Source organism: Chitinophaga terrae (ex Kim and Jung 2007) (assembly GCF_900107795.1).
Taxonomy (GTDB): Bacteria; Bacteroidota; Bacteroidia; order Chitinophagales; family Chitinophagaceae; genus Chitinophaga; species Chitinophaga terrae.
The window spans coordinates 1-49,583 of sequence record NZ_FNRL01000037.1; the positions used below are offsets into that span (position 1 = coordinate 1).

The 49,583-nt window shown below is 44.8% G+C and carries 48 protein-coding genes; 27 read left to right on the forward strand and 21 right to left on the reverse strand.

Going from position 1 to position 49,583, the window contains the following annotated elements:
* Nucleotides 1-110: 110 nt before the first annotated feature.
* Together BLV62_RS25510 and BLV62_RS25515 are read right to left on the reverse strand one after the other, a co-directional pair.
* Nucleotides 111-848: an SDR family oxidoreductase gene (locus BLV62_RS25510; protein ID WP_089765549.1), complete on the reverse strand. Its 738-nt coding sequence runs from the start codon at nucleotides 846-848 to the stop codon at nucleotides 111-113.
* A gap of 63 nt (nucleotides 849-911) precedes the next feature.
* Nucleotides 912-1,784 (reverse strand): AraC family transcriptional regulator, encoded by an 873-nt coding sequence (locus BLV62_RS25515; RefSeq protein WP_089765551.1) that lies wholly within the window; start codon nucleotides 1,782-1,784, stop codon nucleotides 912-914.
* Nucleotides 1,785-1,876: 92 nt separating this feature from the next.
* Here BLV62_RS25515 and BLV62_RS25520 point away from each other — a divergent pair, with 92 nt between their 5' ends.
* The gene (locus tag BLV62_RS25520) at nucleotides 1,877-2,341 is read left to right on the forward strand and encodes a GNAT family N-acetyltransferase (protein ID WP_089765553.1); all 465 of its coding nucleotides are present in this window, start codon (nucleotides 1,877-1,879) and stop codon (nucleotides 2,339-2,341) included.
* 154 nt (nucleotides 2,342-2,495) lie between these two features.
* Here BLV62_RS25520 and BLV62_RS25525 read toward each other — a convergent pair whose 3' ends face one another.
* Nucleotides 2,496-2,819: a hypothetical protein gene (locus tag BLV62_RS25525; RefSeq protein ID WP_089765555.1), complete on the reverse strand. Its 324-nt coding sequence runs from the start codon at nucleotides 2,817-2,819 to the stop codon at nucleotides 2,496-2,498.
* 433 nt (nucleotides 2,820-3,252) lie between these two features.
* Between BLV62_RS25525 and BLV62_RS25530 the strand changes: the two genes are divergently transcribed.
* The 3 genes from BLV62_RS25530 to BLV62_RS25540 all read left to right on the forward strand — a co-directional run bounded on the left by BLV62_RS25530 (nucleotide 3,253) and on the right by BLV62_RS25540 (nucleotide 5,871).
* A complete protein-coding gene (locus BLV62_RS25530) occupies nucleotides 3,253-4,344 on the forward strand; it encodes a serine hydrolase domain-containing protein (RefSeq protein WP_089765556.1) in 1,092 nt (363 codons plus the stop codon).
* Between the two features lie 143 nt (nucleotides 4,345-4,487).
* Nucleotides 4,488-5,054 (forward strand): Crp/Fnr family transcriptional regulator, encoded by a 567-nt coding sequence (locus BLV62_RS25535; RefSeq protein ID WP_089765559.1) that lies wholly within the window; start codon nucleotides 4,488-4,490, stop codon nucleotides 5,052-5,054.
* 76 nt (nucleotides 5,055-5,130) lie between these two features.
* On the forward strand, nucleotides 5,131-5,871 hold the full coding sequence (locus BLV62_RS25540; RefSeq protein ID WP_089765561.1) for an SDR family oxidoreductase: 741 nt from the start codon (nucleotides 5,131-5,133) through the stop codon (nucleotides 5,869-5,871).
* 366 nt (nucleotides 5,872-6,237) lie between these two features.
* On the opposite strand, the gene BLV62_RS25545 is transcribed toward BLV62_RS25540, so the two are convergent.
* The 3 genes from BLV62_RS25545 to BLV62_RS25555 all read right to left on the reverse strand — a co-directional run bounded on the left by BLV62_RS25545 (nucleotide 6,238) and on the right by BLV62_RS25555 (nucleotide 8,669).
* Complete coding sequence (locus BLV62_RS25545) at nucleotides 6,238-6,774, reverse strand: cupin domain-containing protein (RefSeq protein WP_089765563.1); 537 nt, start codon at nucleotides 6,772-6,774, stop codon at nucleotides 6,238-6,240.
* A gap of 78 nt (nucleotides 6,775-6,852) precedes the next feature.
* Nucleotides 6,853-7,797: an NAD(P)-dependent alcohol dehydrogenase gene (locus BLV62_RS25550; protein WP_089765565.1), complete on the reverse strand. Its 945-nt coding sequence runs from the start codon at nucleotides 7,795-7,797 to the stop codon at nucleotides 6,853-6,855.
* 140 nt (nucleotides 7,798-7,937) lie between these two features.
* Nucleotides 7,938-8,669 carry a helix-turn-helix domain-containing protein gene (locus BLV62_RS25555; protein WP_089765567.1) on the reverse strand — a complete coding sequence of 244 codons (732 nt, stop codon included), beginning with the start codon at nucleotides 8,667-8,669 and terminating at the stop codon, nucleotides 7,938-7,940.
* Between the two features lie 223 nt (nucleotides 8,670-8,892).
* Here BLV62_RS25555 and BLV62_RS25560 point away from each other — a divergent pair, with 223 nt between their 5' ends.
* From BLV62_RS25560 to BLV62_RS25570, 3 genes are all read left to right on the forward strand, one after another.
* Entirely contained in the window at nucleotides 8,893-9,573 is a 681-nt protein-coding gene (locus tag BLV62_RS25560; RefSeq protein WP_089765569.1) for a DUF2625 domain-containing protein, read from the forward strand.
* Nucleotides 9,574-9,651: 78 nt separating this feature from the next.
* The gene (locus tag BLV62_RS25565; RefSeq protein ID WP_089765571.1) at nucleotides 9,652-10,236 is read left to right on the forward strand and encodes an RNA polymerase sigma-70 factor; all 585 of its coding nucleotides are present in this window, start codon (nucleotides 9,652-9,654) and stop codon (nucleotides 10,234-10,236) included.
* A 285-nt stretch (nucleotides 10,237-10,521) separates the two neighbouring features.
* Entirely contained in the window at nucleotides 10,522-11,772 is a 1,251-nt protein-coding gene (locus tag BLV62_RS25570; protein WP_089765573.1) for a site-specific integrase, read from the forward strand.
* Between the two features lie 526 nt (nucleotides 11,773-12,298).
* Here BLV62_RS25570 and BLV62_RS25575 read toward each other — a convergent pair.
* The 4 genes from BLV62_RS25575 to BLV62_RS25590 form a co-directional block, all read right to left on the reverse strand.
* Nucleotides 12,299-13,195: a 3-hydroxyacyl-CoA dehydrogenase gene (locus tag BLV62_RS25575; protein WP_089765576.1), complete on the reverse strand. Its 897-nt coding sequence runs from the start codon at nucleotides 13,193-13,195 to the stop codon at nucleotides 12,299-12,301.
* Between the two features lie 13 nt (nucleotides 13,196-13,208).
* Nucleotides 13,209-14,804, reverse strand: coding sequence for an oleate hydratase (locus BLV62_RS25580; RefSeq protein ID WP_089765578.1), 1,596 nt, complete (start codon nucleotides 14,802-14,804; stop codon nucleotides 13,209-13,211).
* A gap of 120 nt (nucleotides 14,805-14,924) precedes the next feature.
* Nucleotides 14,925-16,697, reverse strand: a complete 1,773-nt coding sequence (locus tag BLV62_RS25585) for an oleate hydratase (RefSeq protein ID WP_089765580.1) — start codon at nucleotides 16,695-16,697, stop codon at nucleotides 14,925-14,927.
* Between the two features lie 144 nt (nucleotides 16,698-16,841).
* On the reverse strand, nucleotides 16,842-17,717 hold the full coding sequence (locus tag BLV62_RS25590) for a helix-turn-helix domain-containing protein (protein ID WP_089765583.1): 876 nt from the start codon (nucleotides 17,715-17,717) through the stop codon (nucleotides 16,842-16,844).
* Nucleotides 17,718-18,083: 366 nt separating this feature from the next.
* Between BLV62_RS25590 and BLV62_RS25600 the strand changes: the two genes are divergently transcribed.
* The 10 genes from BLV62_RS25600 to BLV62_RS25645 all read left to right on the forward strand — a co-directional run bounded on the left by BLV62_RS25600 (nucleotide 18,084) and on the right by BLV62_RS25645 (nucleotide 28,295).
* Entirely contained in the window at nucleotides 18,084-18,386 is a 303-nt protein-coding gene (locus BLV62_RS25600; protein WP_089765587.1) for a DUF3861 family protein, read from the forward strand.
* 136 nt (nucleotides 18,387-18,522) lie between these two features.
* Nucleotides 18,523-19,026, forward strand: a complete 504-nt coding sequence (locus BLV62_RS25605) for a VOC family protein (RefSeq protein ID WP_089765589.1) — start codon at nucleotides 18,523-18,525, stop codon at nucleotides 19,024-19,026.
* A complete protein-coding gene (locus tag BLV62_RS25610) occupies nucleotides 19,026-19,472 on the forward strand; it encodes a DoxX family protein (RefSeq protein WP_089765591.1) in 447 nt (148 codons plus the stop codon). Before BLV62_RS25605 ends, BLV62_RS25610 begins: the two co-directional genes overlap by 1 nt.
* 7 nt (nucleotides 19,473-19,479) lie before the next feature.
* Nucleotides 19,480-19,908, forward strand: coding sequence for a nuclear transport factor 2 family protein (locus BLV62_RS25615; RefSeq protein ID WP_089765593.1), 429 nt, complete (start codon nucleotides 19,480-19,482; stop codon nucleotides 19,906-19,908).
* A 95-nt stretch (nucleotides 19,909-20,003) separates the two neighbouring features.
* Nucleotides 20,004-20,324: an alpha/beta fold hydrolase gene (locus BLV62_RS25620; protein WP_168928000.1), complete on the forward strand. Its 321-nt coding sequence runs from the start codon at nucleotides 20,004-20,006 to the stop codon at nucleotides 20,322-20,324.
* A complete protein-coding gene (locus tag BLV62_RS25625; RefSeq protein WP_258522451.1) occupies nucleotides 20,324-20,479 on the forward strand; it encodes an RteC domain-containing protein in 156 nt (51 codons plus the stop codon). Before BLV62_RS25620 ends, BLV62_RS25625 begins: the two co-directional genes overlap by 1 nt.
* A 239-nt stretch (nucleotides 20,480-20,718) precedes the next feature.
* Nucleotides 20,719-21,954, forward strand: a complete 1,236-nt coding sequence (locus BLV62_RS25630; protein WP_089765596.1) for a FecR family protein — start codon at nucleotides 20,719-20,721, stop codon at nucleotides 21,952-21,954.
* Between the two features lie 193 nt (nucleotides 21,955-22,147).
* A complete protein-coding gene (locus tag BLV62_RS25635; protein ID WP_168928051.1) occupies nucleotides 22,148-25,636 on the forward strand; it encodes a SusC/RagA family TonB-linked outer membrane protein in 3,489 nt (1,162 codons plus the stop codon).
* A 10-nt stretch (nucleotides 25,637-25,646) separates the two neighbouring features.
* Nucleotides 25,647-27,167 (forward strand): RagB/SusD family nutrient uptake outer membrane protein, encoded by a 1,521-nt coding sequence (locus tag BLV62_RS25640; protein ID WP_089765600.1) that lies wholly within the window; start codon nucleotides 25,647-25,649, stop codon nucleotides 27,165-27,167.
* A gap of 18 nt (nucleotides 27,168-27,185) precedes the next feature.
* Nucleotides 27,186-28,295 carry a TlpA disulfide reductase family protein gene (locus BLV62_RS25645; RefSeq protein ID WP_089765602.1) on the forward strand — a complete coding sequence of 370 codons (1,110 nt, stop codon included), beginning with the start codon at nucleotides 27,186-27,188 and terminating at the stop codon, nucleotides 28,293-28,295.
* 94 nt (nucleotides 28,296-28,389) lie between these two features.
* Here the strand turns inward: BLV62_RS25645 and BLV62_RS25650 are convergent, their stop codons facing one another.
* Nucleotides 28,390-29,154 carry an FkbM family methyltransferase gene (locus tag BLV62_RS25650; RefSeq protein WP_089765604.1) on the reverse strand — a complete coding sequence of 255 codons (765 nt, stop codon included), beginning with the start codon at nucleotides 29,152-29,154 and terminating at the stop codon, nucleotides 28,390-28,392.
* Between the two features lie 280 nt (nucleotides 29,155-29,434).
* On the opposite strand from BLV62_RS25650, the gene BLV62_RS25655 reads away from it, so the two are divergent.
* Nucleotides 29,435-29,839, forward strand: a complete 405-nt coding sequence (locus BLV62_RS25655) for a DUF4369 domain-containing protein (RefSeq protein ID WP_089765606.1) — start codon at nucleotides 29,435-29,437, stop codon at nucleotides 29,837-29,839.
* A 51-nt stretch (nucleotides 29,840-29,890) separates the two neighbouring features.
* Here BLV62_RS25655 and BLV62_RS25660 read toward each other — a convergent pair whose 3' ends face one another.
* The gene (locus BLV62_RS25660; protein ID WP_089765642.1) at nucleotides 29,891-30,286 is read right to left on the reverse strand and encodes a winged helix-turn-helix transcriptional regulator; all 396 of its coding nucleotides are present in this window, start codon (nucleotides 30,284-30,286) and stop codon (nucleotides 29,891-29,893) included.
* A gap of 82 nt (nucleotides 30,287-30,368) precedes the next feature.
* Between BLV62_RS25660 and BLV62_RS25665 the strand changes: the two genes are divergently transcribed.
* The 7 genes from BLV62_RS25665 to BLV62_RS25695 all read left to right on the forward strand — a co-directional run bounded on the left by BLV62_RS25665 (nucleotide 30,369) and on the right by BLV62_RS25695 (nucleotide 38,992).
* A complete protein-coding gene (locus tag BLV62_RS25665; protein ID WP_089765608.1) occupies nucleotides 30,369-30,881 on the forward strand; it encodes a dihydrofolate reductase family protein in 513 nt (170 codons plus the stop codon).
* Nucleotides 30,882-31,205: 324 nt separating this feature from the next.
* A complete protein-coding gene (locus BLV62_RS25670) occupies nucleotides 31,206-34,214 on the forward strand; it encodes a SusC/RagA family TonB-linked outer membrane protein (RefSeq protein ID WP_089765611.1) in 3,009 nt (1,002 codons plus the stop codon).
* A gap of 20 nt (nucleotides 34,215-34,234) precedes the next feature.
* Entirely contained in the window at nucleotides 34,235-35,848 is a 1,614-nt protein-coding gene (locus BLV62_RS25675; RefSeq protein ID WP_211117974.1) for a RagB/SusD family nutrient uptake outer membrane protein, read from the forward strand.
* A gap of 351 nt (nucleotides 35,849-36,199) precedes the next feature.
* Nucleotides 36,200-36,757, forward strand: coding sequence for an RNA polymerase sigma factor (locus BLV62_RS25680; protein WP_089765615.1), 558 nt, complete (start codon nucleotides 36,200-36,202; stop codon nucleotides 36,755-36,757).
* An 84-nt stretch (nucleotides 36,758-36,841) separates the two neighbouring features.
* Entirely contained in the window at nucleotides 36,842-37,879 is a 1,038-nt protein-coding gene (locus BLV62_RS25685) for a FecR family protein (RefSeq protein WP_139170397.1), read from the forward strand.
* Nucleotides 37,880-37,956: 77 nt separating this feature from the next.
* Nucleotides 37,957-38,598 carry a carboxypeptidase-like regulatory domain-containing protein gene (locus BLV62_RS28860; RefSeq protein ID WP_089765620.1) on the forward strand — a complete coding sequence of 214 codons (642 nt, stop codon included), beginning with the start codon at nucleotides 37,957-37,959 and terminating at the stop codon, nucleotides 38,596-38,598.
* Nucleotides 38,483-38,992 (forward strand): MutS-related protein, encoded by a 510-nt coding sequence (locus BLV62_RS25695; protein ID WP_225889714.1) that lies wholly within the window; start codon nucleotides 38,483-38,485, stop codon nucleotides 38,990-38,992. Before BLV62_RS28860 ends, BLV62_RS25695 begins: the two co-directional genes overlap by 116 nt.
* Nucleotides 38,993-39,008: 16 nt before the next feature.
* Here BLV62_RS25695 and BLV62_RS25700 read toward each other — a convergent pair whose 3' ends face one another.
* The 9 genes from BLV62_RS25700 to BLV62_RS25735 form a co-directional block, all read right to left on the reverse strand.
* Nucleotides 39,009-39,434, reverse strand: coding sequence for an SgcJ/EcaC family oxidoreductase (locus BLV62_RS25700; RefSeq protein ID WP_168927999.1), 426 nt, complete (start codon nucleotides 39,432-39,434; stop codon nucleotides 39,009-39,011).
* 194 nt (nucleotides 39,435-39,628) lie between these two features.
* Complete coding sequence (locus BLV62_RS25705) at nucleotides 39,629-40,051, reverse strand: hypothetical protein (RefSeq protein ID WP_225889713.1); 423 nt, start codon at nucleotides 40,049-40,051, stop codon at nucleotides 39,629-39,631.
* A 389-nt stretch (nucleotides 40,052-40,440) separates the two neighbouring features.
* Nucleotides 40,441-41,448, reverse strand: a complete 1,008-nt coding sequence (locus tag BLV62_RS25710) for a bestrophin family protein (RefSeq protein ID WP_089765627.1) — start codon at nucleotides 41,446-41,448, stop codon at nucleotides 40,441-40,443.
* Between the two features lie 54 nt (nucleotides 41,449-41,502).
* Complete coding sequence (locus BLV62_RS25715; protein WP_089765629.1) at nucleotides 41,503-41,682, reverse strand: hypothetical protein; 180 nt, start codon at nucleotides 41,680-41,682, stop codon at nucleotides 41,503-41,505.
* Nucleotides 41,683-41,723: 41 nt separating this feature from the next.
* Nucleotides 41,724-42,479 carry an SDR family oxidoreductase gene (locus BLV62_RS25720; protein ID WP_089765631.1) on the reverse strand — a complete coding sequence of 252 codons (756 nt, stop codon included), beginning with the start codon at nucleotides 42,477-42,479 and terminating at the stop codon, nucleotides 41,724-41,726.
* 156 nt (nucleotides 42,480-42,635) lie between these two features.
* On the reverse strand, nucleotides 42,636-45,296 hold the full coding sequence (locus BLV62_RS25725) for a sigma 54-interacting transcriptional regulator (RefSeq protein WP_089765633.1): 2,661 nt from the start codon (nucleotides 45,294-45,296) through the stop codon (nucleotides 42,636-42,638).
* 172 nt (nucleotides 45,297-45,468) lie between these two features.
* Nucleotides 45,469-46,188 (reverse strand): helix-turn-helix domain-containing protein, encoded by a 720-nt coding sequence (locus BLV62_RS25730; RefSeq protein ID WP_225889712.1) that lies wholly within the window; start codon nucleotides 46,186-46,188, stop codon nucleotides 45,469-45,471.
* A gap of 9 nt (nucleotides 46,189-46,197) precedes the next feature.
* Nucleotides 46,198-46,359, reverse strand: a complete 162-nt coding sequence (locus tag BLV62_RS28865; RefSeq protein ID WP_225889711.1) for a hypothetical protein — start codon at nucleotides 46,357-46,359, stop codon at nucleotides 46,198-46,200.
* A gap of 60 nt (nucleotides 46,360-46,419) precedes the next feature.
* Nucleotides 46,420-47,238 carry an SDR family NAD(P)-dependent oxidoreductase gene (locus tag BLV62_RS25735; protein WP_089765635.1) on the reverse strand — a complete coding sequence of 273 codons (819 nt, stop codon included), beginning with the start codon at nucleotides 47,236-47,238 and terminating at the stop codon, nucleotides 46,420-46,422.
* Nucleotides 47,239-47,434: 196 nt separating this feature from the next.
* Between BLV62_RS25735 and BLV62_RS25740 the strand changes: the two genes are divergently transcribed.
* Both BLV62_RS25740 and BLV62_RS25745 read left to right on the forward strand, forming a co-directional pair.
* Nucleotides 47,435-48,406, forward strand: a complete 972-nt coding sequence (locus tag BLV62_RS25740; protein ID WP_089765638.1) for an aldo/keto reductase — start codon at nucleotides 47,435-47,437, stop codon at nucleotides 48,404-48,406.
* A 17-nt stretch (nucleotides 48,407-48,423) separates the two neighbouring features.
* On the forward strand, nucleotides 48,424-49,236 hold the full coding sequence (locus BLV62_RS25745; protein ID WP_089765640.1) for a helix-turn-helix domain-containing protein: 813 nt from the start codon (nucleotides 48,424-48,426) through the stop codon (nucleotides 49,234-49,236).
* The last annotated feature ends 347 nt before the right edge of the window (nucleotides 49,237-49,583 follow it).

Sequence of the window (49,583 nt, forward strand, 5' to 3'; positions counted from 1 at the left end):
TTAAATTATTCTAACAAACCGCCGTATACCAGACCGGTACGTACGGTGGTGTGAGAGGACAGTGAGGGAAATAATCCCTCACTTCCTACTCGATTATAAACGTATCGGCTTTACCAGGGTATCTCTCCGGTTGCAGGATTATTTTCTTCGCTGAAAAACTTCCCTGTTGGGCCATCATCACCAATCAGCGCATATTTAACAATCCGTTTTCCTGCATCTTCAACCGTTCCCGTCCCACGATTTCCGTTGAAATCTGTTTTTGTAAATCCCGGGCAAACGGCGTTAACTTTAAAAGGAGTGTTTTTGAGCTCAAATGCTAAAACCACTGTGTACATATTCAGGGCCGATTTGGAAGAAAGATATACAACACCTTTGTAGTCGTAGTATTTATACGTTGGATCGCTGTGGAGGGTTATGGAGCCCTGGCTCGAACTTACATTTACAATGCGGGGCGCCGGCGACTTTTTCAATAGATCAATAAACGCCTGTGTCACCCGCACTGCGCCGTAAACATTCGCATCATAAACTGCCTTAAACTGTTCAATTGTTGATTCAAGCGCCGTTTGTGGATGACCGCCATAAATACCCGCATTATTAATAAGGATGTCCAGCACGTTTGTTTTCCTGCCTATTTCTTTACGGGCGTTATTTACTGATTCATCATTCGTAATGTCGAGCTGCAAGGCCTCTACATTGTTTAACCCTTTTGCTTTTAAATTGGCAACGGCTTCAGCTCCGTTTTCTAAATTACGGCTGCCAAGGTAAACGTATATTCCTTCCTGGGCTAGTTGCTGGGCTACTTCAAAGCCAATGCTTTTGTTGGCTCCTGTTACTAATGCAAATTTCATCTTGTATGAATTTTATAAAGCAAAAGTAGAAGGACCAGGAGTAGGGGGAATGGACAAATCTCTCTATTCACCCGACAAATCCTGCCGGGTTAAAAATTCACTGGCACTTTTTCCAGTGCTTTTTTTGAAGAGCCTTGAGAAGTAATCAGGGTCATTAAAGCCTAATTCATAGGCCAGTTCTTTGATTGAGATATTGGAATAGCGTAGTTTTCTCTGGGCTTCCGTTATCAGGCGGTTAATAAAATAGTCTTTAGGTGATGTACCGGTATATTCTTTTACAATCCGGTATAAACTGTTGGTCGATAAAGCTAATTTTTCCGCAATTGAATTGATAGAAGGTTGCTCGGTAAGAGAGGTTTCGACAACCAGTTTGAACTCTATGAATTTGGAAAGGTTGGCATTTAAGATATTAGCGGGTTCCCTGTTCCTGAAATAGGCGCTGTTTAATTCTGATAGCAATGAATTCAGATAAGCTAATATTATTTCAGTGTCGGTCCCATATTTATCCTGGTACAGTACCTGGTTCAAAATTTCAAACACCTTTATTACTCGTTCTTTTGCTGGGCTTTCCAGGATTATGGTAGGTGCGTTTAACGAGTTGACTAAAAAAGGGAACTGTTGCGGCAATAAGGCCAACGTATTTTCATCAAACAGGAGCTTGAAATATTTAAGGTTGTCTGGTTTGGCAGGCGGCGTAAGGATCTGGTTGGGCATTGCAAAAAGCAGATGTCCGTCTGTAAGTGCATAGTCCTGCGACTCTAAATTGTATGTAATTGAACCGCTTTCAATTAATACAATAAAATAAGAAGATAGTCTTATAGGCTGCAGCACTTTTTTTTGGAGGTCGGCTGGCACAAAAGGATTCGCGTTTGATCGCATCTTTATCCCCAGATCATCATGCTGCAAGCTTTTGTCTTTCCCTTTTTGTTCCTGCATATTATTTGCACAAAATTCGTTAAGGTATTGCTGTATAAAATTCGCCTTTTTTTACGTATTATAATGATTTTTTTATACCCGGTTAAGGAAAGATGGAACTAAATAACGATACGATCTTTTTAAAACAAATAAGTGAGAAGGATGCTCCGGCATACTACGATCTGTATGCCGAAAGAATGCATGAGCAACCCTTTCTTCCGGATGAAACCCCGCTGGCATTTACTACCCGGATCACTCAATTATGTAATGTCTTATTCACCATCCGGCTAAGAAACCGGCCGGATATAGTTATTGGAGATTGTGCTTTGCATGACTGGGACCCGGAAACCGGCGCAATTGAAATCGGTGGGTCCTTGTTCAAAGCCTACCAGGGTAAAGGTTATATGCAGTCGGCTTTTGATCTTCTTATCAAATATGCAAAGGACCGCTATCAGGTGAAGAAAATCACAGGTAAAACGCAGGTGGACAATAGTCATGCAATTCGCCTGGTTGAAAAGCTCGGTTTTAAGAAAGAAAAGGAAGAGGATAGCATTGTTGTGCTTAGTAAGATCTTGTAAGATATGCCAACATAACAGGGGAACATGTAGCAAAGCGGCTGGTTGCCATTTCTGATTTATTTTTGCCGGAAAGCTTTATAAAATTACCCCGGCAATTACACCGGGGTTTCCAAAAGAGAAAGGACCATCCTCCTTATCCTGTTAATACCCCTTCTTAGCTAAAACATCCGTTGCTATCCAGGCATCCCTGTGCATAGTGGCCAGCTACCAATCCAAGCTCTTCCCAACCTGCACTGCTTGGACCGCTTACCCAAACCGTCATCATTTGTCCGCAACTGTCAAAAAACTGGAACTTCTTTTGTTGTCTGAACTGAGCATTTTCAATGATCTCAGTTGTAGATATTTTAAACTCGCTCTTCTTATATGTAATAACAACCGTCTTGGTTGCTTTATCGTTGTCCTTTTTAGGAGTAGAATTTTTTGCTGATGCGCCTACTGCCAGCGAGCAGCACATTAATGCAATGAATAAACGTTTCATGATCTTCGTTTTTTAACTAGAATAAATGAATTAAAATATTTTGAAGCGAGGATGGTTTTTCTGTCTCGTTCTGTTATGTAAATTTTGGAAGAAATTATAGATTGCTCAGGTGTGAATTGATATTTGCAGCCGGAGAATCGATATCCGGTGATTCTGAGCGGATATTCGTGGCCTATTTAAGAAGCGGAAAAGAAAAACAGATTCATTGTGTTGGCGGACAAGAGTTATAATGATAAGGGTGAAGATATCAGCGTAATGAGGCGGAATCAAACGTCCGATATCAGACGAAGTGTTCGAATCCGATCACCCATTGGAGGACGCCAAGAAATTTAAAATACAGCACTGTGGCATGTTTCCCTGTATGGCAGGCTTCTTGTTCCGGGATGGTCACTATTCAAAATAAGCATAATATCTATTTCAATTTTAAATCAATATGAAAAAGCTGATTAACACTGTCTTTATACTTTTCATTTTATCACCGGTAGTAATAGCACAAGCGTACCGGGCAAACAAAGATGCCAGTGATTCGAAGGTTAGCCAGGCGGATAGCCTGTTCAAAAGCTACAATACCCGTAACACATCAGCGATCAGCGCGATGGTCATAAAGGACGGTAAAATTATATACAATCATTCATTCGGCCTTGCAGATATTGAGAACAAAGTTCCGGCTACTCCCCTGACAAACTACCGGATTGCGTCTGTAACCAAGCAATTCACCGCCATGTGTATTATGATGCTAAAGGAAGATGGAAAACTTGCCCTGGATGACAAACTGAACAAATTTTTCCCATCCCTGCCAGGATATACTAGTAACATAACAATTCAGCAGATGTTGAATCATACCTCCGGATTGCCAGACTACGGAGATCTTGTCTCGCCTGGTATTACCAGGCCGTTGAATGACACGGATGTATTGCATTTGCTCGAAAAAACAGAAAAAAGGGTTTTTGAACCGGGTGCGAGATTTGCATATAGCAACACTGCTTATGTGCTGTTAGGATTGATAATAGAAAAGGTTTCCGGAATGCCGTTTAAGGATTTTCTCAGGAAAAGGGTATTTATTCCTTTGAACATGCGCCAAACGACGGTGAATAGCCAGACCGACAGCATCCCCAACCGGGCCTATGGTTATAACTTAAGGGACGGAAGATTGAAAAAAGAGGACCAAAGCCTGTATAGTTATTTGCTCGGTGATGGAGGTATCTATTCCTCTGTTGCCGATTTTTACAAGTGGGACCAGGCCCTTTACACGAATAAGTTGGTTAAACCAGCTACCCTGAAAGAAATTTTTACGCAAAGTTCCAGAGAGAACCCAATGCAGGCTTATGGATATGGATGGTATATAGATGAGAAGTTTGGAAAAAAAAGGGTCTCGCATAGTGGAGGTACAACGGGATTCTCTTCTTTTTACGTCCGGTATCCCGCAATACGGTTCTCAATTATAGTATTTGCCAACCAGGATGAGGGAGTGACATTGGAGCCTATTGTGAATGCCATTGAGAATATTTACCTGAATGAGCAATAATTGTTACATTCATTACGTAGCACGGATAACATGATTTTAGCCGGATCAACAGGCAATTGTAATAGTTTTAGCTTTAGAGGGTCTGAGTCTTCTTATATAAAAAATTAGCAGAACGTTCACTCCAGCTTTATTATCTTGCCGCTATGAAAGAATTGATCAATTATATCTTGCAATTCGGCCAACTGGACAAACAGCAAATCGACCTTGTTATGAATAATGTGGTTGAATCAAGTCTTCATAAAGGCGAGCATTTTTCTGAAGCTGGTAAAGTGCCTAAACAAGTTGGTTTTATTGTGGATGGAGTTATCCGTGGTTATTACCATCACAACAACGGCGAAGAAATTACACGCTGTTTTATCAGCGAAAACAGCCTGGTAGCTGATTATGTCAATTTCGAAGCCAATACTGTATCTGCTGAATATCTGCAGGCCTGTACAGATTGCCGGCTTATTATCTTCCCGAAAGATAACTGGGAAGAACTTTCCCGGGCCGTAGCCGGATGGGATAACATTAAAAACAAGATGGTACAGATATGCATGTACCAGAAATCAAGAAAAGGCCCGGTCATTTCGCAGGATGCGACCACCCGGTACAGGGAGTTTATGGAAAACTACCCATCGCTTATTAATCGGGTTCCCCTGGCTTACATCGCTTCCTACCTGGGCGTTACCCAACAATCCCTTAGCCGGATAAGAAGGAATATCCGTTAAACCATTTTTTTACCAAATGGTAAATGCTTTCTTTTAGAGATGATGCAATTTTGCTTCGTTAATTAAAAGAATAAACATGAAGAAAGCATTAATTACCGGAGCTAATAAAGGAATAGGATTTGAAACTGCGAAGCAGTTGTTGCAAAAAGGATTTTATGTTTATATCGGAAGCCGTGATCTGAAAAATGGCATAAGCGCGGTGGAAAAATTGAAAGCCGAAGGATTGATCCACACAGAAGCCGTACAATTGGATGTCACGGATGAAAGATCTGTGAAGATGGCCAGGGAAGAAATCGGGAAGAAAACGACAGTGCTGGATGTGCTGATCAACAATGCAGGCATCAACGGAGGCCAACCGCCTTATACTGCCCTGGAAGCGACTTCAGATCAGTTCTTGGCGGCATTCGATACCAATGTGATCGGCGTGGCGCGAGTAACAAAAGCCTTCATTGATCTGCTACGCAGCTCGAAAGAACCCAGGATCGTCAATGTAAGCACCAGCGTGGGCTCTCTTGCCTTGCAAAGCGACCCTGGCTGGCCTGCATATGATTATGCAAAATATGCAGTGTATGGCGCCTCAAAAGCTGCGCTGAATATGTATACCGTTCACCTGGCCTATGAACTGCGCGATACCCCCTTCAAAGTAAATGCAGTTTGCCCTGGGTATACCAGTACTGATTTTACCTTTCACAATGGCGGCAGCGTAGAAACCGCGGCTAACAGGATCATAAAATATGCGTTGATTGACCAGGATGGCCCTACCGGTAAATTTTTTAGTGAAGAAACTAATCCTGGAAGCGGGGAAATACCCTGGTAGGAGGATACTAGAACATTAGATATAAGTTTTCTGAGAATTGATGATATTGGTTGGGGAGAATAGATGTAAGAGACCTTGTTTTGGATATTAATGGTAAAAGCAGGATAACAGATAATCTTGTTGAAAATTTGAAAAATAAATTGATCGGACAAGTAATAAAAGTTATCCCGCGCCGTAATCAGTGGATATTGGAGGATAGTTCAATCCTTAAACTATAAGATGCCGGATACGGTAGTGGTTAGTAGCAAAAATTCTTCAGACAGGCAGACTTTATCTGAAGATTTTCGGAATGCCCTGGAAGTGATTATGTATTGCGCTACCAGGTATGTTTTAAATACTGGCTCCCCGCCGGCTTAAAATGGTTGACTATTTTTTATCTAAATAACCCGGGGGATAAACTTCCTGTCCATATTTCTTTGCAATAGCCATAACCTTTTCAATAGCATTTTTATCCAGGGAAGGCGCCGGCAGAAACTGACCAGCTTGTACAGGTGTGCCAACTTCTTCAAAAAAATCGTCTAACCCCGCCGGAACAACTGTACAAACAAGATGAGCCATCTGGCCGCTGATGTTCCTAAAACTATGAACGGCGCCGCCTTTAGGGATGGTTATTGTATCGCCTGGTTGGGCAATGGTTTTCCCTTCTTCTGTCCGGAATTCAACTTCTCCCTCAACCACGTAAAATGATTCGTGGATAGACGCATGGGCATGAGGGCCTGGGCCTCCGCCCGGCGGTATCAGCATATCAATTATCGCAAACTCGCCGTTGGTCTGTTTGCCCGGAATAATGATGCGATAATTATTACCAGCCACTGAAAGATGACTTCCTTCACTGTTCTTTATATGCCTGGCATTGCGGGGCACCGGCTGATTTCCTGTTTGTGTTGGTTCAAATGGTTCCATTGTTTTATCTTTTTAAATTTATTGATAATACAAAATTCTATTATAGTACAGTTCTATACTTGTACCAGTTCACTGTTTTCAATCTAATTCTATAACTACTTTACCTGTTACACCTCCTTTTTCTGCGTATTGATAGGCCTCAACCACCTTATCGAATGGAAATCTCCTGCTTACCTCTACCTGTAAGCCATTGCCTATAGCGCTTGTCAACAGGTTGATATGGGGTGTAGACGCAGCAGAGAGTATAACAACATGCTTTTTATTCGTAAACAGGTTGTTCAGGAAAGATGCGGGAATCTGTACAGGCTTTGGTGTAGGATTAAGGAACAGCGCTTTGCGATTCATGATCCTTTTGGCTTTTGAATAACCCATTTTCCCTGATAAGTCGATAACGATATCGTAAGTTGCGTTTTGAGTGAGCACATCTGCCTTTGTATAATCCAATACAATATCGGCTCCCCATTGTTTGGCATAATCGATACCTTTAGTGCCTGTAACTGCGGTAACAACTGCCTTTCTGTCTTTAAGTAATTGTAACAGGAACATACCGAAACCCCCTGTGGCCCCATTGATCAGGATGCTGGTCCCGGGATTGATCTTTCCCATTTTCTGCAATGCAGTCGTTGCAGCAGCGCCGGCAATGGGTATGGCGGCAGCTTCCGCAAAAGTGATTGCCGTAGGTTTCTTCCAGATCAAAGTTCCGGGCACAGCTACATAATCCGCCAGCGCGCCATCTTTCATCGTATTCTTTACAACTCCGAAAACTTCATCGCCTTTTTTGAAATTTGTTACGGCGACGCCGGTATCCTCAATCACGCCCGCAAAATCTACACCCGTATGCCTTGGAAACCGGGAGCCAGACATTAATTTCATTTCTCCTTTCCTGATCTTCCAGTCCATAGGGTTGATAGAAACGGCTTTGACTTTTACCAGTACCTCGTTGGATCGGATAGCAGGTTTGGTTTCCTCTACTGTTTGCAGCACGTCGGTGTTTCCGAACTTTTGATATGCGATTGCTTTCATGATCTTGTTTTTTTAATTGTTTATCCTGATAGCACAAAGTTGGAAACTATCCGCCTGGCAAACTTGTATCAAATCACTATTCTGGGTACGAAAGGGGAGTAGGCGCCGGTTGATTGAACCAGATGGTCTATTAATGAGGGTCAGTAAAGCTGGATCAAATCACTATTGTGTTTTAATGCCTTCGGCGGCATGCCAAACATCTCATACATATACTTGTTAAGCTGGGGCAGGTCATAAAATCCTGTATCATAGGCAATGTCAGTCAAACTTCTGTCCTTATCCGTAAGGGCAAGATAGATTACCTGGCGTAACCTGGTCCATAGCAGGTATTTTGATAAACTGCTGCCCGTTTGTTTTTTAAACAGGGCCGCCAAACGGGAAGGTGAAAGAAAAACCATGTCAGCAAACGTTTGCGGCGTAATATTCTGTTCGAAGTAGTTGGCCTTAATGTAATTTACCAGTATGTCGACTCTTTCGTCCTGCTTCACTTCCGGTAGTTTTGAAAGCAGTGCATTAATAAAAGCGTAAATATCCGGCGTATCTGCCTGGAAGAATGCCTTTGCTTCGCTGGTTGACTTAAATACAATATGGTCTTTGTCTCTCGGGAACAGGCCTGACAGATACAGGCCAATGCCGGAATACGGTTCTATGTTCAATACATTTAACGCGCCTTTTTCTGCAACACAAAAATGCGGCACCTGGGGCTTGATTATAAATCCATAGATCTGTTCGCACAACTGCCCCCGGATCGTGGAGATAAACGGTGCGTCGTCAGATAAAACAATTTGATACGCCGAATGATGGTGAATTTCGACAGTCAGGTTATAGGCTTTTATTGCCAGGATGAAAGGATTGTGCGGCTGTTTGTTCATAGGGCTATATGATAATGCAATTTTGTCTATCTTCCATGCCTTCAATATACGGCAATTCTGTTACCCCTTATTAAACTACTGGTAATTTGACTCGAAAATCAATTAACTTGCCGGCAAAGAAGAAGAACGCCGCAGATCAACTGCCGCAGTTGCTCACGCTTATGGCCAAACGATAATTGGCCCGGGCGCTATTTTATCTATCTTGCAAATTAAACCTGAACAGATGAGCGAAAAAAGACCGATCTCGGAACTGATCAATACAGAGGAGCCAGGCTGGGCGCTGGTTACCGAATGGATGCGCGACGCTACTCATACGGTGGAAGTACTGCCGGTTGATGAACAGGCGGCACGGGATACGCTATACGAAATCCAGGTTACCAGCCGGTCGCCCATGGGCGCCATTATCCTCAATACCGGCGGTATCCTTGTAGATCATGGGTGGATCAGGATACTGGGCTCCGGATGCCCGCGTATGAACCGCAGCATTTATACCTGGAACCAGGGGAAATCTATGTTCCCCGACGGAAGCGCGGGCTTTTTGCTGATCGCCGACGATGCCGCGGGCGGTTTCTTTGCTACCAACGGCGGCGGATTGGGTGAAGATATTGGGAAAACCTATTACCTGGATCCCGCTTCCCTGTACTGGGAACCCCTGGGTGTTACTTATTCCGAATTCCTCAATTTCTGCTTCAGCGGCGACCTGCAGGGGTATTACCAGGACCTGCGCTGGAAAGGTTGGGAGGAAGATGCGGCTAAACTTGATGGCAACCAGGTATATAATTTCTATCCCACTCTCTGGACGCGGGAAGGAAAAAATATTAATGAAATTTCAAGAAAGGCGATTGCTGTGCAGGAACAGTATGAATTGAATGAAGATTTTATCAGGCAGCTGGGAAACCAATAACAGCCAACAACAAGAATATTTTGGACGAAAAAATTATCTTTGAAGGATAGATATGTAGCCTAAAAAGTAAGAGAAGTATTGCAAAACAGTGAAACATATAGTGAAAAAGATCTGGTTCTGAGCATAACTGAAGGCGATACGGAGGCATTCGACAAGCTGTTCTTAGAAATGTATCCCGCCCTCTGCCTGTTGTCCAACAAGCTTGTAAACGACGAAACTGCCGCAAAAGATATTGTTTCGGAGGTTTTCCTGCAATTATGGAAGAACAGGGAATTTTTGAGTGAAGTAAGAAGTATCAACGCCTACCTGTACGTAGCAACCCGCAACCGTTCCCTTAATCACCTGAAGAAGCTGAAACGGAACGAAAAAAAGATACAACTGGCTTACGAAAAGCAACTGAACGACAAATCGTATGAAGATATTTTGCAGGATGTCTTCAACGCGGAAGCGGTGCGCGTATTGCATACAGCCATTTCAACGCTGCCGCCAGAGTGTACTAAAGTGGTGCGGTTAAATATCGAAGGACTCAGCACCAATGAAATCGCCCTGCAACTGGGGATCTCAGCTTCTGCTGTAAGCCACCAGAAAGCCAGGGCCATAAGACTGCTGCGGGAAAAGATGATCCCTGGCGTTGTAATTATCAGCCTGCTGCTGGGAGATTAATTTCTTCATTTTATTTTTTTTATAAAAAAGATTAGTAAAAAGCAAAAATAAGCAAAACGGTTAAAACCGTTGCTATACAGGGCTTTATAATAAGAGTAGTCTTAATTCGGAAGTCGGTGTCTGATAGGTTTTGGGCTTAAATTGACAAGGTTAGGTTACTAATTCGTTACCGATTAAGATAGGTAACTACATAGTTTAACTGATTATATTTCAGTCTTTTGCGCCCCTTTTTACATTCCCTTGTAACTCAATGTAATTTAATTTTAAACGTTAAACATTTGAGTTATGGAGCAGACAAAAAAATCAACGTTCAAACTGCTTTTCTATTTGAAAAAGAACGAACTGAAAAAGAATGGTAACGCACCGATTATGGCACGTATTACCATTGATGGAACACCAAAAACTTTCGGAGCAAAGTTCGAAATTGACCCCAATAATTGGGATTTAAAACACGGACGGGTTCAGGGCAAAAGTGCGCAGGCATTAAGCATTAATAAAAAGCTGGATAATATACGTGGTCGCATCGACAAGATTTATGAGGATATGCTGAAGCACGAGGGCTTTGCAACCGCCCAAAAAGTGAAGCTATCGTTTTTGGGTGTCGGTGTGATGGATGATGCTATACTTAAAATCTTCAACGACCAAAATGCGAACTTTAAAAAATTGGTAGAAAAGCAAGAACGTGCGCAAAGCACTTACGACAAGTATATCACGGTTTACAAACATCTTACCACGTTTATCAAAGAACGCTATCATCGTGATGATATGGCTTTTCGTGAACTGACTGCCGATTTTATACGGGAGTTTGATTTTTACCTCCGGTATGACTTGCAGTCTTTCCACAATACAGTTTGGGTGTACACGATGCCTGTATTAGCCCTTGTTGAACTGGCTATTAAAAAAGGCTTGATACGTGATTATCCATTTCAGGATTATGAAATCAATATGGAAGAAACCGACCGGGGTTATATCCTTAAAGAAGATGTAGAAAAGCTGATGATGTGCGTACCACCGCACCCACGGTATGAATTGGTAAAAGACCTGTTTATTTTCAGTTGCTTTACCGGACTTGCTTACGCTGATATTAAGAAACTGACAAGGAACAATATTCAATCATTCTTTGATGGTCATCAATGGATTATCAGCAGGAGAAAGAAATCAGATATTGTTTCTAATGTTCGGTTAATGGAAATCCCTAAACGTATCATTGAGAAGTATCAGGGTACGACAAGGAATGAATTTATCTTTCCGGTTCCGACCAATGCCACCTGCAATACACACATAGGTAAACTGGTTGAAAAAGCTGAAATCATTACAGAACAAAAAGTAACCTTTCACACGGCAAGACATACTTTCGGAACAATGTTTTTGACCGAGGGCGTACCGCTTGAAAGCCTTAGCAAAATGATGGGGCATAAAAATATTTCCACTACACAGATTTACGCTAAAATCACAAGCCAAAAAATCAGTAAGGATATGGATTTGGTTACGCCGAAATTCAAGGCTATGGAAGAAGCATTTATGATGGCTATCTAATTAGCTTTTATCTAATCACAATGAGCAGAACTTAACGGTTCTGCTTTTTTTATGCCCATACTTTTTATGTAGGTAAAGCACATTTACTTTCCCTTACCCAGTCCAATGCTGTAAAAGAGCTTATTCCCTACTTACGAAATAGAAAATTGAAAAATGAAACCCTTATCTAACGCTCCCTGCTATTCCATTTTTCAAATCTCTATTACAGGCTATCATAGCCTGGTCATTAATGCCATAAAAATTTAGTACAGAAAATTTCCACAATCAACCGGTAAAAAGGCAGCTAAGTTATAGCGGGCAGCCACCCCACACGCCCAACCAAAAGACTACGGCATAATGGCAAGGCAAAATGCTGGCTTCGCCGAATTGCTGTGTCTTGTCTCACATAGACCGGAAAACATCCCTGATTTGTTAATTTTAGCTGGTCTGTCATTTCAATTTTTATTTCCGGCACAATATTGTAAAAACTCCTCCCGATGAAATTTCTATTTCATCGGGAGAAAGTACTAAATGGTAAGGGATATTTTTACTTCAAAAAGTCTTTGTCCTTATAAGCCGGATCAGGATATGTATAAAATCCTTCGCCGGTTGCAATCCCCAGTTTACCCTTGTCGATGAAATTTTCTTTCAGGTATTCCACCACTTTTTGCTTAACGGGGTCTTTTGTAGCTTCAGCTGCCATTTTGTTGATGTTGTAAGCAGTAGTAACCCCAACTACATCCAATATCCCAAACGGACCCACCGGTGCTCCGGTAGCCACCATCCAGGTTTTGTCTATGGTTTCCACGTCCGCGATACCATTTACCAACAATCCCAGACCAGCTCCTAATAAAGGTACCAATAGGGAATTGACAATATACCCCGGCTGCTCTTTATGAATAGCCAACGGTACCATCCCAATCTCTTTTGCGAATACGAGAAGGCTTTCAAAAACCTCATCCGAAGTGCCCGGGTGCCTCATCACTTCTCCGGTATTGTGTTTCCAGATTTCATTCGCAAAATGCAGGGCAACAAATTTTTCCGGTCTTCCAGTAAACTCGGCAAATTGGCTTGGCAAGAGTGTAGACGAGTTGGTCGCAAAGACCGTTTTTTCAGGTGCTACCTTGGCTAGTTTCTGGTAGAAGTCAATTTTAATCTGCGGATTTTCCGGTACTGCTTCTATCAACAGGTCGGCATCCTTTACTGCTTCCGCCAAATCCGAGTGGTAAGACAACCGGCTTTTGGTAGCATCTAATTGTTCCTGCGTAGCTCCTAAATCTTTTTTAAAGGCTTCGCTCAGGATTTGGAACTTAGTTTTTGCTTTTTCCAAAACTTCATCATTAATGTCGTACACGGTTACATTGAATCCGTGAAATGCGGTTTGAAAAGCAATCTGATATCCTAATACGCCACTTCCGGCGACTGTTACATTTTTAAAATTCATAATCTTTTTGTTTTTATGATCTGTACGAAGTATGAATGGCTTTAGCCAATACATCAGGTCGTTTCCAGTATTCGGTTACAGGTGCTACTTTTTTGTCCAATCCAAGCAACGTATATACTGCCCACCTTGCCGCGCGAACGGAATACTCTTCGGTAAACACCATATCTTCCGGTATTTCCACGAACTGGCTGATCAGGGCGAGATTGGTAGAACCTTCAGGTACCACGGCAGGGCGATCGGCCTTGGCTCTCGGCTGGAAAAGGGCATCGATATAAGGCATCATACAAGGGATAACGTTGATGACGCTTTCCTTGATGTCGGCTTCGTGCTGCTCAAAATGCAGGTGGTGAATTAATTCAGTGAGCAATTCTTCGCCTGTACAGTCTATCATCGGTTTTTTGACAAAATCGCCGATAGCATCAGGGTATAATCCATAACCCCAAAGTATGGTGGTATCATCACCTTGTGCCTTGAAATGCGGTTGTGCCGCCACAACGATGGACATCCGCCACGAAGAGTCCTTGAAAGTCATCAGGGCTCCGCTTCCTGGTTTATTTCCGGAATATTCCTCAATGAGCTTCAGCATCTTGTTGCCCTTGAAGGTCGGCGTGAAAGAATACCATTTGGTTTCGTCCGGTTTGGTAAAGAACGGATCGGGATTGCCCAATCTTCCCGGTTTCTTATCTGCTATTTTGCGCCATAGGGCAAAACTTGGCGGATTGCCGGGTAAATATCTGGCAGGCGTTTTATAATCGCCATTGTTGGAATTATCGGTGATACATCCATTCGTAAAGAAGACCAAATCATCTTCGTTTACGGCAATTATTTCCGTATTTCCTTCAGCATTGACACATTCTACTTCAGAAACGGTGATGTTATCGTTGTCCTTAAAATGAAGGTCTGTAACCGTTTTACGAAGTGAAAAGTCCACATTGTATTTGTCCAGGTATTTTTTGATGGGTAAAATGACCGATTCATATTGGTTATAGGGCGTTCTAGTCACGCCTTCCAATGTATTTATACGGGAAAATTCCAACAGCATCCTTTTCATATAGCGTTGAAATTCGAAGATGCTGCTCCATTCCTGCCAGGCGAAGGTGGTCTGCCACATATACCAGAAATTGGTGGTGAAGAAATGGTCATCGAACCAATCGCGGATCGTTACATTATCCAGTTCATCTTCATCGGTAAAAAACAGCTTTACCATTTTCATACGATCCTTGGTATCGAACTGCATATCGGTAACGGGCAATCTATTACCGTCCTTATCAATCAGACGGGCTTGGGCATTCGTAGGATTGGCGTGGTCGAAAGCCAATATTTCATCCTTAACAGAAATATTAGGAACTTCCAGAGAGGGAATGCGGCTGGAAAGATCCCAGAAATTCTCGTAAGTTTCTTCGTTTAGCATCCTTCCGCCACGGCAGATGAAGCCTTTTTCCTTGCTGCCTGCCCCGTCGTTGCTTCCGCCCAAAATGGGCAAGGCTTCTATAATGTGGATGTTTTCTCCTTTGAATCCACCGTCTTCCAATAGATAAACGGCTCCTGCCAGGCTGGCCAATCCGCCTCCGACGAAATAGGCGTGTTTTTCTGAATTGTTTGTGCTCATATTTTTAATAAATTTTAGATCAACAACAAGTATTTCCTAGTTGTATTTTATAATTATATAAAAATTGAAAACCGGCAGCCGGTTGAAAAATTATTGTACTCGGTTGCCGGAATTGGTTGGTTACAAAAGCTTTGCTTCACGCAATATTTCTTCAGCGTATGTTCCTTCAATTTTTTTAAGCCCATATTTTTCTACAATGGATAAAAGCCAGGGAAGATCCAGTTCTTTGAGGTTCTTTTTATCATTCAGAAAATAAATGGATTCTAATAGAACCCTGATGTCGAAAGAGGAAGCAAAAACTTCAGGAACGCCCCGGTCTACATCTAACAACGTATAAACCGCTTCCATTGCTGTACGTACGGAATATTCTGTCGTAAATACCGTATCTTTTTCAGTCTCAGCAAAATTGCCGATAAACGCGAGGTTGACCGAACCTTCCGGAACGACCAAAGGACGGTCGCCCAATGCACGAGGCATAAAATAAGAAGTAATATAGGGCATACGACAAGGGATGGTATTAGCCGAATTTTGGGCAATAGCTGCGATTTCACTTTCGGGAACACCGATATGATATAATAACTCCTCGCACAATTCGGCTCCGGAACATTCGGTTATTTTTTTCTTGACATAATCACCGGGCTTATCGGAGAACAATCCATACACCCAAACAATCACCTCATTGTCTTTCTGTTTTTTAAAGTGGGGCTGGCGGCTGATGGAAAAACCATATAACCAGCTGGAATCTTTGATGGTTACAGGCCCGCTGGTTACAATACTGCCACTCTTCGGGTCTTTTTTCGTGATTTTTTCAATATAAGGCAATACTTTATCGTCCGTCAACGTAATGGTTCCGGAAATGACCCAGTTGGCTTCTGGAATATTTTCGCAGAATTTCTCTGGTTTTCCGAAACTGGCATCTTGTCGTGCCAGCTTTTTCCAAAGCTTCCAGCTGCCACCGATATCTGACGTTACGGGAGCCGGCGTATTGTTATCGCCATAAGTGGTGCTTTCCGTGATGGAGCCATTCGTTACAAATACCAAATCATTTTCTGTTAATTGGATTTGCTTTTCTTGACCGTCCTGAATCAATTCTATACGCTGTGCTACTTTCTTATGGTCTTTTGTATCAACTATAATATTTTGAACCTGGGTATTGTATTGAAAATCAACCCCCTGTTCTTTAAGATAATTGACAAGCGGTAGAATCAACGACTCGTACTGGTTGTACTTGGTAAAACGAAGCGAAGACATATCGGCAATTTTGCCTACGTGAGGTATGAAACGCAACACATAGCGGCGCATCTCCAATGCACTGGCCCAGGGTTCGAAAGCGAACATCGTTGCCCAGTATAACCAAAAGTTGGAATTGAAGAAATCTTCGGTGAATACCTGGTCTATCTGCAAATCCTGCAATTTTTCTTCGGGAATCAAAACCAGTTTTATTAATTCCTGTATGGCTTTTGGTGTCAAGGTAAGCAGTCCATCGGTAGAGAGACGTTCTCCTTTATCGACGATCACCCTTGTATGAGAGAAGGAAGGGTCTTCTTTGTTCAGCCAGTAAAATTCGTCCAGTACAGATGCTCCTTCGGTATCAAGGGAAGGGATACTGCGGAAAAGATCCCACAAGGTTTCGAAATGGACTTCCATCTCACGGCCGCCGCGAATGATATATCCCTTTTGTTCATCCAGGATACCGTCCATACTGCCGCCTGGAAGTGCCAGTTCTTCTAAAATATGAATCTTACTGCCGTTCATCTGCCCGTCGCGGATCATAAAAGCCGCAGCAGAAAGAGATGCCAATCCTGAACCAATCAGATACGCTGATTTTTGGTCTACATTTGCGGGTTTTTTGGGATTTGCAAATGCTTCATAATTTCCATTGCTGTAATACATAATTTCCTTTTTAAGAATGTTTTTGTTATGCTAATAGAAAACGTTTTGAAATCTATTCTTGCATACTTGCTCTTTAATAAAGTTACGTATATATTCAAATTCTTTTTCAACCCGAAATTCAGTTATGTCGTTCTGAAATTCGGGTTAGGAGATATTCTGCTGCCTACGATATTCGGTAGGAGAAATGGAAGCATATTTTTTGAAAAACCTACCGAAAGCTGAAACGGAACTGAATTGAAGCAGATCTGCAATCTGGGTAATACTGTATCCAGGATTGCCAAGCATAACATACGCTTCTTTCAGCAGCGCTTCATCGATGATTTGATGAGGTGTTTTGCCGGTGGCTTTCTTTACCACTTCTATCAGGTATTTGTCAGATATGCACAGCTGTTTTGCATAAAAACCGACATCTTTATAAAGCAGGATATTTTCCTTTACCAATTCATCAAACTTCAAAAACAATTCCTTTTTCTTCTTTTTATTCTCTTTCGAATCGCCTCCTTCTAAACTAACTATCTCCGCAATTTCCAGCAAAAGATTAAAGATAATCGTGCGAATTATCTCTTCTGTAAATTTACCTTTTACGGAAGTTTTTATTTGCAGATAGTCCAAAAACGCATACAATGGAACCGCTTGTTGTATGTCGGCTTCCAGAATATTGTACGAGCCGTACCGAAACAGATTCATCTTGTCAATAATGAAGGGGTTGGCAATATTTTTAAGCAGAAAGTCTTTTGAAAAAAATAGCAGCTTCATCCTGAAATCCTTGCTTACTTTTTTAAATTTTATGATAGTAGAAGGTGCGGAAATGAGGAAGCCATTCTGATTGATATTATATGTATTGTTATCTATTTCAAGTTCAATATTACCGGCAAGACAGATACAAAATGCATAAAAATCTATTCGGAATGATTTCTTTGGGAATTTAAGAATTGAATTACCTGAGGAAATATAATAAGGCTCGTTGCAATTAACCCCATAAAATGCAAGGGTTTCCTTTAAATTTTCGTATGATTTCATATATATCCTTTAAATAACTTCATCGGGGATTTTACCTTTAAATTTTCGTATGATTTCATATATATCCTTTAAATAACTTCATCGGGGATTTTACCTTGTTAAACATCGGAGCTTTCACTATTCCGAAAGAAGATTTAAGCAAAGATTCCAGGTTCATTGCAAGCCCCAAATATATCAAAATATTTTCTCGTTTTTGTTTATAGACGGTATCCCAAGGCTTAATGATATTTAGATATTCCATTTTGAGAGCATCATTCCCGAACAGACACTTCGACTAAGTTTAGGGTCGAACTGCCCTTTTACTTCATCACGATATGCTGAAACTTTGCACTATAAATTATTGCAGTTTCACTTTAATAAATTACAATGGACAAGAAAGCATACAATTACCAACTTACAATAAAGGGGTTGACAGATCTGCAGGGTCAGACGTTTGAAAACGAGCCCTTGATTTTAGAGTTTCAAAATCACGATGATCTGTTTAAAATACTCGAAATAGCTAAAAGCAGCGCCATTTTTGAAAACCCGAATGACAACACCGAATTTTTCATCGGACTGAAATTATTCAGTGAAGTTTTGCTCAGAAACCGGAAAACACCTAATCCTGTATTAAAAGATTTAACGGAAACGGTAGGCGCATTTATGATGAAGCTGAAAAAAGGAAAATAGCATAAGTCTAATAACCATCATTTATTTCTGCTTTAATCCAACAACAGTCATTTTAACTAAGATTACAGTTGTTTCGCCCTTTTAGCATTTCGTAACAAGCTGAAAATTTGTATTTTATAATCTAAAGATATTCAAAATGGAAAAAACATTTATCGATCCGATGTTTGCTGGATTTTACCAGATAGGTTTTGTGACCTCAGACATGGACAGGTCTATCTCATTTTTCGAGAAGACTATGGGCGTTCCTAAATTTTTGAAACTGGAAAAGCCTGAAATAAGAAACCAGACTTTGTATGGTGAATCCTTAGATATAGATGTAAATCTTGCATTTGGTCAAATGGGAAATACAAACATAGAAATCATCGAACCGATTCGCGGACACAGTACCTATGATGAGTTCCTTAAAAAGTATGAATGGATGGGCATTCATCATATGGCGGTAAAAGTGTTCGATTACGATGCTACTATGAAAAGACTCACAGATCAGGGACTAAAAATAGCCCAGGCGGGTGAGGTTGGCGACAGTACCAAATTCACCTATTTAGATACTGTAAAAGAGTACGGCCATTACCTGGAGGTACTGTATTTCGACCTTGGGTATGAAAAGATATTTGACCAAATAAAAAGGGGGGATTTCTAATGGATATACTTTCAATATTTAGTACGACGGACGACCCGGCAATAACACTACTTAGAGTTGTCCTTGGGGTTATTATGTTTCCCCACGGTGCCCAAAAAGTTTTGGGCTGGTTTGGTGGTGGTGGTATTAAAGGGACAATCCATCATATGAGGGCTGTAGGGATTCCCGACATTATATCGTGGTTAACCATTATCGGACAATTCTTCGGTAGCCTTGCCCTTATTGCCGGGTTCTGTACTCGCATAGCCGCCTCAGGTATCTTCATCATTATGGCAGGTGCCATGTTCATCAATCTGCCCAATGGATGGCTGATGAACTGGACAGGACGGAAAAAAGGAGAAGGTATAGAATATTTCGTACTCCTGTTAGCCATCAACTTGATTGTAATTCTTAAAGGAAGCGGGCCGATAGGACTGGATAACCTTTTGCTGAATTTAATAAAATAAGTAACATATGAAAACAGACCAATTAAAAATCATAACCATCTCTGACACCGCTTTGGAATGGCTCAAAGCAAAATATACCGCAGCGGATGCTTTGGATGCGGAAGGATACCGCAAATTTCTGGCGGAAGATGCACAGCTTCAATTTGGCAACAGTCCAATTGTAAGTTCCGCTAACGAAATCGTTTACGCACTAGGCAATTTTTGGAAAACTATAAATGGGATGAAACATTCTTTCCTAAATATAATAGGAACGGATAATTATTTTGCAGTCGAAGCACTGGTTGACTATACCCGAAAAGACGATCACGTTGTGCAAATTCCGGCAACTACAATTATAGAGCGCAATGCAGATGGATTGGTTTCATTTATTAGGGCTTATATAGATATTGCTCCTATTTATCATTATCCAACAACAAAGGCAAAAGGCAGACATTAACACGGTTTGTATCAGGCGGGGCGGTTTGCAGACATAGGCAAGAAACTTACTGATACAAACACATTATGGACAGTAATAACATAAAAAATAAGACAATGGCAGATGCAAAACATTCCGCAATACAAAGCAATACTATTGAGGTGAACGGAGTTAAAATACATTATCTCCTTGCAGGCGATCCCGAAGGCAGCCCGGTTTTGCTTTGGCACGGCTTTCTGGGAACGTCAAGTTCCTGGAAAAAAGTAATTTCATTTCTAACCGCTTCCGGTTTTTCTGTATTGGCACCTGATATGAGAGGTTACGGGGATTCCGTTAAACCCGCAGGTATCGCAGGATATGATGCCCGTTCTATGAGCGAAGATTTTAGGGCATTGGTCAAGCTGTCTTTGACAATGGGAATACAGATATTAAACTGATTGCAAAATCCTTTGAAAACCTATTTCATATTGATTTGGGAGATTTTTACCATACCTATCTGGAACTTCGAAACAGAAAAACAAATAGAACTAAATTTCTTGACGCACTACGTGACAGTTTGATAAAAAAAATGGACGACCAAGAAGAAAAATAGGATGAGATATAAAATACTCATCCTATTTTTTGTATTTTTACTATCGATTTACAAGGAAATTAATAGAAAAGTAATGCAATGAGCACCATTACCAAATCGTTACCTCTTACGAAAGCTTACCTTGTAAACTACTCTATATAAGCTACCTTAGCTTTATTTGACGTTTTTTTCAAAAAAAATTGATACGGGAAGTCAAATCCCGGGTATTGCTGTTGTCCTATACTAAATAAAGATTGTCAATGATGAAGATGGCAGACATGCCGGACGATGACTTGCATGCATTGCTGAAGGCTGCCAGGCTCACAGCTTGCGAAAAACTGGACCAGTTATCGGAGGCTGAAAGGCAGGAGCTGAAAGAATGGCTGCAACAAAATGCACGGCGCCAGGAGTGGCATGCCTCGTTCAATGAAACGGCGAACCTGGCCGAACTGAATAAACAATATGCCGCTTTCAAAGCTGTTGCAGTTAAAGAGCTGGAAGCATTGCACCGGCAACAGTCGGGAATCCCTGCACCTGTACTCCCTGTACCGTTCTTTCGTCGTGCCTGGACCCGCTACGCGGCTGCTGTATTATTGCTGCTTGCCGGCGCCTGGTACTTTTGGCCGGCTAAAAGTCCGGAACGGCCTAAACAGGCATCCATACAGCCAATAGAGGTCATGCCCGGGCAGGACGGCGCTATTCTTACGCTGGCAGACGGCTCGCAGATCCGGTTGGATTCCTCGGCCAACGGGGTTGTTGCTCGCCAGGGCAGCGCAGTATTATCTGTAAACAACGGGCAGCTCAGGTATAAAGCTGCGGGAGAAGCCTCCGTTGAAGAAACATTCAACACCCTTACCACTCCCAAGGGCAGGCAATTCAGGATCCAGTTGCCGGATGGTACCACAGCCTGGCTGAATGCAGCCAGCTCTATCCGTTTCCCAACGCAGTTTGCAAATGATGCGCGAAGGGTTGATATCACCGGCGAGGTTTATTTCGAAGCGGCTTCCATGATGAAAGATGGAAAACCGGTTCCCTTCCTGGTAAATGCCGATAACAAATTTGAGGTAACGGTGCTGGGTACACATTTTAACGTGAACGCGTATGCCGACGAACCGGCATTAAACACCACGCTGCTGGAAGGCAAAGTAGCTGTTGCGGTGGGAAAGCAGAAGCTGGTATTGAAGCCGGGCGATCAGGCTTCGCTCATTATGCGTGGCAAGGAAGCAGGGAAAATGACGGTGAAGGCGGCCGATATAGGGAAGGCGCTGGCCTGGAAGAACGGGGTTTTTGATTTTGAAGATGCCAGGATAGATGAAGTAATGCGCCAGTTAAAAAGATGGTACGATATCGATGTTAAATATGAATCGGGAGTGCCTGATATCGAATTTGTCGGGAAAATGACCCGCGACATCCCGCTGAACGGGCTATTGATCGCGCTGGAAAAATCGAATGTTCATTTCCGCCTCGAGGGCCGGACACTGATAGTTATGCCATGAATACAACCAAAATAAAGAACCGGGAACGATTGGCCTCGTCCCCGGCGATATTTCAGTTGATTTTATAAAAGGTCTCGCAAACCATTTTTTCACAACCAAAATTAGTTCACAAGTTATGCAAAAAACTGCTTATGGTGGTTTGTCTCTTCCTGTCCGGCAGGGGAACAGGCTACCGGCACAAATTTCAAAAGTAATGAGGCTACTACCCCTGTTGCTGATCACGGCCCTGGTTTCTGTACACGCGGCTGGTATCGCCCAGTCGGTCACACTTTCAGGCAAAAACCTACCATTAAAAAAAGTCTTTTCGGAGATCGAAAAACAAACAGGTTACGTGTTATTCAGCAATAAAGAACTGCTTTCCCGCTCAACAACTGTTTCTCTTGCGGTGAAAGATCTTCCTTTGAACAAAGTACTGGACCTGATGCTAAAAAACCAGGAACTGGATTATGTGTTGCAGGGTAAAACGATCATTTTATCCGGGAAACCTCCGGTTCCTTCCGCTCCGGCCACTTCTGTACAGGCGGTCGCTACACTGATCTCAGGCCGGGTTACCGACACAGAAGGAGATGCATTGCCCGGCGTCAGCGTCCAGGTGAAAGAAACGCAGAAAGGAGTTGCTACCGCCGCCGATGGAAGCTTTTCCATCTCCGTTGCCGAAGGAAATACGCTTCGCTTCTCTTTCATTGGTTATACGCCACGCGAAATAACCGTGACCGCCGATATGCTGAAAGAAGGAAAACCTGCACTGGTCGTTAAGCTCAGCCGCGCTTCCACTAAACTCGACGAGATAGCAGTTACGGTTAGTACCGGTTACCAGACCATCTCCCGCGAACGGATGACGGGATCTTATTCTACCCTGCAAACAAAACGGCTGGAAGGCAAACTGCAACCTAACCTGCTGTCGATGCTGGAAGGACAGGCCTCCGGCGTAGCCATCACCAAAGAAGGGAAGGTGGAAGTGCGTGGTAGATCTACTTTCCTGGCCAATGGAGAACCGCTGGTGGTTATAGACGGTTTTCCCGCGCCGGGCGGACTGGAAACAGTGAATATCGATAACGTGGAATCTATCACGGTGTTAAAGGATGCTGTAGCTGCTTCTATTTACGGCGCCCGTTCTTCCAATGGCGTCATCGTTATCACAACCAAAACGCCTAAGATCGGGAAGCTGCAGATAGGTTATAAAGGCAGCACAGGCATGACCCTGCGCCCGGACCTCTCTTATCTTAATAAAACCAGCGCGGCAGATTATGTGGATGCGGAAGTGGCCTATTACAACAGCGATGTGGCCAACATAACCTGGGACTATGAAGGAATTGCAACCTACGGTCGCGTAACCCAGTTATTGGTAATGAAAGACCAGGGCCTGCTTACTGAAGAAGAAGTCAATGCAGAACTTGCGCTGTTAAGAAAGAACAATACCATGGATCAATTGGAACGGAATTTATTCAGGAAGAGTTTAACTCAACAACACAACCTCTCCATTTCCGCCAGCACGGATAAATTCTCTACCAATTCTGCCATTCGCTACATCGCCAACCAGGGCAACATGAAAGGCAACAGCAACGACCGGCTGATCATTGATCTGAAGAACGACTGGAAACCGGTGAAAAGGGTGTCCGTTAAAATGTTCACCAATATCAATTTCACCAACAGCAAAACGCCGATCGACGCGGCAGACATGCTGGATTTCACCAACTGGAAGATCATGAAGCCCTACTATAACGTCGTTGACCCTTCCGGCAACCCGCTGAATGTACCGGCTGTAAGGCCCGACCTGGTCGAGCGTTATGCCGCTTATGGCGGCCTGAAATCGATGGACTATAACCCGCTGAACGACCTGACCATGGCCACTACCAGGAACCAGGCTTTCCTGGCAAGACTGGGAGGCAGCCTGTCTGTGGAGCTCCTGGATGGCTTAAGCGCCGAAGTAGGAGGCTCCTGGACAAGGGGCAGCGGTATGACCCGCAGCCTGCGCGATGCCAATTCCTTCTTCGTAAGATCGCTGTATAATGCCGCATCTTCTATATCCACTCCCGGCAAACATTATCTGCCCGAAGGCGCGATATTGAACGAAACCCGCAGCCAGAGCGAAGCTTATACGCTCAGAGCCCAGGTTAATTACGCGAAAAATTTCAACAATGTTCATCGTCTTTCTGTTATCGCCGGCAGCGAGGTAAATAAAGACCTGATAGACAACAATACTGCCCCGGCCAGGGTAGGGTACAACGACCAGGCAGGAACATTTGCCACGTTCAATTATCTCGATTTCAACAGCTACGCCTATCAACCTGATTTCCTGTTCCCGGAGGGCATGGAAACGGTTAGCATCGGGTCTTATTCGCTGCGCGACAACAGGTTTTTCTCTCTCTACTCCAACGGTTCTTATGAATATAACAACCGTTTCATCCTGAGCGCCAGTGCGCGTATCGACCAGGGTAACCTGTTTGGCACCAATCCAAAGTACAGGTACAAACCCAACTGGTCGGTAGGCGGAACTTACAAACTGGGACAGGAAAAATTCTTCCATGTTCCCTGGATCGATAAACTGGATATACGCGGCTCGTATGGGATCAACGGGAATATTTCCTTTACACAGGGACCTTTCCTGCTGATCGCCCCGGGCGCTTTCTCTCCTGTAACAGGGGGCATTCCATACAGCATCTCTTCGCTGCCTGATAATAACCTGCGCTGGGAGCGTACCATGATCACCAATATAGGAACGGATATACGTTTGATGGGAGGAAGGCTCAATTTGACATTGGATTACTACAATAAGCTGAGTAAAGACCTGCTGGCGCCTGACTTTATTGACCCGACTTACGGACGCTTCATGATCACCCGGAACGCAGGTACCGCCAGGAATACCGGCATAGAGCTCTCGCTGGAATCGGATGTTGTGAAAACCGGCGATTTTGGCTGGAACGTATTCTTCAATGGCAGCTATAACAAAAGCAAGGTATTACAGTTCAACTACGATTACCTGAACCCGAATTACCTCACGTTCAGCTATTCCAACACCATCCTGGGAAGCAATGCAGGCGCGGTGTTAAGGACCGGTTACCCGCTCGATGCCATCTTCAGTTACCGGTTTGCAGGACTGGATAATACCGGTACTCCTCAATATTATTCTGACGACAACAAGAAAATATACGGGAACGAACTGGCGGTGAAAGATATGGTATACTCGGGAACGGCAAGGCCTAAGTATCTTCTTAGTCTTACCAATTCCTTCACCTATAAACGCTTTGACCTGTCGTTTATGCTGATTGCCAGGCTGGGAGCGGTGTTCCGGAGAGATGCTTTTAACGGGGATAATATTGAACATAAAGAAGTGGCCCTGCGTTGGCGCAAACCCGGAGATGAAGCGCACACCGTTTATCCTAAACTCGCTGCCTTCAGTACAGATGCCTGGTATTTCCCATATACCGGGATGATGATCGAAAAACAGGATTTCATGAAGCTCCGGGATCTCACAATTTCTTATAGACCCGACAATAAACTTTGGGGCAACACAGGGCTCAGCAATGCAAGGATCTATTTGCAGGGCCGCAATCTCTGGACCTTAACAGCCAATAAGGTGGGGATAGATCCTGAAGCCATTGAACAGGGTTTGAATATGAGCGTCAGGAGAACGCTGCCCCTGATGCCTGAATTTTATATAGGATTTTCTGTCAACCTGTAATCTAACTATCATGACTAATCGAAAATATCTGCTATTCTTTGCCGTCATCCTGCTGATGGGCTCCTGCAAACGGTTCCTTGATGTAAAACCAAAGGGAAAGCTCATCCCTTCATCGGTAACGGACTATGATCACCTGCTGGATAATTCAGGTACAGTAGAACTGAATTTCCTGGATGGTAATAAAGGCTCCATGCTGGCGCACCTTGGCGATAATCTTGAAATGACGGAAGGCCAGGGTAAAGTAGGATACCTGCTTAGCGGGCATCCTAACCTGGAACGTTATTATGCTTATATCTTCCGCCAGCCTTATAAGAACCCGAACACCGACGATCAATTCTGGAGTTCAGGCTCACAGGGCATTTATCCCCAGATCTCGTACTTCAATAATGTAATTGAAGGGATTAGGAGTATTGACCAGAAAACGCCGGAAGAGGCAACCATAGGCAGGATTTCGGTTGCGCAGGCGCTGGTAGCCCGGGCCTGGTGCTACTTTAACGCAAGTATGATCTATGGACCGGTCTATAAACCCGGGGGAGACAATTCTGCCAAAACCATCCCTTACCTGGTGGATGTTGATGTCAACAAGCCTATTCCAAATTTATCCACCACAGAAGAAGTGGCTGCCCGTGTGCTTCATGAACTGCACGAGGCATTGCCCGACCTGCCCGTGAGATCCAGCTGGCCTTCCCGCGCCAACAAGGCTACAGGACATGCTATGCTGGCTTATTACCATCTTTTTACCCGGCAATTCGATAGCGTGGCCTATTACGCCAACCGGGCCTGGACCGCTGCCGGCAACCCGGAAGCGGTGTTGTACGATTACAACAAATTCAAACTGGCCGATCCATCCCGGCCGCTTACTTCACTGTTGGTTAGCCAGCAGGATGCTTTCACCAATGCGGTAAACAGCAGGGAAATATTGTTCTACAGGGCAACGGAAAGAGATGCCGGCATGGGCGCTTCGCTTTCCTATCCGTCGGCTGAACTGATAGCGTTGCATGACCAGGCAAGGGATCTGAGGTTCAGTTTTTTCTATCTCAATTCTGCCGGCTACAAAACAACCATGGGAGGCGGGTACGACGATGGAATGCGTATCAGCAATTACCGTTTCCGTAAAATGAAATTGACCGATGGTTTTTCCTGGCCGGAAATACTGCTCATGCGCGCCGAGGGATATGCCAGGACAAACAGGCTGGATCTGGCGATTGCCGATCTCAATACCCTTCGCCAGTACAGGTTTAAAACCGGCACTCCCCCGCTTACCGCGGGTACACAGGATGAAGTGATCCGGTTAGTGCTGGAAGAAAGAAGGCGTGAACTGCCGATCGGCGGGTTCAAAAGATTCCTGGACCTGAAGCGCTTCACCCTCGATAAAGGCAAGCCCTGGTCTAAATCCCGGATCACGCATACCATTGCCGGGCAAACATATTCAGGGACAGTTGACTCGAAAGACTTTATTGTTCCGATCAGCAACGTTGTGCTGAGGTTTAATCCCAACTGGGGTATCCCGCTGGAAACCCGTCCTTATTAACCGTTTTAATTGAAGAATATGCGAAAATTATTTTCTGTTTTAATAATGATTGGATGTACTGTTGGCGCAGTGGCCCAGTCGAAGGTCGTTATCCGTGGCACTGTGAAAGGCGACCTGAAAGGATATAAGAAAGTCTATATATTCCGGGATGATATAGAACAGGATTCTGTCGAGATACAGGATGGCCGTTTCACTATCAGCATTCCCTGGGCTAAAGATACTGTCCCTTGTCTTTACTCTGAGTACGATACTAAAATGAGGCAGGGCCCCCCGGCTTTTCCTATAGTTGTTGACGGCCCCGGTGTTGTGTATCTCGATGTGGACGATGTAACCAAAGGTTTCCGGGCCGGCCGGATCCGTGGAAGCAAATCGGCTGCCGCTTTCCAGGCATTTGAAGAGGAACGGGAGAAGATGAGGAACGAGATAAGAGCGGAGATGAATGAACGGTTTAAGAACAAGTCAAAGAATGATTCGGCTTATAACAAAGCGCATCTGAACCTGGTGCAGCAGCGGCTCATTCCATATATCTGCAATTTTGTTGAGGCGAATGCCGGTTCTTATATAGGAGCGTTTATACTTGGCCGTTACCAGGCTATTTTGCCGCAGGAGGAGCTGGAAAGGCTTTACAATAAACTGGGAGCCCGCCAGAAGGGTTCCGGCCCCGGGATCCAGGTAGCAGAGCGGCTGACGGGGTTCAAACGTGCAGTAACAGGTTTCCAGGTAGTGGATTTTACATTGAACTCGCCGGACGAACAACCTGTTACCTTCAGCAGTCTTCGAGGTAAGTATGTGTTGATCGATTTCTGGTCGAGCTGGTGCGGGCCTTGTAAAGCTTCCTTTCCACACATGAAAGAGCTGTATCAAAAATACCGGGGCGAAAAATTCGAGATCCTCGGCATTTCTATCGACCAGGATAAGACAGCCTGGTTGAATGAATTAAAAAAGCAGCAGTTGCCCTGGCCGCAGGTACTTGATACAAAGAATATTTCTGTCAACAGTTTTGCCGTAACGGCTGTTCCTACGGCTTACCTAATCAGTCCTGATGGAAAAATAATAATGAAGCAGGTAGGGTTTGGAGAAGAAGGGGATGGAGAAATAGAGAAAAAGCTGAAAGAGCTGTTCGATTAACAGGAGAAGAATGTCATATAGAAATTAAAGCCGCCCGGATCTTGCGATTTAAGCGGCTTTAATTTCTATATAAAATGATGACTGGTTATTGAATTTAGTTTTTCCTTGCCCAGTTGCTTCCGCCATTGACAGCAGCTACAAAATAATATTCCTCGTTTGTATCAAATAAACGCTTGTGTTCATCCAGCGTCAGCGGGTTGCCTTCGCCTAACCAACCGGTTAATGTATAAAGTTTCAGACCGCAGTTATGGAGCAATTCGTACACCATCTCGGGCGTGGTGCCGTAAAATTCGGCAGCGCCCAGGCCATGTTCAAAAACGATGACTGGTTTGTATTTCCTGATGGTTTCCACCGCTCCTTTTAATACGCCCATTTCTCCTCCTTCCACATCAATCTTTATCAGGTCTACTTTATAGTCGGCAGGCAGAACATTGTCCAGCAGTTCTGTTTTTACTTCAATGAGGCTGATGTTTTCGTTCTCGTTAGGATATGATCTCTTGTTGATGCCGCTGTAGGCGGGATGGGTTACAACATAATTGAATGTTGTAGTGCCTTTCTGATCACTCAATGCCAGGTCAAAGAACTGCCAGTTTTTATTTTTTTTGTATTTGGCGACGAGGTTGTTGTACATCGTAGGGATTGGCTCAAACCCGTAATGGATGCCTTTAGGAGCGTATTCGGATATAATATCTACAATTTCACCACTATGTGCCCCGATATCGATGCAATTGCTGCGGGAGTTGCATACTTTTTTGATGATCTGTTCGGTGTATACATCGTACATTTCGCCTTTCGACAAGACTCTGTCCTGGTCTTTCTTCTTTTTTCCCTTAAAAAGCTTTTTGAAAAAATTTGACATTAACTACAGTTTTTTAGATAGATAGCATTTTCGATCACTCTTCGATACCAGGTAATAGGCGGAAGGTAATTCTCACTATAACGTATTGGGTTCGCCCAAAGTTACATAAATAGATTAACTGGCAACATATTTAAGAAAAAGCGTGGTAAGAGAGAAACATGTACTGGGGCTTGCAAACGGTCTGGGAATTGTTGTTTTAGAGAAAATTAAGCCGCGGGATTTTTGTAAATTACTGGAATCTCGATTCTTTTCTTGGCGCAGCTTGTCGTTAATACGTTTTATGAAAACAAGATTAATTTCTTTTTTGGCATTTGCCGCTTTGGCTTGCTGCGCTGCATTTTGCGGCCAGGTGAATAAAAGCAATATGGTAATACTGGAAGGGAAAGTCAGCGGTTTGCCGGATGGTATTTTATACCTGGGCGACATTTACCGCCCGGCTGTTGTGATGGATTCTGCTGTTGTAAAGAACGGAGAGTTTTCATTTCACCTGGCAGTGAATGATGATTTTGAACCGTTGTTCGTCCAATTGTATTTCAACCGGCAAGGTAATTTGGAACCGCTGATATTTGATTCGGATGATGTATTGGCTGCTAACGGGAAGGCCTTTTACACCAATGGTTTTATGCTGGAACGAGGCGCTACTGCTATTACAGGGGTTTATAAGGGATTCTCTCCATGTTGTTGAACTGATTAAATCTAAACTTGCAGAATAGGAGACAGGTTATTTGTTTTACGCTTATCGCAATATTTCAGCCTGGTTATCTGAAGGCACGGTGATCTCTTTGCCGCCGGCATATAGTTTTCCCCAATTGCATAAGCTGTCTAAGATGGGCACAAGATCCAATCCTTTGTTGGTTAAAATATATCTTTTGCCAACAGGTACGGTATCCGGGATATCTCTTTTTACCAGGATGGCATGGCTTTCCAATTCTTTCAGTTGCCGGGCCAACACCATTTCTGAGATCCCTGGCAAATTTTGCTGCAACAGGTGAAAACGGTCGTTACCCATGTATATGTTAAAAACGATCTGTGATTTCCAACGGCCGCTTACGATGCTGATCGCGGAATTGCGTTCGCATACCTGTGCGAGGAGTTGTTCATTCAGGTAGTTGGAGGATTGTTTTTTTCTCATGATCATTGAATAAAAGACTAACAATTTTGTTAGCTATTGGCCGCGAGCACCCCAATCAGCATATTTGTAAAAATACGAAAATATGAAGATCAGTATCTATATCGCCACATCCGCAAATGGTTTTATTTCAAATAGCAGGAATGTTCCTGATTGGCTGTCGCCCGAGTACGGTAACGGTTTTTATGCCATCTGCCAAAGAACGAAAGCGGTGATCATGGGCCGAACCAGTTATGATATACTGGCGCCGGATTACCTGCCGCTTACAACAGAAGGGAAAACCATTGTCCTGACAACGAACAAAACATTAAAACCCGCCAATCCTACCGTGGAGTTCACTGCCGAAGAACCGGCGGCAATAGTGGATAAACTGCAAAGCGAAGGATACGAAGAGGCTGTTATCATCGGCGGAGCAATGACCATGAGCGCTTTTCTGAATGCAGGACTGGTCAACGACCTTTATTTTGTTGTAGAACCGGTGCTGTTTGGGTCCGGATTGCCATTATTGAAAAACGTGGAAACCGACAGCAAACTGGAGCTGGCAGAGGTAACTAAACTTAATGACAACACTGTTCAGTTACACTATTTAATTAAGTAGAATCCTGCACCTGGTTTGTGATTTTTCAAAGCCCCACAATTAAGCGGGGCTTATTTTTTTGCCGCCCGCCTAACCAACCAACCGCTTCCTGGCCGCCAATGCGGTTTACTATCTACCGCCTCTGCCAAGGGCTACAGTCCTGCAAATGCCAATACGCAGGCATGGAAAATAATATTTTTATGCAAACGATTGCAATTTTTCAGGCTTTTTACTATTTTCGTTTCGAAGAACTTGATAACGAACTGTAACGAATCACTTGTAAATCTTAATTAATTACCAAAATCTGACTTAAACACAGCCCTTTAATCAATAATTCCAAATGTTATGAAAAAAATCTTTCCGTATCTGCTATGTATAATAGCGTGTCTGCTGTTATACCAATTTTCTTGGAGTCAACAAAAGCCTGTTACCGTCGAAGGTAATATACTGGATGCCCAGAAAACGCCGCTGATAGGGGTTACTATTGCCATTAAAGGCAAAAACACCGGTACCCAGTCAGACCTGAAAGGACATTACAGGCTGCAGGTTGCCGACCCGGCCAATGCTGTACTGGTATTCACTTTTATTGGCTATGAAACACACGAGGAGGCGGTTGCCGGTCGTACCGCCATTTCGATAATAATGAAAGAGGACCGGAAAAAACTGGAAGAAGTAGTAGTGGTCGGATATGGCCAGCAAAGAAAGCAGGACGTTACCGGCGCTATTTCTTCTGTCAGCTCAAAAGCTATACAGGATGTGCCTGTAACTAACCCGCAGCAGGCCCTGCAAGGCCGGGCGCCGGGAGTGGAAGTCATCAACAACAGCTCCAAACCCGGAGATGAGCCACAGGTGCGTATCCGCGGTACCCGCTCTTTGAACGCCGGCAACGATCCGTTGTATGTAGTGGACGGAATTCCGTATTCTGGTAGCCTCAATGACATCGGCACGGGTGTAATACAATCGATGGAAATTTTGAAAGACGCTTCCGCTACCGCCATCTACGGCTCCAGGGGCGCAAACGGCGTCATCCTGGTCACTACCCAGCGTGGCAAAGAAGGCAAACCCGTAGTATCCTACAGCGGCTCTTACGGCATCGTTAAACAGCTGGGAGAAACAGACATGATGAATGCGGCCCGCTTTATTGAAATGCGCAGAGACGCCAACCGCACCATCGGGAAATACGACGATAACAATCCTGACGCTTCCGACCAGAAGATCTTTAACGCAACAGAATACGCCAATATTAAGAAAGGCGTGGATGTTGACTGGCAGAAACTGATGATCTCCCGTGGCTACCAGACCAATCACGGCGTCAACGTTTCTGGCGGTTCTGCCAACACCAGGTATAATATCGGTTTAGGGTATTTTAAAGACCAGGGCGTACTGAAACTGCAAAACTATGAACGTTATAATTTCAACATCGCCATCGATCAGCGGATCGGCGACCGGGTGAAAGTAGGAGCCAGCTTATTAGGCGCCTACAGTCTCCGCAACGGGGAAACCTATAACGGCATCGATAACGCCCTGAAAATGCTGCCTATTGCAGCGCCGTACGATGAAAACGGAAAGCTGATCATATACCCTACAGGCGATAGTCAGCAGCCCAACCCATTGCTCGATTATGTAGACGGCAACCGCGTGGAACTCATGAAACGGTTGCGCGTATTCACCAGCCTCTATGGCGAAGTGGAAATTATAAACGGGTTGAAGTATCGGCTCAATGTGGGACCCGACATTCAATCCTACAACTATGGCCTGTTCCAGGGAAAAAATAACACCAATCTCCTGATCGGCGGCGGCGATGCTACCGCTACCAAGAACAACGCTTCTGTTGTAGCTTATACCATCGAAAACCTCCTTACTTACAACAAACTGGTGAAGAAACACAGCATCGGCGTAACCGGTCTGTATAGCGTTCAACGCCAGACAACCGATATTTCCGGTACCAACGTAAGAGGCATCCCCGTTGAATCGCAGCAGTACTATAACCTGGGCCAGGCGCTCAACGTTACGGGGTTAAACAGCAGCCTTAGTACCTGGACCATCCTCTCTTACATGGGCCGCGTAAACTATGGCTTCGACGATCGTTACCTCCTGACGCTGACCTTGCGCGCTGATGGTTCCTCCCGTTTTGCACCGGGTAAGAAATGGGGCTATTTCCCCTCTGTAGCAGTAGGCTGGAATATCATGAATGAAGCGCCGCTCAAAGGACAACGAACTATAGACAACCTGAAACTGCGCGCCAGCTACGGCCGTATAGGCAACACCGGTATCAATCCATATGCAACGCAAGGCGCCCTGCAAAGAATACCTTATTCATTCGGCAACAAAGGCGTGCTGGGTTATGTACCTTCCGAACTCCGCAATCCTTCGCTTACCTGGGAAACCACCACGTCTGCAGATATCGGGCTCGATTTCGGCTTTTTCAACGGCCGTATCAGCGGTGTGATCGAATGGTACAATCAGCGGACCACCGACCTGCTGATGCCGCAAACCTTGCCTTACAGTAATGGTTTCAACCAGGTACTCATGAACCTGGGAACAAGCCGCAACCGGGGGCTGGAAATAGGTATATCCGCTACCGTGATCGACAATCCTAAAGGCTTCTCCTGGAAGATGGATGTCAACTATTCACGTAACCGCTCAAGGATCCTGTCATTGGGTGATGGCCGGACTGCCGATATCGGCAATGCCTGGTTCGTAGGCCAGCCTACCTACGTATACTACGACTTTAAAAAGATAGGCATCTGGCAGGACAAAGATGCTGCCCTGGCTACCAGGTATGGCGTGAAACCCGGAGAAATAAGGCTGGAAGATGTAAATAAGGATACGTTGATCGATGCGAAGAACGACCGCCAGATACTCGGCTCTCCTGAAGCCAAATGGCAGGCCGGTACCACGCAGCGCTTTTCTTATAAAGGCTTCGAATTATCAGTAGTTGCGTTTGCCCGTTGGGGTAGTATGATCAGGAGCGATTTCTATTCTAACTACAACACCTTGTTTGGCCGTTACAATAACCTGGATGTTGTTTATAATACGCCGGCCACGCCCTCCAACGATTTCCCGCGGCCTAACGCCAACCAGGAAAGACCCAGCAATTACCAGTCGCTCAGCTATTTTGACGGCTCATTCTTCAAGATACGGAACATCACCCTTGCTTATTCCATGCCGGATAAAGTGGTCCGTAACTGGGGGATGCAGGACCTCCGCTTTACCGTTGGCGTGAAGCAGCCGCTGATCATCGCTCCTTACCGTCAAACCTGGAAAGGTATTGACCCTGAAGATGTGAACGTGATAGGTATCGATGCTCCTGCAACCTGGATGCTGCAATTTGGTGTAAACGCGAAGTTTTAATCCTTTAAATGAAAGATCTCATGAAATATATAATTCCTGTTATGTTGCTGCTGTTGCTGGCTACAGTATCCTGTAATAAAATGCTGGATGAAAAAGTAGTTACCAATGCAACAGATGATTTCTATAATACAAAGGCAGGTTTCCTGACCGCGGTAAACGGTTCGTATGTATCTATGCGTAACTTCTATAGTTCCGAAAGGGGAATGACGCTGACAGAAACCGGTACAGATATTATTACCAACGGCTCGGATGGCAACTATAAATTTACCAGCCAGTATACTTCGCAGCTTGATTCCCGCTACGACCACGTAAGAGAGGTCTGGAATAGCTTTTACCAGACCCTTAATACCTGCAACGTAGTGATCAGCCGTGCAGATAAGATCACAGACCTCGACGACGCTTCTAAAAAGAAAGGTATAGCAGAGGCTAAATTCTGCCGCGCGCATTATCATTTTATTTTGATGGAAATGTTTGGCGCAATTCCATTGAGTTTGAAAGAGAATACAGAGATCAACCGGGAAGCGCACCGCGATACGGTATCGGCTGTTTATGATGCAGTGATCAAAGACCTGCTGGATGCAGAGCAGGATCTACCGGCTACGCAATCAGAATGGGGTAGGGCAACCAAACCGGCAGCGGAGCATTTGCTGGCAAGAGTATATCTCACCAGGGCTTCTTCTCCGCAGGCGCAGCCAACAGACTATGCCAATGCCGCCAGGTATGCCGACATGGTGATCAAAAACTACGGGTTCAAACTGCTGGATGACCCCGGCCAGGTGTGGGCGCAGGGTAAGGAAAACAACAGCGAAACCATTTGGGCTGCACAGTTCACAACTGACCCGCTCTACAACTACGCTGATAACAATGCCTGTCGCTTTTTCCTGATGCAATACGATGTACTGCCGGGCATGAAGCGCGATTTACCTAATGGTACGCCATGGAAGCGTTTCAGGCCAACAAAGTTCCTGTTAGACACCCTGTATAAAGATCGGGTACACGATACCCGTTACGAGAAATTTTTCACTACCGTATGGTTCACCAATGCGCCAACAGCTACGCTGAAACTGGGCGATACGGCAGTATACCTGCCAGGCTACGATGTTTCCGCTGCGGAAATTGCCAGCAAAAAATACATGCTGGTCCCTCCAAGGTTGTATACTGAAAAGTTGTATCCATCACTGAACAAATTTGCTGATGCCCTGCGTCCCGATAACCAGGCTTCAGGCGTACGGCCCTTTATCTCGTTCCGGCTGGCGGAAACTTACCTCATACAGGCGGAAGCTATGCTGATGCAGGGCAACGCCCAGGCGGCTGCCGACCTGGTGAATGTAGTGCGTTTAAGAGCTGCTCGTATAGGCGCTACCGATGCCGAAACACAGGCAAACCGCGAGGCGATGAAAGTCAAAGCCGCAGATATCTCTATCGATTTCCTCCTGGATGAAAGAGGAAGGGAACTGGTAGGAGAGCAGCTGCGCTGGTTTGACCTGGTAAGAACAAAAAAACTCCTGGAACGGGTACGGTTGCACAACGAAGAGGCGCGTGCCAATATCAGGCCTACTCATGTGCTGCGTCCAATTCCGCAAGACCAGATCGATAGAACAGTGAATGAATTCCCGCAAAACCCTGGGTATTGATTTAACCTTGTGGACTATTAGGCAAGCCGCTTAGATCTCAGGATCAGGGCGGCTTCGCTTTTTAAACGTTCGTTGATTGATCAGGAGGGGCAGATCTCCCCCATAATATTATCATCTACGGCCGCGATGAGATGGCAATAGCGTTTCACGGAAAAGGCAGATCTCCCATAACATTATCATCCACTCTTTTGCTTTCTTAAAATCCGCTTCGGTCAAAACTTCTTATGCTTCTTTGCTCCTTAGCCTCTTTGCGTGAAACTAAATATAACAGAGAGTTAATCCAACATCTCAGAAATGCAGGCTTATTTTGTGCTTCAAGTCTTCACATACTTTCTTTAAAGGGGATGTTAAATGGAAAAGAATTTGATCGAGGAAATTCAGGGAAATAGCGAAGTGGCGTTTACTACCGTTTACAACCAATATCACGCTAAATTATACTATTATTTTTTTGGTAAAACGCGGTCAGAGACTATCAGCGCCGACCTGGTTCAGTCTACGTTCCTCAAATTCTGGAATTACCGCGACCATCTGAACCCTGAAATCCCTTTGTCGTACCAGGTTTTCCGCATCGCTAAAACCACGCTGATCGATCTTCTCCGGCAAAAAGCAAAAGCCAGGCTGGTAAGCCTTGAAGACTATGCGGCAGCAGAAAATATCCCGGAAATACCTGTTGTATCCCCGTCTTTTGCGGAAGAAATAAAAGTTACCCTGAATAAGATCCCCCCGCAACGCAGCAAGATCATGAAGTTACGCCTGAATGGATGGACCAACCAGGAAATTGCAGACCAGATGGGCATCTCCAAAAGAACAGTAGAAAGCCAGCTCAATAAGGCGATTAAAGAGATCCGCACCCTTATTTCCGGAGATATTATGCTTTGGACATTGCTATGCGTTTATTCTGTCAGCTAACCCCACTTCTTTCTCAATATTAACAAATTGTTACCGGTAAGTACAGCGCCGGAGTTCAACGTATTCAATTTACAACAACCACTGATGAACCAGAAGAAACAGTCATTGCACGAGCAGATTTTGAAGTTGCTGGAAGGCAGGAGTACTTCACGGGAAGCAGAAGAATTTCTTCAACTGCCTCCCGAAATATTAGATGCTTTCCTGGACGAACAGGAATGGAATGAACTGTCGCCCGGCGCATTGCCTGAAGAATGGTCTGCCTCCTGGCTGGAAAATATTAACAGGAGAAAAGCGGTCCGCGTACGCAGGATGTCCCGGATCTACTGGAGCAGCGCGGCTGCTGTTCTTCTCCTGGGAGTCGCCACCTTTATGTACCTGTTGAAAGAACAGGTTCCGGGGCAAAAGCTCAGTGCTTCGAACGCAACGTATGCCGGGAGTAAACCGAAGCGGGATACAGTGATACAAAACCTTGGAAATAAAAAACAGAGATACAGCTTGCCCGACAGATCGGTTGTAGAACTTTCGCCAGGCAGCACGCTGCGTTACGACGCAACCATGCAGGAAAGCCGGACGCTCTGGCTGGAAGGGGAAGGAGTGTTCGACGTGGTGCACGACAGCAATCGCCCTTTTACCGTTTATACCCGGGACCTGATCACTACCGATCTGGGAACGGTTTTCAGGATAACAGCCTATAAGAATAAAAGAACTGCACAGGTTCAACTGATAAGCGGAGAAGTAATGGTGCAAAGCCTACGCGATACCTCCAGGGCTGTTTACCTGACAGCAGGCCAGAGTTGCCGCTTTGAACTGAGCGACCTTTCGCTGCAACTGGTACCGCAGGTAAAAGACCGCTTGTTGCCAAAGGCAGAAAAGAAAGAAGATAAAACGTTGTCAGAAGAGTCCCTGGACTTCCATAATACGCCATTGCCTGACGTATTGCAGCGTATTGGCAGCACCTATCATGCACATTTCGAGTTTTCGAAAGATTCATTAATGAGCCGGAAATTTACAGGTAGTTTTAATAAGAATGCAAAACTGGATGATATCATCCGATCATTGTTGCTGGTGAATGAATTGACGAGCAACAAAGTTGGAGATACCATCTATATAAGTACGAAGTAATCCCCCAGTTTTTTATAAGAAAGAAAAATTCCTCCTGACAGGGGAACAGGTATTGTATTGTCTAAAATCAAAGATACATGAAACGATGTTGTTTATTTGTCCTGATGCCAATGCTCTGGCTTATCCTGGCTGGTGTTCCGCTTTCGCTTGCAGCGCAGGATCTGCTCCCGGCGGTAAAGGGACTGGTGAAGAGCAAGGCCGATGTGGCGCTCTCTCATGTTACCGTAGAGGTACGCAATAAGAAAGGAGATTTCTATGCCCATACGTTTACCGATGATGAAGGCGTATTTACTTTTAGCAACCTGAAACCGGGAGATGCCTACTCATTCACGTTCACCCATTTGGGATATAGTAAAAAGGTATTGGAGGGATATTCTTACAAACCAGGCGAGATGATCACGCTTTCAGTTCAACTCACGGAAACGGTAAAAGACATGAACCCGGTTGTTGTGACGGCGCTGGGCGTTAAGAGAGAAGCTAAAGCGCTTAGCTATAGCCAGCAAAGCGTAGATGTCAATTCGCTGAACGAAACAAAGGACCCCAACTTCATCAATTCACTTAGCCTTTCTTACAGGTGCAAATATGGCGGGGAAATCCACTTTTATGAAGTCATTCGGTATTGCCGTTTATTTTTCACATATGGGCTTCCCCGTTGCGGCGGCGAAAATGGAATTCTCCGTGAAAGACGGTCTCTTTTCTACCATCAACGTACCCGATAGCCTGGAACATGGCTATAGCCATTTTTATGCGGAAGTATTGCGGGTTAAAAGAGTGGCGGAGGAGTTAGGAGCATCGAAAGACCTGGTTGTAATATTTGATGAACTATTCAAAGGAACCAATGTGAAAGACGCATTTGACGCTACTTTGGCTATTACGTCCGCTTTCTCTGCTCATACCAACTCTTTCTTTATAATTTCTTCCCATATCATTGAAGTGGGAGAGGCCCTCCGGGAACGGGGCGGCAGCTACCAGTTCTTATACCTGCCAACAATCATGGAAGGCAATGTTCCCCGGTATACCTACCGGTTAACAACAGGCATTACCGGCGATCGCCATGGCATGATCATTATTGAGAACGAAGGGTTGATAGAGTTGATCCGGAAGAGAGAATAGATTGTGCCCGAAACACCTATTTTTTCATAAACAGTTTCTGCATCAGCCCGGGCCCTTTTATCCTCGTGTTCTGGAATGAAGCCAGTTTCCATTCATTGTTTGTTTTGACGAATACATTTGTATTGATAGATAACCTGTCTTTTTTCACTGTCTTTTGCCACCTGAACTTTATGGCGCCTTCGGCTATCACCACGGCCACATCGGGGCTTAGGAATTTAACCTGTTTTACCTCTGAAACCAGTTCTGCTCCCCTGAAAAACCAACTGTCGGCTAATTGCTGGTGTACCTTCAAATTTTCGTCTATTCCTTTCAGATGCTGTCCCATGAACGTAACATAGTCGCAATCGTTAGTGAAAATGCTTTCAAAGAGTTCACGGGTGGGTTGTTGGAACATGAGTTTCATAGAATCGGTTTTCTGAAGTATCATTTGTGTATCAGTCATGGTCTTTTTTTTCGTAAAACTAAGCAGCAAGGCAGGGGAAGACAATTGCCCATAGGCAAATCCAAACCATATGGCGGTTAAACACATGAAAAGATCGGTGAAAAGGGGGAGTGAATTCAGGACGGGAAATACAGCAAAAACAGGAAGCCGTCTCATTACTGAAACGGCTTCTTTAGTATAGGATAACTGTTATATCAATAGTTCGGGTTCTGGGTGAAGATCTTCGACGCATCCATAGTCGATTGCGGGATCGGGTAGATCCTGCGGTAAGGCTGCGACTGCGGTTTGGCAGTACCTGCCGCATCGAACCTGCCAAAACGGATAGCAGCTTTTCTCCTGTACATCTCCCAATACATTTCATATCCAGTTTCGTTGTACAGCGTTTTCTCATCCAGCGAAGTGATAGGGCGTCCGGGAGCGTTGTTATACAGCGCTTCACGGGTCCTGGTGGTACGCAGCTTGTTGATGTCGTCCAGGGCCTGGCCGATCACCACTCCTTTGACAGGCGTCTGCTGGCTGACAACCTTGTCATACTTCTGGTGATATGGTACATTACCATAGGAAAGGCCCATAGGTAAAAGCCATCCACCTGCCATTAAGAGAGTCCGAATGTTCATTGGCGAAACTTTATTATGCTTGGTTTAAAAATGAAACTGACATGAACTGCAACCAGCCGGGTAAAAATCAGACAGCGGATCTTTGGCACTTTGTAGGAAATTGCCGGTTGTTATGAATACTTATATTGCGTTGCACACTGCGACTTAACTGGAAAGAAAGGACGACGAACCTGGTTTATGGTAGTAAGTAAAATTGTGCATAGGCAACAATATTTATGAAATTGAGTGCAATGATAGATTGTATTCAGGATTTGTCTGTTAAGGCTGGGTTATGTTAATTTTAACAAAATATAATCAACCTGCCGGGAGAAAAGGGTGTAAGGGAAACTGGGGTTAACGATGTGTGGGTCTGGTGCGTTGAAAAAAAGAAGACCGGTGAAGATCTTCTTTTACAGTATGATATTATTTTTGAAATCCAATAACGGCGGTATATCTTTTTCTTCCAGCATCTCCCTTATATCTATCTCCAAACTCCTGCTCATCTGGGATAAAGGAACATCGTTGGCATTACCTTCAAAGGGATTCTCCGTACTTTCTCCCACCTGTTCAAGCGAAGTATAGACCCATGATATCAGTACGCTGAAAGGGATCACCAACCATACCATATGACCTTTAAAAATACCGGAAACCGCATCATCCAGGTTGCTGAATTCTTTAAGCATCGCAAAAGGCAACAGGATGCAGAACAGCCATACAAAGATCCGGTTAACGGTTGCATACTGCCTGGGATAGGGAAAGTTTTTAATCCTTTCACTTCTTTCCTGGTGCCCTGACAGTTCCCTGATCGATTTATGTATTTCGAAGAACCTGGGATTGTCCAGCTTCCCTTCCTGTGCCAGTTTTTTCAAAGCCATACTCTGGTTGCTTAACAGTTGTGTTGCCGGGTTGTTCATGGAAAGCACTTTTTCCAGTTCTGCTGCTGAAAGGTATTTTGATAGTTCTTCTTTAACAGGTATTTCCTTTTCGGGAATAGTGTATAGCGCAGCATATTCCTGGTTGTAAGATCTGTTGATCGCTTCCCACTCCCTTCCTTCTCTTAACTGGTAACGCAAGGCCGTTATCCAGGCCATGTGGCGGTAGATGATTTCCCGGCAACTTTCGGGATCGTCGATGAAGTCGCGGCACATGATCGTCCATGCATGGCTGGCGCTGATGATAGCGCCCCATATTTGCCGTGCTTCCCAGGTGCGATTATAGGTTTGCTGATTTTTGAAACCTACCACGAATGCGGCGGCTGTTCCAAGAAAGGCAACAATAGGCCAGGGAACCGACAGCCATTTAAGATCGAACAACTGGTAGAGGGCAGTAGGAATTATACCCAGTAACAACAGCCATAGTATATTCCGGCGGGTCCAGAAAAGAAATTCAGACAGTTTATATGATTTCCCGATGTACATTATTGATGTTTGGATGGTATAAAGAAGCCCCTGGTTTGCAGGGGCGCTTGTTTATTATTCTTCTTCGTGATCGTTAGGTTGCTGGTCAAATGGTATCTCATCTTCCATACGAATGGCGTCGTCAAGGAATTCGCCTCCCTCGCTTGTGTTAAACTCCCGTTCATGTAAAGGAACCAGCAGGTCCTTGTCTGATTGCGGTTTCGGCCCGGCAGGGTGATGAAAGAATAGTTGCATGATACTGGATTTAAAGGATGAAGAATTATATAATGATATGGCTACGCCTGTTGCAATTGTGTGCTTAACCATTTCCCGAAGCTGATAGTTCCCAGTTCGGCATGCCCGGCAGGTACCAGGGCAGTACGGGGCACTGCGCCGCCATAGTAGGCAGGTTGATCGTTAGGCACTACGGTACGCGGATCATTTATGTATTTGAGATAGCGGGTCGCCACATCATACATATCAAACCGCTCTGGTCCTGCAATTTCTACTATACCATTGGTTGGCGCAGCAAGCGCATATTTAGCCACAAATGCCGCTACATCATCGGAAGCAATAGGTTGGAATTTTACATCTGAAAGATGTACTTCATTGCCTTTGGTTGCCTGGTTGGCAATGCCTCCTATGAATTCCAGGAATTGTGTGCTGCGGATAATGGTATAAGGAACGCCGGATTGCCTGATAATATCTTCCTGGGCCATTTTAGCCCGCATATAGCCGATATTCTGCATAATGTCAACACCCACAATAGAGAGCGCTACGTGGTGCTTTACGCCGGCGCTGATCTCCGCTCCCAGCAAATTGCGGCCGGCAGTCTGGAAAAATTCCATCACGGCGTTGTCTTCAAAAGAAGGGGAGTTGGCGAGATCAATTACTACGTCTGTATCCTTTGTAGCTTCCGCCAGTCCTTCGCCTGTAATGGTATTGATGCCGGTAGATGGAGATGCGGCAATAACCTGGTGCCCTTTCTGGCGAAGTAATGCCACTACCTTTGTTCCTATAAGGCCGGAACCGCCGATAACCAAGATTTTCATAAACCTGTATTTTGTTTTGTAATTGTTTGACCAGGGAGGCCAAAACAAATACCAGCTAACGCAAGGGTCTGAAAACCAGGTAATTTTGAAATACCCGGGCGTTAGTTTTTCACTATATTTCGTGAAATCATCAGGCGTTTCTCTATATAAAGGGAATCAGGAGAAGTAATCGCTCTTGCTGATGCCGAGCTTTTTCATTTTTGAATGGAGGGTATTGCCGGGTATTTTCAGGATATCGGCTGCGCTGCCGGTACCGGATATCTTGCCGCCGCAACGCTTTAATGTTTCGATAATATAACTGCGCTCCACTTCATCCAGCGAGCGGTTTAACAGCAGTGCAGGATTTGTTTTATCTGTACCTGTACTTTCAGGGATGAACAGATCGTCAATCTTCCCGTCTTCCGCCAGCAAAATACTGCGTTCTATCAGGTGTTCCAATTCTCTTACATTTCCCGGCCAGGTATAGCTCCGGAGTTTTTGTATCACTTTAGGAGAGATGCTTTTGATCTTGCGGCCTGTACTTCTTGTATATTTCTGTATAAAAAAATTGGCAAGGGGTTCAATATCTTCCTGCCGTTCCCGTAGCGGAGGTAAATGGATAGGGAAAACATTCAGCCGGAAATAGAGATCGGCCCTGAATCGCCCGGCCTTTACCTCTTCGTCGAGGTTGCGGTTGGTAGCCGCTATCAGTCGTACGTCCAGCCTGATCGTTTGTTTGCCCCCGATCCTTTCCAGTTCCCGTTCCTGGATCACCCTTAAAAGCTTTGCCTGGGCATCAGGCGGCAGTTCCCCGATCTCGTCGAGGAACAAGGTGCTGTTATTCGCTAACTCAAATTTGCCGATACGCCGGTCGGTTGCGCCGGTAAATGCGCCCCGCTCGTGCCCGAACAGTTCGCTTTCTATAAGGTTGGCGGGTAATGCGGCGCAATTTACTTTCACCATTAGTTTATCCTTCCTGCCGGAGGCATTGTGTATGGCCCTTGCAACCAGTTCTTTTCCGGTTCCTGTTTCTCCCGTTATTAATACGCTGGTATTAGAGTCGGCTACCAGGGAAATAAGCCTGTACACCCGTTGCATAGCCTCGCCGTTCCCGATGATCTCCGAAAAATTGTAGATGGTCTTTATCTGCTCTTTGAGGTAGTCGTTTTCTATCTCCAGTTTCTTTTTATAGGTAAGCAGTTTTTCATTGGCCTGGATGTTGGCGATAGCAATAGATATCTGTGCGCATATACCTTTAACCAGCAAGGGGCTTAAGCGGTTTGCCAGTATCCAGATGGTGCCGATACTCTTATCGCCCACCCTTAACGGCAACGCATACATGTTCTTCAGGCCGGTTGATCTCCATAACCCGGCGTAGTCATTCCCGCTTTTTATTTCTTCCTCTACACTGAACATAATGCCTTCTTCACTGGCCAATACCTGCGCAGTATATGGCTCGTCAACGGTGATGCGGTGAGCGGCCATGTTATCGAACTGGTCTTTTACTTTCGTAAACAAAGACTTGTCATACATGAAGGCCGACAGGTGTATACCATCATCCTCCAGTACCCGGATCATGGCCAGCTTTGTATGCATGGTTTTATCAAGCACTGTGAAAATAGCATGTTGCAGTTCTTCCCTGGTTCTTACCCGGGTGATATCTTTACTGAAGTCGAGCAGGAAAGCCTGTTCTCCCTGGGTTTTACTAACCTGGTCGTTCGCTATGATATTAGCCATAGCGATGGATATCTGTGCGCAGATACCTTTCAGCAATCTTACATTTATTTCATCTATATCCAAAAGCAGGATGCCCAGGTTGGTTTCTCCGTTGCGTAAACGGATGCCTACAAAATTTTCTATGCCCAGTTGTTTCCAGTATTGCAGGTAGGTAGAAGTAATACCTCTCCGGATTTCCCGTTCGGTATTCAACAGAACCGGTATAGCGCTGTTCAGGATACGGTTTTGCAGGCCGTCGTTCATTTCGAAGCTGGTGTTCTCCAGCTCCTTAATTATCTTCCTGTTCTTTACATTAGGCATATCGTAAACATAGATGCTCAATGTATGTTTATCTTCATTGATCCGGCGGATAACAAAACCGCCCGAAGGGTTTAGTTTGCGAAAGGCCCCGTGAACGGCCCGGGCAAGGTCGTCCTTTGTTCTTACAGCTGCTATCTCGCTCGAAAAATCCAGCAGGAATGATTTTTCCTTTTCTTCCTTTAATAATTCTTCGTTCTTCAGGATATTGGAAACAGCGCCTGAGATCTGCGGTACAATACCGTTAATGATACTCCTGAATTCAGCGCTGAACCCTTCAGGTTTGTCTGTATAAATATGAAGAAACCCTATAGGCTTGCCTTCCTTCATCAGTTTAGTCATAAGGATCTCCGTTACGCCCTTTTCATAGTTCACTTGCAGGAAAGGCGGGCTTTGCGGCAGGTCCATCACTTCTTTCAATAAGAAAGAGATAGGCGCCGAAGCCTGGAGTACGGACTGTATAAACGGTTCGTTCAGTGAAAAACGGGAATGCACCATTTCCTGGTAACGATCATGCGTCCGGATAGGGGAGCCTTCATTGTCGAGCAGGAAAGGGGTATATGTTTCATCTTTGTAATCAATAAGGGTAATGATAGTATGGCTGATATAAAACAGGCCTTTAATCCCCTTCTTGAAGAGGTGAAGGAGGTCGTTCTTTTCACGCACCTTGGTCAGTTCATTACTCAGCGCCAGTAAGATCTCTTTTTCTCTTCTATAGTCTTCTACTGTTTGGATAAGCGTTTCGGCTTCCTTTTTACCGGGAGTGGAGTGACGATTGTTTTCTTTGCCACCTTCATTTTTCATTTGACCGTGCAGTTAGGTGAGGCGGATTCAGGGGGCCTCGTTCACAATAATAGATCGTACTAAAAGTAGTTATTTTTTAGGAAATGGAGGATGTGAGGAGAGGGGGAGGGGCGGCAAAAACTTATACTGGTAGGAACATGTTAAGAGTAATTTATGAATCCCATCCCTTAAATCAATTCACCAACCCCTTCTTAAACTGATTAGGAGTAAAACCTGTTTCTTTCTTGAAAAGCCTCGAAAAATAAGATAGGTTCTCAAAGCCCAACTCATATGCAATTTCAGACACCCGTTGGTTATCTGTTCTTAACCTGTTCTTCGCCTCGTTCACCAGGTAAATATGTATCAACTCTATGGCTGTTTTACCGGTTTCCTGTTTCAGCATGTCGCTCAGGTAACGGGGCGATAAGTTGAGTTGAGATGCGAGTGCGTTAACAGATGGTAACCCCTGGGTATGCAGCAGACCGTTTTTAAAATAGGCGCCCAGTACTTCATTGAACCTGGAAATGGTTTTGCCGGATAATTCAGTCCTGTTAATGAACTGGCGTTTGTAAAAACGCTGGGAGTATTTCAGGATAGAATCGATATGCGCCAGGATGATATCCTTGCTGTATTCGTCGGTGTTGTTGTGATATTCTGTTTCTATCTTGCTGAACAGGTCCCATATTGTATGTTCTTCAGATGGCGACAGGTGCAACGCTTCATTGGTCTCATAATCGAAGAACGCATATTTGCTGATCTCGTTGTGCAGGAAATGCCCGTTCAGGAAGTCTTCATGAATGAATATGATAAAGGCGTCTTCTTCATATTCCAGGTTGTTGAATTCGATCACCTGGCGGGGTTTTACAAATATCATACTACCGTTCTCGTGGTCGTATTTGGTGCGGCCATACATAATGACGCCCTATTTGAGCTTTTTGAACCCGATCATGTAAAAATCAGCGGTGAACTCCCGGTCGCCGATATTGCAGGTACGGGTGCACCTGTATGCGCTGAAAAGCGGGTTTTCAGGTTTCGGGAAACCATTGAACTGGTGAATATCTGCGAGCTTCTTAAAATGTTGCATTACTCCTCGGATTTAGACAAATCTACGCCAAAGATATGGCGTAGATTGTTAATGAAATTCCTATTTACCATGGGCTGCGGAGGAAACCTCGTTCCAGGCTGTCCATTCGGCGTGGCGGCTTTCGTAAGCCTGTTTGATCAGCGGGTAGGCATATTTGCCGAGGAATAAACGGAGAGGAGGATTTTTACTGTCGATCAGCTTCAACACCGCGGCAGACGTTGCCTCCGGTACTCCCCACATATCGTCGGTCATCCCGCTTGTAAACGCCGCCTTGATAGGCTCGTATTCAGGCCTGGCAGTGGTTTGGATGGCTGAAGCGCCCGACCAGTCGGTGGCATAGCCATTAGGCTCAACCAGGGTAACATGAATGCCGAATCCTTTCACTTCGGCGGCCAATGTTTCGCTTAATCCTTCCACGGCGAACTTAGACGCGTTGTAAAGCCCCAGTACCGGCAGGGTGGTAACGCCCAGTATGCTGGAAAGCTGGATGATATGTCCATGCCCCTGCGCCCTCATAACCGGCAAAACCGCCTGCGTAAGCCAGAGTAACCCAAAAAAGTTAGTTTCCATCTGCTCCCTGGCTTCTTTCTCTGATGTTTCTTCAATACTGCCAAACAAGCCGTACCCTGCATTGTTGATCAGCACGTCAATGCCGCCGAAATGATCTTTGGCCCGGGCGATCGCTTCAAAATCTGCCTGCCGGTCGTTCACATCCAGCTGCAACGGCAGGATATTGTCGCCATATTTAGCTACCAGGTCGTCCAGCGTTTTCAGGTCTCTCGCTGTTGCTGCTACTTTATCTCCTCTTTCTAATAATGCTTCTGCCCATAATTTGCCGAATCCACGGGAAGCGCCTGTTATGAAAATTCTCTTTGCCATTGTTGTATTTTTTAATGCTGCAACAAAATTAGACCGGCGAAGGGAGAGGGATTTATACAGAAGTCTGGAAGATTAGCACATTTTAACGAGGGAAATAAAGTGAGCTATCCAGACAAGTAATTTGAGCCATAAAGGAAAGTAGGGAGAGAACACAATGTTTGATCTTTGTGTTGTTAATCAATAAAAAATCAAAATCATGACAACAATAAAAAAGATTGCCCTTGGCAAGAATGGGCCTCTGGTATCGAAACTGGGACTAGGCTGTATGCGCATGTCATCCGTTTGGGGAGGTCCCGGACGCGACGAAAATGAAAGTGTAGCCACTATCCAGGCAGCGCTGGACAATGGTATCAATTTCCTGAACACGGGCGATTTCTATGGCGCCGGTCATAATGAGCTGCTGGTAGGCAGGGCGATCAAAGGAAGGAGGGATGATGCCTTTATCAGTGTTAAATTCGGGGCTATTTTTTATGGAGGCCGCATGTTGGGCCTCGATCTGCGCCCCGTTGCCATCAGGAACTTTATCAATTACTCGCTGGTGCGCCTGGGCGTTGAAACAATAGATCTTTACCAGCCATGCCGCATCGATGGCAGCGTACCGGTTGAAGATGTTATAGGTACAGTAGCTGATCTGATCAAAGAAGGAAAGGTACGTTACCTGGGCGTATCCGAAATCACTGCCGACCAGCTGCGGCAGGCACACAGCATTCACCCGGTGGCGGCGCTGGAAATAGGTTACTCGCTGGCCGACCGCCAGATCGAGAGCGACCTGCTGCCTGTTGCAAAAGAACTGGGAATAGGGGTTGTAGCGTTTGCCAATACCGCAGAAGGGTTGCTGACAGGCGATATGAAAGCGCCGCTTCCGGCGGATGCTTACCAAACGCATTTTTCAAGGTTCCAGGGCGAAAATCTGGTAAAGAACCTGGAGAAAGTGGAAGTATTGAAACAAATGGCAAAAGACAAAGGATATACGCCAACCCAACTGGCCATTGCCTGGGTAAATGCACAGGGAGATCATATTATGCCGCTGGTAAGTATGAGCAGCAGATCAAGACTGCCCGAAAACATACAGGCGATGGATATTACCTTCACCGCCGGAGAAATGGATACGCTTAATACCACTTTTGCACCAGGAGCAATACTGGGAGGTACTTACCTGCAGAGATAAAGTTTTATCTTCACATCATGATAAATCCAACTGCCGTCATCCCGGGTGTCATCTTTTACTCTTTCCTCTCTGGTATGAGAAAGGAGAAGTGTGCTTTTTTGGAGGATAATACCCTTGTTTTACAGGTATCGGGGCGTTTTACCCTGCAAACGGCCACAGAAAAGGTTGTTATGAGCCGTGGTCAAATGATGCTTATCAGGAAACACCAGTTGGCGGAACTAACAAAAATACCGGTTGAGGATAATGAATATCAAACGATCATTATCAGCCTGAAAGAAGACCTGCTCCGGCAGATCGCCCTGGAAGAACAGATAGAGGTTGACAGGAAATGGCAGGGTCCTTCCAATGTGCTGATCCCGGGCAACGATTTTTTGAGGGCCTTCTTCCAGTCGCTGCTCCCGTATGTGCAACACCCGCAGGAAAAAGTGACAACAGCAGTGGGAATACTCAAGGTCAAAGAGGCGATATACCTGCTGTTGGATACCATGCCCGAATTAAAAGACCTGTTATTCGATTTCTCGGAACCTCATAAAATAGACCTGCAGAAGTTTATGCTCACCAACTTCCATTACAATGTACCGGTCGATAAATTTGCGAGGCTTACCGGGAGAAGTCTGGCAGGCTTTAAGCGCGATTTCCAAAAAACATTCGGAATGGCGCCCCGCCAATGGTTGCTGGAAAAGCGCCTGTCGGAAGCCCGGTTTCTGATGGAGAAGAAAAATAAAAAACCGTCGGAGTTTTACCTTGACCTTGGTTTTGAAAGCCTTTCTCATTTTTCCCACTCCTTTAAGAAGAAATACGGGATGGCGCCAACGGAGATGGTCATTTAAAATAGTGAAGCCGCATAGATCATTGCTATGCGGCTTTTTTATGTGTGCCAGGCATGTGTTATATCTCTAGGGTGCAAGTCCCGAATGCGCTTTGTAGTAGGAAGCATTAGCCAATAGCAAGGGTGTCCACTGTAAAGTGGAATCTGAAGGAAGCTGGCGGCAAACATCCGGGCCGACGAACAGAAACTGTATACAAGGCGGGGTTACAAGGGTGATGTTGCATAAGAAACAAAAACCCGATACTACACAGATTGTAACAACGTAAATGCAGCGGCTACATGGATGGAAAGCGATAACACTTACCCTGGGAGGCCCTGTTTTTTTTTACAGGGAGTCAGCCGAGGTCA

What these genes read in the sequence shown, in the direction of transcription:
- BLV62_RS25520 (WP_089765553.1), top strand. Translation starts at nt 1,877, where the DNA reads ATGGAACTAAATAACGATACGATCTTTTTAAAACAAATAAGTGAGAAG.
- BLV62_RS25740 (WP_089765638.1), top strand. Translation starts at nt 47,435, where the DNA reads ATGACAACAATAAAAAAGATTGCCCTTGGCAAGAATGGGCCTCTGGTA.
- BLV62_RS25745 (WP_089765640.1), top strand. Translation starts at nt 48,424, where the DNA reads ATGATAAATCCAACTGCCGTCATCCCGGGTGTCATCTTTTACTCTTTC.
- BLV62_RS25585 (WP_089765580.1), bottom strand. Translation starts at nt 16,697, where the DNA reads ATGTATTACAGCAATGGAAATTATGAAGCATTTGCAAATCCCAAAAAA.
- BLV62_RS25570 (WP_089765573.1), top strand. Translation starts at nt 10,522, where the DNA reads ATGGAGCAGACAAAAAAATCAACGTTCAAACTGCTTTTCTATTTGAAA.
- BLV62_RS25675 (WP_211117974.1), top strand. Translation starts at nt 34,235, where the DNA reads ATGAAATATATAATTCCTGTTATGTTGCTGCTGTTGCTGGCTACAGTA.
- BLV62_RS25630 (WP_089765596.1), top strand. Translation starts at nt 20,719, where the DNA reads ATGATGAAGATGGCAGACATGCCGGACGATGACTTGCATGCATTGCTG.
- BLV62_RS25600 (WP_089765587.1), top strand. Translation starts at nt 18,084, where the DNA reads ATGGACAAGAAAGCATACAATTACCAACTTACAATAAAGGGGTTGACA.
- BLV62_RS25685 (WP_139170397.1), top strand. Translation starts at nt 36,842, where the DNA reads ATGAACCAGAAGAAACAGTCATTGCACGAGCAGATTTTGAAGTTGCTG.
- BLV62_RS25620 (WP_168928000.1), top strand. Translation starts at nt 20,004, where the DNA reads ATGGCAGATGCAAAACATTCCGCAATACAAAGCAATACTATTGAGGTG.
- BLV62_RS25725 (WP_089765633.1), bottom strand. Translation starts at nt 45,296, where the DNA reads ATGAAAAATGAAGGTGGCAAAGAAAACAATCGTCACTCCACTCCCGGT.
- BLV62_RS25510 (WP_089765549.1), bottom strand. Translation starts at nt 848, where the DNA reads ATGAAATTTGCATTAGTAACAGGAGCCAACAAAAGCATTGGCTTTGAA.
- BLV62_RS25700 (WP_168927999.1), bottom strand. Translation starts at nt 39,434, where the DNA reads ATGACTGATACACAAATGATACTTCAGAAAACCGATTCTATGAAACTC.
- BLV62_RS25705 (WP_225889713.1), bottom strand. Translation starts at nt 40,051, where the DNA reads ATGAACATTCGGACTCTCTTAATGGCAGGTGGATGGCTTTTACCTATG.
- BLV62_RS25715 (WP_089765629.1), bottom strand. Translation starts at nt 41,682, where the DNA reads ATGCAACTATTCTTTCATCACCCTGCCGGGCCGAAACCGCAATCAGAC.
- BLV62_RS25730 (WP_225889712.1), bottom strand. Translation starts at nt 46,188, where the DNA reads ATGTATGGCCGCACCAAATACGACCACGAGAACGGTAGTATGATATTT.
- BLV62_RS25560 (WP_089765569.1), top strand. Translation starts at nt 8,893, where the DNA reads ATGAGCGAAAAAAGACCGATCTCGGAACTGATCAATACAGAGGAGCCA.
- BLV62_RS25670 (WP_089765611.1), top strand. Translation starts at nt 31,206, where the DNA reads ATGAAAAAAATCTTTCCGTATCTGCTATGTATAATAGCGTGTCTGCTG.
- BLV62_RS25615 (WP_089765593.1), top strand. Translation starts at nt 19,480, where the DNA reads ATGAAAACAGACCAATTAAAAATCATAACCATCTCTGACACCGCTTTG.
- BLV62_RS25735 (WP_089765635.1), bottom strand. Translation starts at nt 47,238, where the DNA reads ATGGCAAAGAGAATTTTCATAACAGGCGCTTCCCGTGGATTCGGCAAA.
- BLV62_RS25680 (WP_089765615.1), top strand. Translation starts at nt 36,200, where the DNA reads ATGGAAAAGAATTTGATCGAGGAAATTCAGGGAAATAGCGAAGTGGCG.
- BLV62_RS25650 (WP_089765604.1), bottom strand. Translation starts at nt 29,154, where the DNA reads ATGTCAAATTTTTTCAAAAAGCTTTTTAAGGGAAAAAAGAAGAAAGAC.
- BLV62_RS25580 (WP_089765578.1), bottom strand. Translation starts at nt 14,804, where the DNA reads ATGAGCACAAACAATTCAGAAAAACACGCCTATTTCGTCGGAGGCGGA.
- BLV62_RS25610 (WP_089765591.1), top strand. Translation starts at nt 19,026, where the DNA reads ATGGATATACTTTCAATATTTAGTACGACGGACGACCCGGCAATAACA.
- BLV62_RS25535 (WP_089765559.1), top strand. Translation starts at nt 4,488, where the DNA reads ATGAAAGAATTGATCAATTATATCTTGCAATTCGGCCAACTGGACAAA.
- BLV62_RS25665 (WP_089765608.1), top strand. Translation starts at nt 30,369, where the DNA reads ATGAAGATCAGTATCTATATCGCCACATCCGCAAATGGTTTTATTTCA.
- BLV62_RS25525 (WP_089765555.1), bottom strand. Translation starts at nt 2,819, where the DNA reads ATGAAACGTTTATTCATTGCATTAATGTGCTGCTCGCTGGCAGTAGGC.
- BLV62_RS28865 (WP_225889711.1), bottom strand. Translation starts at nt 46,359, where the DNA reads ATGCAACATTTTAAGAAGCTCGCAGATATTCACCAGTTCAATGGTTTC.
- BLV62_RS25645 (WP_089765602.1), top strand. Translation starts at nt 27,186, where the DNA reads ATGCGAAAATTATTTTCTGTTTTAATAATGATTGGATGTACTGTTGGC.
- BLV62_RS25550 (WP_089765565.1), bottom strand. Translation starts at nt 7,797, where the DNA reads ATGAAAGCAATCGCATATCAAAAGTTCGGAAACACCGACGTGCTGCAA.
- BLV62_RS25710 (WP_089765627.1), bottom strand. Translation starts at nt 41,448, where the DNA reads ATGTACATCGGGAAATCATATAAACTGTCTGAATTTCTTTTCTGGACC.
- BLV62_RS25575 (WP_089765576.1), bottom strand. Translation starts at nt 13,195, where the DNA reads ATGAATTTTAAAAATGTAACAGTCGCCGGAAGTGGCGTATTAGGATAT.
- BLV62_RS25640 (WP_089765600.1), top strand. Translation starts at nt 25,647, where the DNA reads ATGACTAATCGAAAATATCTGCTATTCTTTGCCGTCATCCTGCTGATG.
- BLV62_RS25635 (WP_168928051.1), top strand. Translation starts at nt 22,148, where the DNA reads ATGAGGCTACTACCCCTGTTGCTGATCACGGCCCTGGTTTCTGTACAC.
- BLV62_RS25515 (WP_089765551.1), bottom strand. Translation starts at nt 1,784, where the DNA reads ATGCAGGAACAAAAAGGGAAAGACAAAAGCTTGCAGCATGATGATCTG.
- BLV62_RS25545 (WP_089765563.1), bottom strand. Translation starts at nt 6,774, where the DNA reads ATGGAACCATTTGAACCAACACAAACAGGAAATCAGCCGGTGCCCCGC.
- BLV62_RS25540 (WP_089765561.1), top strand. Translation starts at nt 5,131, where the DNA reads ATGAAGAAAGCATTAATTACCGGAGCTAATAAAGGAATAGGATTTGAA.
- BLV62_RS28860 (WP_089765620.1), top strand. Translation starts at nt 37,957, where the DNA reads ATGAAACGATGTTGTTTATTTGTCCTGATGCCAATGCTCTGGCTTATC.
- BLV62_RS25695 (WP_225889714.1), top strand. Translation starts at nt 38,483, where the DNA reads ATGAAGTCATTCGGTATTGCCGTTTATTTTTCACATATGGGCTTCCCC.
- BLV62_RS25660 (WP_089765642.1), bottom strand. Translation starts at nt 30,286, where the DNA reads ATGAGAAAAAAACAATCCTCCAACTACCTGAATGAACAACTCCTCGCA.
- BLV62_RS25555 (WP_089765567.1), bottom strand. Translation starts at nt 8,669, where the DNA reads ATGAACAAACAGCCGCACAATCCTTTCATCCTGGCAATAAAAGCCTAT.
- BLV62_RS25720 (WP_089765631.1), bottom strand. Translation starts at nt 42,479, where the DNA reads ATGAAAATCTTGGTTATCGGCGGTTCCGGCCTTATAGGAACAAAGGTA.
- BLV62_RS25590 (WP_089765583.1), bottom strand. Translation starts at nt 17,717, where the DNA reads ATGAAATCATACGAAAATTTAAAGGAAACCCTTGCATTTTATGGGGTT.
- BLV62_RS25530 (WP_089765556.1), top strand. Translation starts at nt 3,253, where the DNA reads ATGAAAAAGCTGATTAACACTGTCTTTATACTTTTCATTTTATCACCG.
- BLV62_RS25605 (WP_089765589.1), top strand. Translation starts at nt 18,523, where the DNA reads ATGGAAAAAACATTTATCGATCCGATGTTTGCTGGATTTTACCAGATA.
- BLV62_RS25655 (WP_089765606.1), top strand. Translation starts at nt 29,435, where the DNA reads ATGAAAACAAGATTAATTTCTTTTTTGGCATTTGCCGCTTTGGCTTGC.